General features: G+C 67.6%; 44 protein-coding genes and 1 CRISPR repeat array (1 of these 45 running past the window's edge). Of the genes, 24 read left to right on the top strand and 20 right to left on the bottom strand.

Annotation, left to right across the window (positions count from 1 at the left end; all coding sequences use genetic code 11):
* Positions 1 to 1114, bottom strand: partial view of a transketolase gene (tkt, locus tag E3O54_RS05180; RefSeq protein ID WP_134401086.1) — the 5' portion only. The gene continues 953 nt to the left of window position 1, outside the view; only the first 1114 of its 2067 coding nucleotides appear in the window; the start codon lies at positions 1112 to 1114; the stop codon falls past the left edge of the window.
* 94 nt (positions 1115 to 1208) lie between these two features.
* On the opposite strand from tkt, the gene E3O54_RS05175 reads away from it, so the two are divergent.
* The 8 genes from E3O54_RS05175 to E3O54_RS05140 all read left to right on the top strand — a co-directional run bounded on the left by E3O54_RS05175 (position 1209) and on the right by E3O54_RS05140 (position 10791).
* A complete protein-coding gene (locus E3O54_RS05175) occupies positions 1209 to 2393 on the top strand; it encodes an ROK family protein (protein ID WP_134342814.1) in 1185 nt (394 codons plus the stop codon).
* A 196-nt stretch (positions 2394 to 2589) separates the two neighbouring features.
* The gene (locus tag E3O54_RS05170; protein ID WP_134401085.1) at positions 2590 to 3048 is read left to right on the top strand and encodes a PTS sugar transporter subunit IIA; all 459 of its coding nucleotides are present in this window, start codon (positions 2590 to 2592) and stop codon (positions 3046 to 3048) included.
* A 64-nt stretch (positions 3049 to 3112) separates the two neighbouring features.
* A complete protein-coding gene (locus tag E3O54_RS05165; protein WP_134401084.1) occupies positions 3113 to 3385 on the top strand; it encodes a PTS sugar transporter subunit IIB in 273 nt (90 codons plus the stop codon).
* Between the two features lie 42 nt (positions 3386 to 3427).
* A complete protein-coding gene (locus E3O54_RS05160) occupies positions 3428 to 4954 on the top strand; it encodes a PTS ascorbate transporter subunit IIC (RefSeq protein ID WP_134342817.1) in 1527 nt (508 codons plus the stop codon).
* 535 nt (positions 4955 to 5489) lie between these two features.
* Complete coding sequence (locus E3O54_RS05155; protein ID WP_134401083.1) at positions 5490 to 6536, top strand: NADPH:quinone reductase; 1047 nt, start codon at positions 5490 to 5492, stop codon at positions 6534 to 6536.
* 388 nt (positions 6537 to 6924) lie between these two features.
* Positions 6925 to 7995, top strand: a complete 1071-nt coding sequence (locus tag E3O54_RS05150) for an extracellular solute-binding protein (RefSeq protein ID WP_134401082.1) — start codon at positions 6925 to 6927, stop codon at positions 7993 to 7995.
* Positions 7996 to 8019: 24 nt separating this feature from the next.
* Positions 8020 to 9033: an ABC transporter ATP-binding protein gene (locus tag E3O54_RS05145; RefSeq protein ID WP_134401081.1), complete on the top strand. Its 1014-nt coding sequence runs from the start codon at positions 8020 to 8022 to the stop codon at positions 9031 to 9033.
* Between the two features lie 36 nt (positions 9034 to 9069).
* Positions 9070 to 10791 carry an iron ABC transporter permease gene (locus E3O54_RS05140; protein WP_166805202.1) on the top strand — a complete coding sequence of 574 codons (1722 nt, stop codon included), beginning with the start codon at positions 9070 to 9072 and terminating at the stop codon, positions 10789 to 10791.
* 110 nt (positions 10792 to 10901) lie between these two features.
* Here the strand turns inward: E3O54_RS05140 and E3O54_RS05135 are convergent, their stop codons facing one another.
* Positions 10902 to 11621: a triacylglycerol lipase gene (locus E3O54_RS05135; protein ID WP_174720190.1), complete on the bottom strand. Its 720-nt coding sequence runs from the start codon at positions 11619 to 11621 to the stop codon at positions 10902 to 10904.
* Positions 11618 to 12445: an alpha/beta fold hydrolase gene (locus E3O54_RS16235; protein ID WP_166805201.1), complete on the bottom strand. Its 828-nt coding sequence runs from the start codon at positions 12443 to 12445 to the stop codon at positions 11618 to 11620. The genes E3O54_RS05135 and E3O54_RS16235 overlap by 4 nt, the downstream gene beginning before the upstream one ends.
* A gap of 303 nt (positions 12446 to 12748) precedes the next feature.
* Here E3O54_RS16235 and E3O54_RS05125 point away from each other — a divergent pair, with 303 nt between their 5' ends.
* Positions 12749 to 13162: a DUF2256 and DUF3253 domain-containing protein gene (locus tag E3O54_RS05125; protein WP_134401078.1), complete on the top strand. Its 414-nt coding sequence runs from the start codon at positions 12749 to 12751 to the stop codon at positions 13160 to 13162.
* A gap of 22 nt (positions 13163 to 13184) precedes the next feature.
* Entirely contained in the window at positions 13185 to 13337 is a 153-nt protein-coding gene (locus tag E3O54_RS16230; protein ID WP_166805200.1) for a hypothetical protein, read from the top strand.
* Positions 13338 to 13359: 22 nt separating this feature from the next.
* On the opposite strand, the gene E3O54_RS05120 is transcribed toward E3O54_RS16230, so the two are convergent.
* On the bottom strand, positions 13360 to 14745 hold the full coding sequence (locus tag E3O54_RS05120; RefSeq protein WP_134401077.1) for an LLM class flavin-dependent oxidoreductase: 1386 nt from the start codon (positions 14743 to 14745) through the stop codon (positions 13360 to 13362).
* Between the two features lie 291 nt (positions 14746 to 15036).
* On the opposite strand from E3O54_RS05120, the gene E3O54_RS05115 reads away from it, so the two are divergent.
* The 3 genes from E3O54_RS05115 (at position 15037) to E3O54_RS16545 (ending at position 18749) form a co-directional block, all read left to right on the top strand.
* A complete protein-coding gene (locus E3O54_RS05115) occupies positions 15037 to 15267 on the top strand; it encodes a hypothetical protein (RefSeq protein WP_104099291.1) in 231 nt (76 codons plus the stop codon).
* Positions 15268 to 15618: 351 nt separating this feature from the next.
* A complete protein-coding gene (locus E3O54_RS16500; RefSeq protein WP_174720189.1) occupies positions 15619 to 16548 on the top strand; it encodes a hypothetical protein in 930 nt (309 codons plus the stop codon).
* A gap of 215 nt (positions 16549 to 16763) precedes the next feature.
* Complete coding sequence (locus E3O54_RS16545) at positions 16764 to 18749, top strand: DUF2207 domain-containing protein (protein WP_194087071.1); 1986 nt, start codon at positions 16764 to 16766, stop codon at positions 18747 to 18749.
* Positions 18750 to 18906: 157 nt separating this feature from the next.
* Here the strand turns inward: E3O54_RS16545 and E3O54_RS05100 are convergent, their stop codons facing one another.
* Positions 18907 to 19917, bottom strand: a complete 1011-nt coding sequence (locus E3O54_RS05100) for a diacylglycerol kinase family protein (RefSeq protein WP_134401075.1) — start codon at positions 19915 to 19917, stop codon at positions 18907 to 18909.
* Positions 19918 to 20390: 473 nt separating this feature from the next.
* Here E3O54_RS05100 and E3O54_RS05095 point away from each other — a divergent pair, with 473 nt between their 5' ends.
* Complete coding sequence (locus tag E3O54_RS05095) at positions 20391 to 21224, top strand: alpha/beta fold hydrolase (RefSeq protein WP_166805199.1); 834 nt, start codon at positions 20391 to 20393, stop codon at positions 21222 to 21224.
* Positions 21225 to 21399: 175 nt separating this feature from the next.
* Here the strand turns inward: E3O54_RS05095 and heR are convergent, their stop codons facing one another.
* Together heR and E3O54_RS05085 are read right to left on the bottom strand one after the other, a co-directional pair.
* Positions 21400 to 22200, bottom strand: coding sequence for a heliorhodopsin HeR (heR, locus tag E3O54_RS05090; protein ID WP_134342833.1), 801 nt, complete (start codon positions 22198 to 22200; stop codon positions 21400 to 21402).
* Positions 22201 to 22266: 66 nt separating this feature from the next.
* Positions 22267 to 22857, bottom strand: coding sequence for an MOSC domain-containing protein (locus E3O54_RS05085; protein ID WP_241976752.1), 591 nt, complete (start codon positions 22855 to 22857; stop codon positions 22267 to 22269).
* Between the two features lie 118 nt (positions 22858 to 22975).
* Between E3O54_RS05085 and E3O54_RS05080 the strand changes: the two genes are divergently transcribed.
* Positions 22976 to 23722, top strand: a complete 747-nt coding sequence (locus E3O54_RS05080) for an endonuclease/exonuclease/phosphatase family protein (RefSeq protein WP_134342834.1) — start codon at positions 22976 to 22978, stop codon at positions 23720 to 23722.
* A 43-nt stretch (positions 23723 to 23765) separates the two neighbouring features.
* Here E3O54_RS05080 and E3O54_RS05075 read toward each other — a convergent pair whose 3' ends face one another.
* From E3O54_RS05075 to E3O54_RS05070, 3 genes are all read right to left on the bottom strand, one after another.
* Entirely contained in the window at positions 23766 to 23966 is a 201-nt protein-coding gene (locus E3O54_RS05075) for a hypothetical protein (RefSeq protein WP_134374037.1), read from the bottom strand.
* Positions 23967 to 24389: 423 nt separating this feature from the next.
* Complete coding sequence (locus tag E3O54_RS17125; RefSeq protein ID WP_255409004.1) at positions 24390 to 24518, bottom strand: hypothetical protein; 129 nt, start codon at positions 24516 to 24518, stop codon at positions 24390 to 24392.
* 61 nt (positions 24519 to 24579) lie between these two features.
* Positions 24580 to 25560: an NAD(P)H-quinone oxidoreductase gene (locus E3O54_RS05070; protein ID WP_134401073.1), complete on the bottom strand. Its 981-nt coding sequence runs from the start codon at positions 25558 to 25560 to the stop codon at positions 24580 to 24582.
* A 176-nt stretch (positions 25561 to 25736) separates the two neighbouring features.
* On the opposite strand from E3O54_RS05070, the gene E3O54_RS05065 reads away from it, so the two are divergent.
* A complete protein-coding gene (locus E3O54_RS05065; protein WP_134401072.1) occupies positions 25737 to 30602 on the top strand; it encodes an NAD-glutamate dehydrogenase in 4866 nt (1621 codons plus the stop codon).
* Between the two features lie 496 nt (positions 30603 to 31098).
* Here E3O54_RS05065 and E3O54_RS05060 read toward each other — a convergent pair whose 3' ends face one another.
* Both E3O54_RS05060 and E3O54_RS05055 read right to left on the bottom strand, forming a co-directional pair.
* Positions 31099 to 31728, bottom strand: coding sequence for an MBL fold metallo-hydrolase (locus E3O54_RS05060; protein ID WP_104099246.1), 630 nt, complete (start codon positions 31726 to 31728; stop codon positions 31099 to 31101).
* Complete coding sequence (locus E3O54_RS05055) at positions 31728 to 32822, bottom strand: S-(hydroxymethyl)mycothiol dehydrogenase (protein WP_134401071.1); 1095 nt, start codon at positions 32820 to 32822, stop codon at positions 31728 to 31730. The genes E3O54_RS05060 and E3O54_RS05055 overlap by 1 nt, the downstream gene beginning before the upstream one ends.
* A gap of 678 nt (positions 32823 to 33500) precedes the next feature.
* Between E3O54_RS05055 and E3O54_RS05050 the strand changes: the two genes are divergently transcribed.
* Entirely contained in the window at positions 33501 to 33926 is a 426-nt protein-coding gene (locus E3O54_RS05050; RefSeq protein WP_241976751.1) for a TIGR00366 family protein, read from the top strand.
* A gap of 138 nt (positions 33927 to 34064) precedes the next feature.
* Here E3O54_RS05050 and E3O54_RS05045 read toward each other — a convergent pair whose 3' ends face one another.
* The gene (locus tag E3O54_RS05045) at positions 34065 to 36347 is read right to left on the bottom strand and encodes an FdhF/YdeP family oxidoreductase (RefSeq protein WP_134401069.1); all 2283 of its coding nucleotides are present in this window, start codon (positions 36345 to 36347) and stop codon (positions 34065 to 34067) included.
* A 187-nt stretch (positions 36348 to 36534) separates the two neighbouring features.
* On the opposite strand from E3O54_RS05045, the gene E3O54_RS05040 reads away from it, so the two are divergent.
* Positions 36535 to 37482: a DarT ssDNA thymidine ADP-ribosyltransferase family protein gene (locus tag E3O54_RS05040; RefSeq protein ID WP_166785403.1), complete on the top strand. Its 948-nt coding sequence runs from the start codon at positions 36535 to 36537 to the stop codon at positions 37480 to 37482.
* Between the two features lie 228 nt (positions 37483 to 37710).
* Positions 37711 to 38376 carry a thermonuclease family protein gene (locus tag E3O54_RS05035; protein ID WP_134342838.1) on the top strand — a complete coding sequence of 222 codons (666 nt, stop codon included), beginning with the start codon at positions 37711 to 37713 and terminating at the stop codon, positions 38374 to 38376.
* A gap of 110 nt (positions 38377 to 38486) precedes the next feature.
* Here E3O54_RS05035 and E3O54_RS05030 read toward each other — a convergent pair whose 3' ends face one another.
* Both E3O54_RS05030 and E3O54_RS05025 read right to left on the bottom strand, forming a co-directional pair.
* Positions 38487 to 38987: a DUF6328 family protein gene (locus E3O54_RS05030; protein ID WP_134401067.1), complete on the bottom strand. Its 501-nt coding sequence runs from the start codon at positions 38985 to 38987 to the stop codon at positions 38487 to 38489.
* Positions 38988 to 39050: 63 nt separating this feature from the next.
* A complete protein-coding gene (locus tag E3O54_RS05025; protein WP_134401066.1) occupies positions 39051 to 41894 on the bottom strand; it encodes a cation-translocating P-type ATPase in 2844 nt (947 codons plus the stop codon).
* A 112-nt stretch (positions 41895 to 42006) separates the two neighbouring features.
* Between E3O54_RS05025 and E3O54_RS05020 the strand changes: the two genes are divergently transcribed.
* Complete coding sequence (locus E3O54_RS05020) at positions 42007 to 42321, top strand: hypothetical protein (RefSeq protein ID WP_134401065.1); 315 nt, start codon at positions 42007 to 42009, stop codon at positions 42319 to 42321.
* A gap of 120 nt (positions 42322 to 42441) precedes the next feature.
* Here the strand turns inward: E3O54_RS05020 and E3O54_RS05015 are convergent, their stop codons facing one another.
* Positions 42442 to 44781, bottom strand: a complete 2340-nt coding sequence (locus E3O54_RS05015; protein ID WP_158250189.1) for a bifunctional diguanylate cyclase/phosphodiesterase — start codon at positions 44779 to 44781, stop codon at positions 42442 to 42444.
* On the bottom strand, positions 44742 to 46964 hold the full coding sequence (locus tag E3O54_RS05010) for a bifunctional diguanylate cyclase/phosphodiesterase (RefSeq protein ID WP_104099236.1): 2223 nt from the start codon (positions 46962 to 46964) through the stop codon (positions 44742 to 44744). Before E3O54_RS05010 ends, E3O54_RS05015 begins: the two co-directional genes overlap by 40 nt.
* A gap of 230 nt (positions 46965 to 47194) precedes the next feature.
* Here E3O54_RS05010 and E3O54_RS05005 point away from each other — a divergent pair, with 230 nt between their 5' ends.
* Positions 47195 to 47719, top strand: coding sequence for a flavodoxin domain-containing protein (locus tag E3O54_RS05005; RefSeq protein ID WP_104193986.1), 525 nt, complete (start codon positions 47195 to 47197; stop codon positions 47717 to 47719).
* Here the strand turns inward: E3O54_RS05005 and E3O54_RS05000 are convergent.
* Entirely contained in the window at positions 47716 to 50886 is a 3171-nt protein-coding gene (locus E3O54_RS05000; protein ID WP_134401064.1) for a DEAD/DEAH box helicase, read from the bottom strand. The two genes, E3O54_RS05005 and E3O54_RS05000, sit on opposite strands and share 4 nt — an antisense overlap.
* A 205-nt stretch (positions 50887 to 51091) precedes the next feature.
* On the bottom strand, positions 51092 to 53254 hold the full coding sequence (locus tag E3O54_RS04995; RefSeq protein ID WP_134401063.1) for a S9 family peptidase: 2163 nt from the start codon (positions 53252 to 53254) through the stop codon (positions 51092 to 51094).
* A gap of 68 nt (positions 53255 to 53322) precedes the next feature.
* Here E3O54_RS04995 and E3O54_RS04990 point away from each other — a divergent pair, with 68 nt between their 5' ends.
* Positions 53323 to 54021: an HAD-IA family hydrolase gene (locus tag E3O54_RS04990; RefSeq protein WP_104099248.1), complete on the top strand. Its 699-nt coding sequence runs from the start codon at positions 53323 to 53325 to the stop codon at positions 54019 to 54021.
* Positions 54022 to 54046: 25 nt separating this feature from the next.
* On the opposite strand, the gene E3O54_RS04985 is transcribed toward E3O54_RS04990, so the two are convergent.
* Positions 54047 to 54433 (bottom strand): VOC family protein, encoded by a 387-nt coding sequence (locus E3O54_RS04985; protein ID WP_104099249.1) that lies wholly within the window; start codon positions 54431 to 54433, stop codon positions 54047 to 54049.
* A gap of 85 nt (positions 54434 to 54518) precedes the next feature.
* Between E3O54_RS04985 and E3O54_RS04980 the strand changes: the two genes are divergently transcribed.
* Together E3O54_RS04980 and E3O54_RS04975 are read left to right on the top strand one after the other, a co-directional pair.
* Complete coding sequence (locus E3O54_RS04980; protein ID WP_134401062.1) at positions 54519 to 55343, top strand: tryptophan-rich sensory protein; 825 nt, start codon at positions 54519 to 54521, stop codon at positions 55341 to 55343.
* Positions 55340 to 57019, top strand: a complete 1680-nt coding sequence (locus E3O54_RS04975; protein ID WP_241976750.1) for an MFS transporter — start codon at positions 55340 to 55342, stop codon at positions 57017 to 57019. The genes E3O54_RS04980 and E3O54_RS04975 overlap by 4 nt, the downstream gene beginning before the upstream one ends.
* Before the next feature lie 65 nt (positions 57020 to 57084).
* Positions 57085 to 57307: direct repeats of the CRISPR family, unit length 24 nt; unit sequence GCCCGGCCGAGCCTGCGCGTGTGG.
* Between the last annotated feature and the right edge of the window lie 364 nt (positions 57308 to 57671).

Below are 57671 nucleotides of genomic sequence, written 5' to 3'. Positions count from 1 at the left end.
TCTTGCGGGTGGCGATCGTGTCGCCGGCACGGCCGACGTTCACGGTGTCGAGGGCGGAGCTGTCAAACTCGCCGCCGCGGAACGCGGTCCAGCGCGCCGCCGCCTCGGGGTCGCCGGCGCTCCAGGTGGTGAGGTCGGCCTCCCAGCTTCGGTGCAGTTGCTCGCCGCGGGTGAGTGCACCTCGGGTGTGCTCGAGGGTGTCGGGGTCGACCAACTCGTGCAGGGGCGCGTCGGGGGCGAAGCCCAGTGTCGTCTTCACCGCGGCGAGCTCGTCGGCGCCGAACCCACCCGCGTGCGCGGCCGACCTGCCGCCGAACTTTGCGGAGGGGGCACCGATGACCGTGCGGAGAGCAACCAGGGTGGGGCGGCCGGTGCGTTCCGCCGCCGCGCGGAGGGTGGCCTCGAGGGCATCAAGGTTGTTGGGGGTGTCGATCTCGAGCACGCGCCATCCGTAGGCCCGGTACCGGGCGCGCACGTCTTCCGTGAAGGTGTCGGCGGTGCTGGAGTCGATGGTGATGCCGTTGTCGTCCCAAATGAGAACCAGGTTGTCGAGACCGAGCGTGCCGGCCAGGCTCGACGCCTCACCGGAGACGCCCTCCTGCAGGCATCCGTCGCCCGCCAGCACCCAGGTGGTGTGGTCGAGCAGGGTGGAGCCGGGGGTGAACACGGCGCTCTCGTGCCGGGCGGCCATGGCCATGCCCACGGCGGAGGCGACGCCCTGGCCGAGCGGTCCGGTGCTCATCTCCACGCCGACGGTGTGGTGCACCTCGGGGTGTCCGGGCGTCTTGGAGCCGAGGGAGCGGCTCTTGGCGAGGTCGTCGAGGGTGAGGCCGTAGCCGGTGAAGAACAGCTGGGTATAGAGCAGAAGGCTGGCGTGACCGGCGGAAAGAACGAAGCGGTCGCGGGCGGGCCAGTCGGGGTGGGCGGGGGAGTGACGCAGAACTCGGGAGAACAAGACGTGGGACAATGGCGCCAATGCCATGGCGGTGCCGCCGTGTCCATGTCCTTTGGCCTGCACGATGTGGGCGGCCAGGGCTTGGGCACTCGCGACAGCGCGGGTGTCGAGCTCGGGCTGCGTCGTCGTTGACGTGGGATTTGTTGATTCGGTAGCCATGGGAGACACTTTGGTATACAAATGTACTTAAGTCAATAACGGATCCGGCGAGTGTGCAGTGCACCCGCGGATGCGTCGGAGGGGTAAGGATTCGATGGCTCACACTTTATCTACGGGCTCGGGCGTGGTGCTCGGTCTGATCCGGTCCGGCCTCGCCACCACCCGCAGCGGCCTCATCGACCAGCTCGGCTGGTCGCGGATCACCCTGGCGCGGCGCCTGGACGAACTGCTGCTCGCGTCGATCGTGGTGAGTGTGGGGCAACTCGATTCCCGCGGCGGCCGCCCGCCCGAGGAGTTCGCGGTCAATCCGCACGCCGGCCTGCTGTTCGCCGTGGACATTGGTGGATCGCACACCCGGCTGGCCATCACCGACCTGGTCTCCACCATTCTCAGCGAGGATGAAGCCGACATCGGGCTGAGCGAGGGGCCGGCCAAGATCTTCGAATGGGCCGGCCAGGTCTTCGACCACATGCTCGATCGGCTCGGCAAGACCCGCGCCGACGTGGTGGGGATCGGCGTGGGCGTGCCCGGCCCGGTCGATTTTGTGACCGGGCGGCTCGCCACCGGGCAGGTGGACGCGCAGTGGGACGGCGTTTTGGTGAAGGACTACTTCGCCGGCCGCTTTGACAATGCCGTATTCGCCGTGGACCGGGACGTGAACATCATGGCGCTCGCCGAGGCGCGGCGAGGCTGGAGCGAATACCGAGACGTGGCGGTGCTCAAAGCCGGCATCGGGGTCGGTTTGGCGTTTGTGCTCGACGGCTCGATCTACCACGGCTCCCGAGGAGGCGCGGGCGATCTCAGCCCGGTGCGCTCCGGCGGAGCCCGCACCGAACGGCTCGAGACGAGCGCCAGCGGTGCGGTGATCCGCCGCGAGCTGCAGCGCCGGGGCTACCGGGTGCGCACCAGCAACGACATCGTCGGCCTCGCCAACCAGGGCGACCCCGAGGTGCGGCGGCTGCTCAGCGAGACCGGCACCGCCATCGGGCAGAGCCTGGCGCACGTGGTGGGTCTGCTCAACCCGCAGGCCGTGGTGGTCGGCGGCAACCTCGCCCAGGCCGGCGAGCCCTTCCTCGGCGCCATCCGCGACGCTATCTTCGCCGGCGCCCGGGACTTCGCCCTGCAGGGGCTGGTGGTGGAGAAATCCCGGCTCGGCCACATCGCCGGCATCACGGGAGCCTCGCTCATCGCCCAGGACGCACTCTTCGAGGCCGACCGCATCAGCCGGTTAACCCGTGGCGCCCTGCCCGGTCTCTCCCCGCTCGTTCCGTCGATCTAACTCGCGCTGGAGCCTCGGCAGTTCCCACACTGGCCGCGCCCGCCATTCGTTGCCCACGACGCCATTTGGCGACGCTAGAGAGTCAATTTCAAAAACTTTAGTACATTTATAGACAAAAGGTCGCTCAGGCTTGTACAATCATCCCAATCGCCCTCGCAATCAGGGGTGGATCGAATCCAAACAACGGAGTTTATTCGTGGCACTCAACCTCGCCGAAGCACTGTCGTCCATCGTGACCCAGGCGGATGCAGCCGACTGGCGTGCCGCGATCCGTCTCGCCGGCGACGGCCTCGTGTTGGGTGGAGCAACCACGGATGCTTACACCGACGAGATGATCGACGCTGTCGAAAAGCACGGCCCCTACATCGTCATCGCCCCGGGCATCGCCCTGGCGCACTCCCGGCCGTCTCCGGCGGTTCTCACCGGCGGACTCAGCTGGGTGAGCCTGGCCACCCCCGTCAAATTCGGCAACAAGGCCAACGACCCCGTCAACCTCGTGATCGGGCTCGCCGCCGTCGACCACGACGCTCACCTCGCCGTGATGCGCGCACTGGCCGGTGTTCTCTCCGACAGCTCGGCCATGGAGCGCCTCACCGCGGCCACCAGTCCGGCCGACGTTCGCGCCGTGCTCGGCGGGTTCGCCGCAGTCGCGTAACGCGCGGCACACGCATCCACCCCACTCTTCTACTCTCTGATCTCACCCAATCGAAAGGCACCCCATGAAGATCGTCGCCGTCTGTGGAATGGGCATCGGTACGTCCGTGCTCCTGAAAATGAACGCCGAGAAGGTTCTCGCGAAGCTTGGTATCGATGCGGATGTCGAGGCCGCCGATATGGGCGTGGCTCGCGGTGCCGCTCAGACGGCCGAGATCGTGCTCACCTCGGCGGAGCTGGCCGAAGAACTCGGCGATGTTCCCGCCGAGGTCATCGTCATCAACAACTTCTTCGATCTCGAGGAGATCACTGAGAAGCTCACCTCCGCCGTCGAGTAACCCCTTTCACCTTCCCTTCTCACAGAATATGGAGCTCCCACAATGGAGTGGCTCGTCGTCGTACTGAACTTCATCGGTCAACAGATCCTCAACGTTCCGGCTTACCTGATCGGCATAATCACCGCCATCGGACTTATGGCACTCAAGCGCAACGCCGGACAGGTGATCGGCGGCTCCCTCAAAGCGGCCCTCGGCTTCCTGATCCTCGGTGCCGGCGCCGGCGTCGTGGTGGGCTCCCTCGACCCGCTGGGCAAACTGATCCTCGCGGTCACCGGCGCCCAGGGTGTTATTCCCACCAACGAGGTCATCACCGCCATCGCGCAGGACGAGTTCGGCGCCCAGAGCGCCTACGTGCTCACCCTCGGGTTCCTGGTGATGCTGGCCCTGGCCCGCTTCACCCCGCTGAAGTACGTCTTCCTCACCGGGCACCACATGGTCTTCATGGCCACGATGCTCACCGTGGTGCTCTCCGTCGGATTCGGAGACGGCGCCGGCTGGCTCGTGGTCGTCATCGGCGCTCTGCTGCTCGGCGTGATCATGGTGGTCATGCCCGCGTTCGCGCACCCCTGGACCAAGAAGATCACCGGCAACGACACCATCGCGATCGGCCACTTCGGCACCCTCGGCTACATCGCTGCCGGTGCCGCCGGCCAGGCCGTCGGTCACCGCAGCAAGTCGACCGAAGAGATCAAGTTCCCGCAGGGCCTCAAATTCCTGCGCGACTCGATGGTCGCCACCTCACTGTCGATGGTTCTCATCTACCTGGTCTTCGCCATCTGGGGCCTCATCGCCCTGCCGCTGCAGGAGGCGCTCGACATCTTCGGCTCCGCCGACGCCGGCGCGTTCATCATGGCGGCCTTTGCCCAGGCCCTGCAGTTCGGTGTGGGTGTCGCAGTCATCCTCTACGGTGTGCGCACGGTGCTCGGCGAGCTGGTTCCCGCGTTCCAGGGGATCGCCGAGAAGGTTGTGCCCGGTGCGCGTCCCGCGCTAGACATCCCGATCGTGTTCCCGTTCGGCGCCAACGCAGTGCTCATCGGCTTCCTGAGCTCGTTCGCCGGTGGCCTCCTTGCGCTAGGTGTGCTGGCAATCTGGCTGAACCCGATGTTCGGGCTCGCACTGATCCTCCCCGGCATGGTGCCGCACTTCTTCACCGGTGGTGGAGCCGGTGTCTACGGCAACGCGACCGGCGGACGCCTCGGTGCCATGCTCGGTGGCTTCGTCAACGGCGTGATCATCACCATCCTGCCCGCCATCCTGCTGCTGGTCCTCGGCGACTTCGGCTTCGCCAACAGCACCTTCGGCGACGCCGACTTCGGTTGGTTCGGCACCCTCGTGGGTGTCAGCGTCGGCGTGGGCGGCGGACTCGGGGTCGTCCTTGCGATCCTCATCGCCGTGGTGCTCGTCAGCGTCGCGATCGTCTACCAGATCCACGTTGTGGACAAGGGCTGGGTGCCCGGGGCCAAGCGTGACGTCTGGATCGCCGAAGAGAAGGCGGCCGAGAAGGCCGTTCTCGACGCCGAGAAGGCTCGTCGCAAGGCGGAAAAGGAAGCGGCGGCCGAGGCCGTTTAGGTTCACCGGCTCGACGTTTCGCCAGAGGGCGGCCCCGCGGTGCGGGGTCGCCCTCTGTTCCTGTTCGGAGTGCTTCGGGGCTGGGTTCTGACACCTGTACCGGCTGGGAGCACGGTCAACGTATTCGACCTGGTCACGCCGATCGGCGTGAATCGTTCCAGGTGTGCTCGCTCAACCGCGCGTGCGAGTGCCGCGTTCAAGGCAGCGATGTCGAAACTCGACGGATCATTGATATCTATGCCATTTTCCGCTCAGAGCGGTGCCATCTCCTGAAGAAGGTCATTGGCCATGCTTGGCCGGTGGACCATGCCGGCTGCGCCGAATGCGCTTCGGAAATTGGGGTCGTCTAAGGGGGTGGACATGCTCCGAGCTTGGGCGCGGGGCGGCTGCGGAGTCGCGGTGAGGAAGGCGGTTTCGTGCGATTTTCGGTATGCCTGCGCGATCGGTGATGCCGCACTGGTGCGCGTCGTAGGGCCGAAGCCCGAGAAGAGAGCAAGGCGAGAACCTTTCCACTCCCACCCGCGTTACCCCTGACATGAAGTCAATTGTGTACAGCCAGACCGGTGACCCGTCCGTGCTTCAGCTCGTCGATCGGCCGGTGACCGAACCCGGAGCCGACGAGGTACGGGTCCGGATCGTGGTCAGCGGCGTGAATCCCACCGACTGGAAGTCGCGCCGCGGCTCGGCACCGGGCCAAGGGCTGGCGTTTGACGACGTCGTGCCCGGGCAGGACGGCGCCGGCATCGTTGAGGCGGTCGGCGCCGGCGTGCAGCACGTCGGCGTGGGCGACCGGGTGTGGCTGGTGCTCGCCGCGTACCAGCGCGCGAACAGCGGCACGGCCCAGGAGTACGCCGTGCTTCCGGCGGAGCGGGTCTTCCTGCTGCCGGAAAATGCCAGCTTCGACCAGGGCGCGAGCCTCGGAGTGCCGGCGATCACGGCGTACCGGGCGCTGACGGTGGCCGAAGACGGGCCGCACCGGCTGCACCCGGGTGCCCTCGCCGGGAAGGTCGTGCTCGTGGCCGGCGGAGCTGGTGCGGTCGGGCACGCGGCGATCCAGCTGGCCCGATGGGCGGGGGCATCCGTTGTCACGACCGTGAGCGGTCCGGCGAAAGCGGCGCTCGCCACGGCCGCCGGCGCGCAGCACGTGCTCACCTACACCGACCCGGATGTCGTCGCCCAGATCCGGGCGATCGCGCCGGAGGGGGTGGACCTGATCGTGGAGGTCGCACCGGCCCAGAATGCGCGGCTCGACCTGGCCGTCATCCGTAATCGTGGGTCGATCGCGGTCTATGCCAACAACGGCGGCGACCAGGTGACGCTCGACGTGCGCCAGCATTTCAGCCTCAACGTGCGTTACCAGTTCGTGCTGCTCTACACGGTGGGCGCCGACGTGATTCGGGCCGCGGCCGAGGACATCAACGCGGCCCTCGTCGATGGCGCACTGACTGTGGGGGAGGAGGCGGGGCTGCCCCTGCACCGCACCGACCTCGCGCACACGGCGGATGCCCATGCCCTGGTCGAGAGCGGCGTTGTCGGGAAGGTGCTGATCGAGGTCTCGGCGGGGTTCGCTCCGGCGGCGTGAGCAATGTGCACCGTGAACCGTGCGCCCTGAGCAGGGAGTGACGGCCCGCGCCCGCCGAACGCTCTATCGCGCCAACGCTCACCCCCAGTGTCGCCGGAGCTTCAGCCCATTGAATGGCCAACCGCCGACCTGCGCCCATCGTGTGCGCTCTTGGGGGAGCGAGCGCCGAGTAAAACCCGGGTATTTCTGCATCAGCTGCGTGCGCAAGACATCAACTGCGGCATCGCTTCCAACGGCGTCAGTACAGCCAGTTAACGCCAGACGAACTTTCGTTCAGATGGCCTGGAGCTGGATTTGCTGCGCCTTAGTGTGAACGAACCGTTGCTAAAACTTGATTCGGCCGGTGAGTGGCCATCTGCCCTCTCGCGGCCCAGAAAAGGACTGACTCTTGCACAAGCGCACCCTCACCGCGGCCACCCTTGCGACCGTGCTTCTCAGCACCGTTGCGTTGACGTCATGCAGCAGCACGGCAGGCGAGGCGTCGTCGTCGGGGGAATCCTCCGGAACCCTCATCGTCTACACGAACTCCAATTCGGATGGGCGTGGGGAATGGGTGACGGCGAAGGCGGCCGAGGCCGGGATGAAGATCGAGATCGTGGGGCTGGGCGGGGCCGACCTCGCCAACCGCATCGTCGCCGAGAAGAATAACCCGGTGGGCGATGTTGTCTTCGGCCTGAACAATATGTTCTTCGAAACGCTGAAGGCAGCGGATGCCGTTGCCGCCTACACGCCGGAGTGGTCCGGGGATGTCGACAAGAAAGCCGGCGACGCCAAGGACGGGGCGTTCTGGCCCCTGGTCGAACAGGCCATCGTCACCGTCTACGACACCAACACCGTGAAGAGCGCAGACGCCCCGGAACAGGTCAGCGACCTGTGGGACGACGCCGAATACGACGGCCGATACGAAGTGAACACCAGCCTCGGCCAGGCCACCCCGCAATTGGTGCTCGCCGGCATGCTCGCGCCCTATGCCGACGAGAAGGGCGACCTGGGCATCTCGGATGCCGGCTGGAAGCAGGTGCAGGACTACTACAAGCACGGTTCGCCAGCCGTCGAGGGCACCGACCTGTATGCGCGCCTGACCCGCGACGAGGTCGACTACGGCGTGCTTCCGAGCAGCGGAATCACCAGCCGCGACGCCGAATACGCCACCAAGACCGGCGTGATCAGCCCGGAAGACGGTGTCCCCTACGTCACCGAACAGATCGCGGTCATCAACGGCACGCCGCGCCAGGAGCAGGCCGAGAAGTTCATCGACTGGTTCGGCGGCGCCGAGGTGCAGGGCGAGTTCGCCGCCGAATTCGCGTCCTACCCGGTGAATGAGAAGGCTCGCGCAGAGGCGCTTCCCGCGGTCGTCGAATTGATCGAGTCCCTCCCCAAGCAGGACATCGACTGGTCGCTGACCCGCGAACGTATTTCCGAGTGGGTCGAGAAGACCGAGCTCGAGTACCTGCCCTAAGTCTCGGCCCGGGCACGAACAGTCATGATCAGATTCGAGAATGTCGAAGTGAGCTTCGGCGAGAAGATCGCCATCCCCGACCTGACCCTCGAGATCGAGCAGGGTGAGTTCTTCACCCTGCTCGGGCCCTCCGGGTGCGGCAAGACGACGGCCCTGCGCACGCTCGCGGGGTTCATCGAACCGTCCCGGGGTGAGATCTACATCGACGGGAAGGTGGCCACCCGGCTGCCGAGTGAAAAACGCAGCGTGGGCATGGTCTTCCAGAACTACGCGCTGTTCCCCAGCATGAGCGTGTGGGAGAACATCGCGTTCGGCCTGCGGGTGCGAAAGACCAGGAGGGCCGAAACGGCGCTGCTCGTCGACGAGATCGCCGCGCAGGTCGAGCTCACCGAGGAGCAGCTCGCGAAGAACGTGTCCGAACTCTCCGGTGGCCAGCAGCAGCGGGTCGCCATCGCCCGGGCTCTCGTGCTCAAGCCGCGCATCCTGCTGCTCGACGAGCCCCTCTCCAATCTCGACGCCAAGCTGCGCGTGCAGCTGCGCGAACAGCTGAAAAACCTGCAGCGGGAACTCGGCATCACCACGGTGTACGTCACGCACGACCAGGAAGAAGCCCTCACCATGAGCGACCGGATCGCCGTGTTCAACCACGGCGTGGTCGAGCAGGTAGGCACCCCGGAGGAGATCTACAACCGCTCCGGCACCGAGTTCGTGTGCACCTTCGTCGGTGCGATGAACAAGCTCTCGGGCGACGTCGTGCACCAGCTGCGCCAGCGCGGTGGCACCGGTCTCGCACCAGCGAAAACGTCGTACCTGCGCCTGGAGAAGGTGTCGTTGCAGGCGCCCCCGGGCAACACGGATGCGATCCGGCTCGATGGCGTTGTCGCCGGCCGTTCCTACCACGGCTCGCACAGCACCTACACAATCGACAGTCATGGCAGCAGCATTCGTGCTCTGGTGCCCGAGGGCGGCGGATCTGCGCTCGAACCGGGTTCTGCGGCGCGACTGTATATCGACCCGTCGTCGATCCTGCAGTACTAGAGGGGAACATCCGTGCGCACTTCGTCGTGGGCTTCAATGTTCCGATCCCCGTTCGTCGTCATCATCACCCTGGTGACGCTGTGGTTCGTGGCGACGTTTTTGGTCTTCCCGAACGCCAACCTGCTCATCAGAACCTTCTTCCCGGAGGGTCAGTTCAGCTTTCGGGCCGTCGAGAAACTGGTCAGCTCCGAACGTGCGATGAACAGCCTCTGGCACAGCTTCGCGTTGGCCGCCACGCTGGCCGTCACGGTGAATACCGTCGGCATCTTCATCGTTCTCGTCACCGACTATTTCAAGATCCGGGGCGCACGGATGCTGTGGCTCGGCTACGCCACCACCCTTATCTACGGGGGCATCGTGCTCGCCGCCGGCTACAACTTCATCTACGGCCGCTACGGATTCGTCACCAACGCCGTGCGCAACTGGTTTCCCGAGATCGACCCGAACTGGTTCTCCGGTTACTTCGCGGTCGTCGTCGTGATGACGCTGGCCACGACGACGAACCATATGCTTTTCCTGGGATCGTCGCTGGCGAAGATCGACTACCAGACCATCGAGGCGGCACGCAATATGGGCGCGTCGACCATGGGCATCCTCTGGCGAATCGTCTTGCCCGCCCTGCGCCCGATGATCTTCGCCGTGACAATTCTCACCTTCCTGACCGGTCTCGGCGCACTGACAGCGCCGCTCGTGTTGGGCGGCACCGATTTCCAAACGATCGCCCCGATGATCCTCACCTTCTCCAAGAGCACCGGGTCGCGTGACCTCGCCGCGCTGCTCGCCGTGATCCTCGGCCTGGCGACCATCGTGCTTCTGGCAATGATGAACCGGGTCGAAAAGTCGGGGGTGTACTTCTCGGTGGCGAAGGTGGCGACCCCGCTGCAAAAACAGAGAATCCCGAACCCAGTGGCGAACGCTGCCGTGCACGTGGCCGCCTACGCTCTCTTCGTCGTCTACGCGACGCCGGTGCTGCTGATCGTGCTGTTTTCCTTCGTGCACTCGAGTGCCATTGTCACGGGGAGCATCAGCTGGAATTCGTTCACGCTCGACAACTACGCCACGGTCTTCGGCACGCCCGCGGTGCTCCGGCCGTTCGTGGTCAGCGTCGTCTACAGCGCGCTGGCGTCGGTGATCGTGGTCGGCGGGATGCTGTTCGTCTCACGGTTGCTGCAGAAACACCGCAACCTGTTGACCGCCACGCTGGAGTACCTGCTGCACATCCCCTGGATCCTGCCGACGATTCTCATCGCCCTCGCCCTCGTCATGACGTTCGACCGCCCAAACCCGATGGTCGGCGGCCAGGTGCTCACAGGAACGACGAGTCTCCTGTTGATCGCCTACGTGATCGTGAAGATCCCGTTCACCCTGCGATTGCTCAAGGCGGCTTTCGCATCGGTGCCGGAGTCGCTCGAGGATGCCGCCCGCATCCTCGGTGCCGGGTCGATGTTCACCCTTCGCACGGTTCTGGTTCCGCTGGTTCTTCCTACCGCGGCTGCGATCACGGCACTCAACTTCAACAGCCTGCTCGACGACTATGACGCCGCGGTGTTCCTGTATCACCCGCTCTACCAACCCCTCGGTGTTGCGATCAAGGCCAGCACGGAGGGGGAGAACAACCTTGACTCCATGTCGATCACGTTCGTCTACACCGTGTTGCTCATGATCATCATGGGGTTCACCATGTACCTGGTCTACGGGCGAGGAGGCTCGTCGACGAAGCGCCATACGCGCCGCGCCCGCACTGTCGCGGCGAAGTAGTCGGGGCGGAGTCCTCCCTGCGCCTGAACATCAGCCCGAGCGGTCAGGCTCCGCGTGCAGCAGGGCAAGCACCTTCCCCGCGTGACCGAAGGTCGATCTGCGACCCGGAGTCAGACTGCCGACTCCGCGGCATCCGTCACCGCGTCGAGCACGGCACGCACGGCCGCCGGGTCACCGAGGATGCGGAAGTGCCCGCCGACCCTGAGCTGGATGTTGCGGGCGCCGACGAGTTCACTGCCCTCGGGGACATGCGGGTCGAACACCCCGTAGATAGACGTGATGCGGTCGTTGACCCGGTGGTCCAGGCCGAGGTCGTGCAGGGCCACGTTGGCGGGAGCGAAGGCACGGATGCTCGGCACGACCCAGTAGCGCGCATAGCGGGAACCGCCAAAGGGAGCACTGATCGCGGTCATTCCGCTCACCCGGCGGCCCGGGTCATCCGTCGTCATGAGCAGTTTGCCGATCAGGCCGCCCTTGCTGTGCGCCACGATGACGACGCCGTTCAGGTTCTCCCGCTCGAGGTAGGCGGCCACGGTCGCGGCGGCATCCGCCAGAGAACGCCGGTTGCGGCCGAGCTTCGCCACCACGTGCACCGGATGCCCGTGGCCGTGCAGTATCTCAATCAACGGTCGCATGAACTGCCAGGATTCATACACCCCGGGGATGATCACGATCGGGGCTTTGGTACCGGAGCGGAAGTCCGTGGGCCGGGCGTGGGAGAGGAACGCACGGGTCTGGCCGGCCGCCGCATAGACATAGTCGAGCAGCCACCACCAGGCCTCGCGCAGATGGCGACTCAGCAGACGGGGGTTCAGGAGACCGCGAATCATTGTGCCGGGTGCGCGACCGCCGGAAGCCGCAGGGCGTGCCCCTCGATGATGGCGGCGGTTTGCACGGCGGCACTGTGGTGCACCAGGTGGCGGTGCCCCGCGACCTCGAACACATGCCCGTCCGGCGCGGCGGCGGCCAGCGATGCACACCAGGTGCTGCCCGAGACGGGGTCGTTGGTGCCTCGGATCACGAGGATGGGGGAGTGCACCTCGCCAAGGGCCAGGTCGGTGCGGTAGCCGAGCATGGGGACGAGCTCGGTGGAGAACCAGCGCGGGCCGCACTCGAGGTAGTCACGGAACACGATCAGATTGCCCGACGGCGACTCCTTGGCCACATCCCGGGTCAGGCCCAGCGCCTGTTGCACGGCTGTCGACCGGCGGGGATCGGTGACAGGGCCGATCAGAACCAGGTGGGAGACGGCATCGGGGCGTTGCCGGGCCACCTCGGTGACGAATTGGGCGCCCATCGAATGGCCGACCAGGACCGCCCGCGGCACCTCGAGTCGATCAAGTAGCCGGCCGAGCAGGGCGCCGTATTCTTCGACAGCGAGCGGCCGAACGGGCCGGCGGGTGCCGCCGAATCCGGGCAGATCGAGCGAATGGGTATGCCCGATGGCGGCCAGGCTCCTCTGCACCCGGCGGTAGTAGCGGTGCGACGCCCCGATGCCGTGGACCAGCAGGTAGGTCGGCGCGTCCGGCGAAGGCGAGGTGCTCTTCAGGGAGTGCACGGTGAATTGATGCCCATCAACCTCGATGCTGCGGCTACGGGCAGGAACAGCGGCTGCGCGCCATCGTTCGACACGCGCTCGGTCGGTGCTCGTCACGGGATTTCCTTCGGGTTCAGGTGCAAAAATCCTAGCCTCCGGCAGTGTCGGGTGGCCTGGGCGCTCACGGGGGCTGAGACATCCGTCACTGATAAGACGGATGCGGGCCGAATTCGTCACGCCCGCGGCGCCGATGGGTCGGGCGCGCCCTGCCTGGCGGCCTGCCCGGCGCCCTGCCCGGCGCCCTGCAGCCCCGAGAGTCGCCGATTCTGCCGAGAATCGCCGCTGGAACGGCGACGCTCGGCGCAAACGGCGACTCTCGGCGGCTCTCGGCGACCCGCGCCATCCCGCAGGATAGAAGGCATGGCCCACCGTCAACGAAAACCCGCCGATTCTGACCCCGCCCGTGACCGGGCGGACAAGACGTGTGCCTCGTGTGGGCGGCGCATCGAGTGGCGCATGAAGTGGGCCGACAACTGGGAGTCGGTGAAGTACTGCTCGACCGCGTGCCGCGCACATGGGGTCACGGCGACCGACCTCAAGCTGGAAGAGGCTATCGCGACACTGCTCAGTGCGCGGGCGACGGATGCCACGATCTGCCCGTCCGAGGCGGCGAAAGTGGTCGGCGGTGACGGCTGGAACGACCTGATGGAGCCGGCCCGACGCGCCGCACGCCGCATGGTCGCCCGCGGTGACCTGCAGATCATGCAGGGCGGGGCCGTGGTCGATCCGTCGACGGCGAAGGGTCCGATCCGGTTGCGGCGGGTGCGGACATAGGCGCAGTACCCGCGCTCACCGAGTGCCGTGGCCCGAGACCCTTGCCCGCATTCTGGCCGCCGCCACCGCGCGGCCGTCGGTCGTGCTGCGGCGCGAGCGTGAGCAGGTGCTCAAACTGGCCGGTCGCCGCCGCACGGATTTCCCCCGGCTGCTGGTGCAGTCGGGGATTGCATAGGGCGAGCGGCGGTCGCCGCTCGTCACCTAACGGATTGATTCACCCCGAGCCGATAATCGGCTCCGTGGTGCTCCTCGGGCAGACGGTTGCCGCGCCCGTGCAACTTGTTGCGTAGAGTGCCCTCGACGTACTCCTCCGGGTAGGCCCCGCGACGACGCAGCTCGGGAATCACGAACTCGACCACGTCTTCGAACGTTCCGGGTGTGATCGCGTAGGCGAGGTTGAACCCGTCAACATCGGTATCGGCGACCCACTCCTGCAGGTGATCGGCAACCTCTTCCGGTGAGCCGACGATGAACGGCCCCAGGCCGCCGATTGCGCCGAGCTTCGCGATGTCACGCACTGTCCACTCGGAGCCGTCATCGTTCGCGGCCTGAAAATTTGCCACCGCCGACTGGATCGCGTTGCTCTTCACGTTGCCGATCGGCTCGTCGAGGTCATATCGGGAGAGATCGATGCCCATCCAGCCCGACATGAACACCAGGGCGCCTTCTTCGCTCGCGTAGGAGAGGTAGTCCTGATGTTTTGCGTGCGCCTTCTCGCTGGTCTCGTCGGTGATGATTGTCAGCAGCGTGTAGATCTTCGCGGAGTACCGGTCTCGACCGGCCTGCTCGAGCGCATCCCGGATCTTGCTCACAGTCGCGGTGAGGCCGGACTTGGTCGAAGCGGCCACGAAGATCGCCTCGGCGTTGCCGGCGGCGAAGGCGATACCGCGCGGCGATGCCCCGGCCTGATAGATCACCGGCGTGCGCTGCAACGACGGCTCGGACAGGTGGATCCCCGGCACGGTGAAGTTCTTGCCGTAATGCCCGATCTCATGCACCTTGCTCGGATCGGTGAACACCCCGGTCTCCCGGTCGCGGATGACGGCATCGTCTTCCCACGAGCCCTCCCACAACTTGTACAGCACCTCGAGATATTCGTCGGCGACGTCGTAGCGGTCGTCATGCTCCAACTGGTCTTCATGCCCCATGTTGCGGGCGGCGCTCGGCAGATAACCGGTGACGACGTTCCAGCCGACGCGACCCTTCGTCAAATGGTCGAGCGTCGACATCCGTCGTGCGAACGGGTACGGATGCTCGTACGCTGTACCCGCGGTCACGCCGAACCCGAGGTTCTCGGTCACCGCCGCCATGGCGGAGACGAGCAGAATCGGGTCGTTCACGGGAACCTGGGCCCCGTGCCGGATCGCTGCTTCGTTCGAACCGCCATAGACGTCGTACGTTCCGAGCACATCGGCGATGAAAATGCCATCGAAAGTGCCTCGCTCGAGCAGCCTGGCCAGGTCGGTCCAATAGGAGAGGTCCTTGTATCGCCAGGACTGGTCAAGCGGATGCCGCCACATTCCTGAGGACTGGTGCGCGACGCAGTTCATGTCAAAAGCGTTGAAGCGAATTTGTCTGGGCATGCCACCCATCCTGCGGCGCGGTCGTTGACGGCGCCACAGCACTCGCCATTTGGCGTAACACACGGGGAGCGACGGGCTGAATCTCGCAGATCCGCCCGGAGCGGCGCGGTTTGAATCCCTCGCCGCGAACGAGACCGCCACGCTGCCGCCGACGCTGCTGGCCGCCTGGGTCGTACGGGCCACCGGCACGACGACCATATTCGCGCTGCTGTTGACCATCGTCTTCTCGGTCGCCCTTGTATCGGCTCCAGCAGTTCGGGCGCCATTCTCAGCGTGCTCGGCTGGCGCTAATTGTTCGACCTCGTGCTCCTGATCACCCTCAGTGTGCTCGTCGTGGGCGGCTTGGGGCTGAAGAACGTCACCACTCCGCGCAAGACGCCGATCGACGTGGTCTTGGTCATCCTCTCGGCGCCCGGCTTCGGCAAGCTCGTCTACGGCCTCAGCAACCTGAATGCGGAATCCGGTGGCATCGGCTCGGTTGCGGGCTGGCTGCCGACCGCTCCGGGCCCATTCGTCTGCTGATCGCGGACTCCAGCCGCGTTCCTGTGCGGCGCCGTGATCTCGCTGTTCGCGATCCCCGCGGCGTTCTTCATTCGCCGCGCGGCAGCTGCGCCGTTCCGCGCGTGGCACGCCATCGGCGCAGCGGCGCAGCACGCGCGCAGCGAGACCAGGGCCGCCGCGCGGGGCCCGCCGAATCCGGTGTCCCGGCCCGGCTACCCATGACTTTCACAGAATACTGAGCGTTTGTTCAGAAACATGAGACAGAGTATAAGTTTCGTCTGCGCCGTCCCCCGAAAGCGCAGGCCCGAGGCTCAGTGAGTTGGCGCGCGCACGCGTGCGAGCTTGCGTAACACGGAAGTCAAGCGCACATACATGCCCGAAACACCCGAAGAAATCCGCATCCGATTCGCTGCCCAAAATAAGCGAAGCAACAGCATTCCCAGCAGCAACAGCACCACCGGCCCCACCAAGATCAACCGCCCGCACCGCATCGTGCTCATCGCCACCAGTGTGCTCGCCGTCACCGGCCTCGCAGTCGGCGCCGGCTTCGCCGGTCAGTCCGCCTCCGCCACCCAGGACCGTGTCTCGGCCACAACCGAACTCGCCGACAGCACCGGCCTGCACCGTGAACAGCTCGGCGCCTACAGCGCGGTCGCCAAGGCGCACGTCGACAACTCGGCATCCATCACCCTGAACGAGGCCAATCAGGTCATCGCCGCCACCCAGGACAAGGTGGATGCCTCCAGCCTCGCCGCGGTCGCCAGCTCGCTCGCCAGCTACGAGATCCTCCCTCTCGACGAGATCACCTCGCTGACCGCCCAGACCAAGGCCGAGACTGCCGCCGTCACCGCGGCGTCGATCGAAGCCGATCGGGTCGCCGCCGAGGCCGCCGCCGCTGAGGCCGCCGCTGAGGCCGCCGCCGCCGCTGAGGCCGCTTCTCAGGCCGCCGCCGCTGAAGCCACCCGTGCCCAGTCGCTGGCCTCCGGCAACACTCCTGCCGGCGCGCGCGCCACGGCTCAGGCCATGGCCGCGTCCCAGTACGGCTGGGGCGCCGACCAGTTCTCCTGCCTGAACCAGCTGTGGCAGAAGGAATCGGAGTGGAAGTACGACGCCGTGAACTCCAACGGCGGTGCCACCGGCATCCCGCAGGCGTTGCCCGGCAACAAGATGGCGACGGCCGGCAGCGACTGGGCCACCAACGCGACCACGCAGATCGCATGGGGCCTCGGCTACATCAAGGCCTCCTCCTACGGCACCCCGTGCGCCGCCTGGTCTCACTCGCAGGCCAACAACTGGTACTGATGCCCTGACTACCCGTAGCACCAAAGCCGGTCGTCCCCTCGTGGAGGGGCCGACCGGTTTTCTCGTTGCCGGGCTCTCAGCTGTCGGTTCGCATGCACCGAAGGGACCCGTGCTGCACTAGCCTTCGAAGGGCGGATGTTGTGGGGACAGCACGGCTCGGCGCGGTCGACGCCGCATCGAGGCTCCCGGCTCCGGCAGAAACAGGGAGCGGCAACATGCACGGGATCGCACCGGCCAGACATCCGTTACGTCGATTCGTGCAGGTCATCGCCGCGCTCGCGGTTTCGGCGGCGCTCGCGCTCGGGATGCCGGCGGTCGGGATGCCCCTGGCCGCGTCGGCAGACACCGGTGACTTCACATTCACCTCCTTCGAGGCCGACTACTACCTCTCCCGTGACAACGCCGGGCACTCCACCCTGCGCACGGTCGAGACGTTCGTGGCGCAGTTCCCGAACTTCGACCAGAACCGAGGCATGGTGCGCCTCCTCCCCAACGACTACAACGGGGTGCCGCTGAACACCACCGTCGAATCGGTCACCGACGCCACCGGAGCCCCCGTCTACTTCGAGACCTATGACCAGGGCTCCGTCACCGAGGTGCCGCTCGGCACCGATGAGTTCGTGCGCGGCCAGCAGACCTACACGATCACCTACACGCAGCAGAACGTGGTGCGCGCGTTCGCCGACACCGACGACGACGAGCTCTACTGGGACACCAACGGCACCGGGTTCGACCAGTCGTTCGGCTCCGTCACCGCGCGCGTGCACGTCGACCCGAGCGTCGCCGAGTTCCTCACCGGCGACACCGCCTGCTATTCCGGGGCCCAGGACGACGGCGCCCGGTGCGAGATCAGCCAGACCACGGATGCCGCAGTGCCCGGATCCACGGGCCAGCTGTTCACCTCGTCCGTGCAGGGTCTCGGTCCGCGGCAGAACCTGACCGTGGCCATCGGCTTTGCACCCGGCACCTTCGTGTCGGTGCCGGCCTCGGCCAGCTACAGTGAGAGCGATTCGGACAACGGCGGGGGAGAACCGGCGACCGGGCTGCTGTTCCTGGTGGCGGCTGTCGGCTTTCTCGGGGTCGTGCTCGCCTTCATCCGTCGCCGACTCGGCCAGCGCGACGCCCGCGGCCGAGGCACCATCATCGCCCAGTACAGCGTGCCGAAGGGTTACAACCTGCTGGAGGCGGGGGACCTTGCGAATCGGTCGAAGACGGCTATCGCCGCGCAGATTGTGAGCCTGGCGGTGCGCGGCACGGTGCGCATCCTCGACTATCCGGTCAGCGCCGGCGGCGGCGACTACACGCTGCAGCTGCTGACCGTGGCAGGCGTGGACGCTCAGGAGCGAAAGCTGCTGGAGACGCTGTTCCCCCGCCTGACGATCGGAGCGACGCGGGAACTGGGGGTCGCCGACAGCACACTCGCCGCCAAACTGAGCGCGTTCCTCCCCGCCGCGACAGCGTCGGTCATCGAGCGCGGCTGGCGGGCCAAGGTGACCGGCCGCGGCGGCAGGTGGATCGCCATCGGAATGGCCGTCGTGCTGCTGCCGGCCCTGGCCGTCCTCGGTGCGGTGGCGCTGATCGACGGCTCCCCGAAGTTCGGCGAGGTGATGACGGTCGCCGTCATCGCAGCGCTGTTCCTCTACCTGGCCCTCTACCTCGCCCAGGGCACGGTGCAGCTCACCGATTCCGGGGCCGATCAGCGCGACTACCTCAAGGGACTGAAGGTCTATCTAGAGCTCGCAGAGGAGGAGCGTTTCCGCATGCTGCAGAGCCCGGACGGCGCGCTGCGGGTCACGATGCCTGCCATGCCGGGTGTCGCTTCGGGGGCGCTGCCGAGCCCGGTGACGGATGCCGTCGGCGCACCCGACACCGTCGAACTGGTCAAGCTCTATGAGGAGCTGCTCCCCTTCGCGGTGCTCTGGGGTGTCGAACGGGACTGGGCGAAGGAGCTCGTCGTGCTCTACGAGCACGGGGCGCCGGCGCCGGGCTGGATCGTGTCGCAGGGAGGCTTCACCGCGAGCGGCTTCGGCGTCGCCATGAACGGTTTGGTCGCCTCGGTCCTCACCTCTGCCACGGTTCCCGTCAGCTCCAGCAGCGGCGGCGGATACTCCGGCGGCGGAGGAAGTTTCTCCGGCGGCTCCGGCGGCGGCGGCGGGTTCTCCGGCGGAGGCGGTGGCGGAGGCGGTGGCGGCGGCCGTTGACGGCTACCGGGTGTGCAGCCGTCAACGCATCCGTGGCCCGTCGTGCCGGCGCGGGTGCCGCGCCGCTTCGCTGGTGGCATGCCATCCGCAGAGCGGCGCACCTCCCGCCCGTCGAGCAGAGTGGAACGGGAGAGGGGCGACGGATGCCCCGCGCCGCCTACGCAGCGTCGCTCGGCACGCGCAGGGTGAGGCTACCGGCATCCACCCAGGTCTTGAAGGCCACGGCGGTGCCGAACCCGTCGCCGTCGAGTTCGATCTCTTCCGGACGGTTGAGCCGCAGCACGAGCTTCGTGCCGGTGGCGTAGTTGAGCGCGTCGACATCATTGGAGCGCAGTTTGCGGCCCAATACCGTTCGGCTGAGCACGCCGTTCTCCCACAGCACCTTAGACAGAATTTGCAGCCAGCCGCCGAAGCCCTCCGGCTTCAGTACGACCACGTCGAAGAGTCCGTCGTCGAGGGCGGCGTCGGGAATCAACTCGATGCTGGCCGGAAGCGACCCGCAGTTGCCGACCATGATGGTGTGCGCGCGCATCGCCTGCTCGGGCTTCGCGTTGAGCCGGTACCGGAACCGGAGATCGCTGTCGTCCTTGCCGACGGCGATCATGGCTTTCACGTAGGCCAGCCAGCCGGCCTTCGCCTTGAGGTCGTCGTCGGTGTTCGCGAGCATCTTGGCATCGAGGCCGAGCCCGGCCATCACCAGGTAGGCGTGCCGGTCGACCGACCGGTCGGCCCGCTCGATGTCGATCAGGCACACGTCGATCACCTTGTCCTGGCCGGCGAACGCGGCTTGCAGGGCCAGCCCGGTGTCGGCGAGGGGCAGCTGCAGGTTGCGGGCGAGCAGGTTGCCGGTGCCCGACGGCAGCAGCGCCAGTGCGCACTCCGTGCCGTGGACGGCTTCCGCGACGGCGCGCACGGTGCCGTCGCCGCCGGCCACGATGATCATGGTGGCCCCGGCTTCGATCGCCTTCCGGGCCGGTCCCTGCCCCGGGTCCTCAGCTGACGTCTCGAACCACAGCGTCTCCGGCCAGCCGGCGGCCGATTGCTGGGCCTCGACGGCGTCCCGGAGCTCGTCGACGTCAACCTTTATGGGGTTGTAGACGACCGCGGCGAGCCGGGGTGCGCTCACGTCATCGGTTAGGTCGTCGTGGTGCAGATCGGTGCTCGTCATGTGGGGTCCGTTCGATGGTGGAAGCTGGTGCCTTCCGTCAATGGGTTCTCACTCATCTAGACGGATGCCGCTGCCCATTTGTCACGCGACCCCGCAGTCGGGCGCCCCTTCCCAGGTGCAGACCCACTCCTTATGCTGGCACCACTTCGCTCGAAAATCACGTTCCTCTCGTTCGCTTCAGGGTGGGAAGACTCTCCTGAACCCCGGCCGATTCTGCCGGGACGCTTTCGGGGGTCCCGGGGCGCGGGTACTGTCACCAACGGTTCTGCGCAGCCGGCCACGCCAGAGCCGGTTGCTGCCGGGCCGATCGCTGCCGCACCGCTCTCTGCCGCACCGCTCTCCGCGGAGCCGGCTGACGGCATCCGGAACCGTCAATGAACGAAAGGGTCAATTCAATGCCCCCCGCGACACAAACACAGAATGTCACCGATGCGCGCACCATGGCTCGGCGAACGGGCACCCTCCTCGGAGGGATGCCCTATTTGAGGTTCGGCACGGGCTCGCCGCTGGTGGTCATCCCGGGCCTCACCCAGAACTTTGAACCGACGATCGGCGTCGAGCGCATGCTTGTGACCCGGATGCTGGCTCCGGTGGCGGCCCGGCACCGCGTGCTCAGGCTGACCCCGCGCCCGGGCCTCGACCCGAACGCCAGCATGGCCGACATCGCCCGGGACTACGCCGACGCTCTGCGCCTGGAGTTTCCGGGGCCCATCGACGTGATCGGCACGTCGACCGGCGGGAGCATCGCCCTGCAACTCGCCGCCGACCATCCCGATGTGGTGCAGCGTCTCGTCGTGGTCTGCGCGGCCTACACCCTGGGGCCAAACGGCAAGAAGGTGCAGCGTCGGGTCGCTGAAGAGGTTCTTGCCGGGCGCCCGCGGCAGGCCGGCCGGAAGATGTTCAGTGTCCTCGGCGACAAGCCCCCGAGTCGGCTGGCAGCCGGCATGGGCTGGATGCTCGGACCCCGCACGTTCGGCAAGGCCAGCCCCGACCTGATCACCACCATTCGCGCCGAAGACGCCTTCAACCTGCGCGACCGGCTCGGCGAGATCGAAGCGCCCACCCTGCTGATCGGTGGTGACCGGGACGGTTTCTACACGCCCGAGCTGTTCCGCGAGACGGTGGCGCGCATCCCCAACGCCCGCCTCATCCTCTTCCCCGGCAAGGGGCACATGGCCGCGATCTCAGACCCACGCCTCCTGCCGGACGTCCTCGAGTTCCTCGACGGCTCCGACGCGGGCGGCCGCGCTACGGGTGCCCACTCCCCGAGTGCGCGCTCTGCGGGCACTCGTCCGTCGACGCTGTAGCCGTCGCCTGGCGGGGTCGTTGTTGACCCGGAACGTCGGTGAGACGACAGCTGTCCCTGGCTTCGCCCGGGACGATTACGAGGTGGCGCTGCGGACCAGCTTCGAAGCACGGGGGTGGTGCTTCTGCCGTGCCCGGCACCAGCTTGGGCCCGAGCTGGTCGGCTAAACGATTGCCCTAGGTGAGTGCCGGGATGATCGCGCCGGAGAACACCTGCCAGGCCAGCGCGGTCTTGGCGACCAGGCTCAGCGTGATGTAGGCGCGCTCGCCGCGGAGGTAGTCGCGCCAGCCGCCGACCTGACGGTACTGCAGCACCTGGTTGACGGCGAACGTGTTGAAGAACAGGAAGAGGGAAATAATGATGCCGTAGACGAAAGCCGGCGGTGCGGCCTCGGTGTTCGAGCCGGGGGCGATGAAGTAGGTCAGGATGACGACCCACGGCACCACGCCCACCATCGACCCGAAGATGAAGGGCAGGAACTTGCCGTTGCCGGGTGTCTCGTACTTCTCCTGCAGTGCCCCGAACATGATCATGGCGGCGTTGGCGGCGAAGATCGCGAACAGGGCCGCGATGTCGGTGATGCCGGTGATCTGGGCGATCAGCCAGATCATGATCGAGGAGCTCAGGGAATATTCGACCCAGCGGAAGTAGTTTCGGTTGGCTTTGAGCCCCGCCGCGTAGCGGGGGAAGAATTTCGGCGACGAGATCAGGAAATGGAAGAAGGCCGAGAGCGCCAGGAACGAGACGACGCCGATGCCCACGTTGACGTCGAACAGGGTCACCCGCTCGGGCGGCAGCGGCACGCCGGGAGGAGCAGACAGATAGTCGGCGGTGACGGCAAAGGTGACCTGGGTGCTGAGCAGGGTGAGCACGTATGCGAAGCCCAGGGCCTGCACGAGGTGCAGTGAGCCGGCCACGATGTTGTAGACGCGGAGGCGGGAAATTTTCTGATCGGGGGTGTAGTTCTTGCGTGCCATCGGGGCTCCTCCACAGGTCAGGTGAGGCCGAGACTAGCAGGGTCGCCGACTGCCGTTACCCAAGCGTCAGACCACGCCGAGCGGCAGGTGTTCCCCGGCCGGCAGCCGCACCCGAATCGGGTCCCCGGGAGCGACGCTTCCCCCGGTGACGACGATTCCCATGATCCCCGCCTTGCGGATCACCTGACCGGCATCATCCGTGTCGATCAGCGTCTTCATCAGCCCCTTCTGGTACCCGTTGATCAGTGAGCACGGGTTGCGCAGCCCGGTGATCTCCACGACCGCGTCGGTGCCGAGCCGCAGCCGGGCACCCCGCGGAAGGCCGGACAGATCCAGCCCGCGGGTCGTGATATTCTCGCCCAGCTCGCCGGGGGAGACCTCGAAGCCGGCCCCCCGCAGCTCGTCGAAGAGCTCGGCGGGCATGAAGTGCACCTGGGTGAGGTTCGCCCTGGTCGGATCCTTCACGATCAGGTAGCGGTGCTGCGTCGTGGCTCCGGCGTGAGCGTCGCCCTCCACCCCGAATCCCGCGATCAAACGGATGTCCGGGACCGTCGGCTTGCTGAACGCGTGCCGTTCGTCTCGGCTGACCGACTCCACCGTGGCCGTCACCGTTGCCGTCACTGTGGCCGTCACTGTGGCCGTCGCATCCTGCATCATGCCCCGAGTCTCGCATGAGGGCCGCCGAGAATTCACCCAGCCGATATAGCATTTCTGCGTCGCAAACGTAGGCTAGGTGGGTGTTCAGCGAGCCGAGTCGAGTCGAAAAAGGTCAGTCGTGAAAGTCATCAGCTATAACCTCCGCAAGAATCGCGCCAGTGGTGAGCTCATCGCCCTGGCCGAGAACTACGATCCCGACGTCCTGTGTCTGCAGGAATGCGACACCCTCGAGCTCCCCGAGGAGATCGGTCTCCTGCACCTGGCCGACTCCACTGTGCGCAACCGACTCGGCCTGGCGATCTACTATCGCATGGACCGGTTCACCAACGAGCGCACCCAGACCTTCGCGCTCAAGAAGTCACTGCACGACCGCGTGCTGACCCCCGCGCATGAGCGCCTGATCGGCACCCGACTGACCGACCTCGCCGCCCACCGCGAAATCGTCGTCGCTTCGTTCCACGCCGCGCCGCTCACCGCGCTCAACTCCCTGCGGCGCAACCAGATCCGCACCGCGCACGAAGAACTGCACGTGCTCGGGCCGGGCCTGCCGACCCTGATGGTGGGCGACTACAACTACCCGATCTTCAAGGGGCGCCTCGGTGACCACATCACCCAGTCCGGCTACGATCTCACCCTGAGCGACACCCGAACGTACACGCGCTACAAGTTCTTCCGCGGGCATTTCGACCTGGCAACCTCCATCGGGCTGACCATCGACAGTGTCGAGACGCTGCCCCTCGGCACCTCCGACCACCTGCCCATCCTGGTCACTTCCACCTACAGCGACGAGTCGGTGAACGCCACGAATGTGCCGGCCAGCCTCGCCGAGACCGAGCGCGCTCCGGGCGGCGAATTCGCGATCTAAGGGGCGGGGCCTCGACTACTGAGCGTCGAGGGCGGGGCCCCGTCTACTGGGTGTCGCCGCGCGTCCAGAGCAGGTGGGCACGCACCGACAGGGATCCGCCGATCAGGAGGGCCACGCCCGCCATCCAGAGCAGGACGGTGAGGAACGCGTTGGCCGTCACGGCGTTGAAAATGATCAGGGCCACCCCGAAGGCACTGAAACTGAACCCGGCGACGGCGCAGGTGGTGAAGGACCAGTTCTTCATGAGGGTGGTTCCAATCGGGTGGGGATTCGACAGCGTTTACGGTAGCAGGCCCGCGGGGCGCTCACCGTGCCCCGCCTGCCCAGAACTAGTGAGTCCGAATCGGTTGGTTGCATCGCTCCCGGATTGGCAGAGCTGACTGCACCGCGCGGACGCCGTTCAGCACGGGCGAGCGCCGGGTTCGGCGTCGAACCAATTCGACGGAGATTTTGGGTGAAATCGCCTTCCAGAGTGGGTTTAGGGCAGATTTCGGCAGAATCTCCGTCGAATTCGTTCGGGACGGATGGCTGGCCGACCTCGTGTCGCCGGAGGTCGCCGACAGAGTGGAAGCCGACCAACGTGGAGCAGCTCTGGATCCACGGCGGCATCCTCACTCGGTGTCGGAACTAGCCGTGGCCACCCACTGGCTCTCGGTGTGCCAGTTTCTCAGGTGATGCCGGCCCGCCGGCGCGACTCCGTGTGCTCGCGCATGCGCGCGTTCGACTCCCTGGTGAACTGCTTCCAGGCGTCGAGCTTGCCGGGCAGGATCGGCACGAACAGACTGATGCTGTTCAAAACTTGTCCTCCCATCAGACCGTTTTTCCAGCGCATGTTTCAGTCCCGAGTCCCGAAGGGCTCAATCACCGACCAGCAGAATCTTGCCCACGTGAACGGATGCCTCCAGCCGCCGGTGCGCCTCGGCGGCCTTCTCGAACGGGAAAATGCTGTCGATCACCGGGCGGAAGCGGCCGGATTCGAGCCAGGGCCAGACATCCGTCCTGAGGGCCCGCATGATGGCTGCCTTCTCCTCGAACGGGCGGGAGCGGAGGGTGGTACCCCAGTACCGGCCGCGCTTCTGCATCAGATGGAACGGATTGAAGTCGGCGTTCTCGCCGCTCTGGTTGGCGATCACCATGATGCGGCCGTCGACCGCCAGTGCCGCCACGTTGCGGGCCGCGTAGGAGCCACCGATGATGTCGAGGATCACGTCGGCGCCGCGCCCCTCTGTGGCGGCCTGCATTTCGGTGGGGAAATCCTGCTCGCGATAGTTGATCAGGATCTCCGCGCCCAGGCTGCGGCACACCGCCAGCTTCTCGGCTGAGCCGGCCGTCGCGGCCACCCGCGCGCCGGCGAGCACGCCCAGCTGGATCGCGGTGGTACCGATGCCGCTGGCGCCGCCGTGCACGAGCAGCGTCTCCCCGGCGGCCAGCCCCGCACTCAGGAACACGTTCGACCACACGGTGGCCAGCGCCTCCGGCAGGCCCGCCGCCTCGACGAGGTCCACGGATTCGGGCACGGACAGGGCCAGGTCTTCGTGCACCACGGCCTCGGTGGCGTAGCCGCCGCCGGCCAGCAGGGCACACACCCGGTCGCCGACCGCGAACCGTTTTGCCTCGGCGCCGACTTCACTGACGACTCCGGACACCTCCAGCCCGGGCCACTGCGGCGCCCCGGCCGGCGACGGGTAGCTGCCCAGCCGCTGCGCGACATCCGCCCGGTTCACGCCGGCCGCGGCGACCCGAATCCGGATGTCGCTGGCCCCGACGGGCAGGTCGCTCACCGTTGTGAGGGTGAGGGCATCGGGGCCGCCGGGGGTGTCTACGATGATCGCGCGCATCGGGTCAGCCTACGCGCGTGCACTTTGCGACGGATCCACGACTGCGCGGTGGTTCGGTCTGTGGAACCCGGCCACGGAATCTACGATGGTAGACAGGGGCGTGGCTGTTGCATGCCTTGGGTCGTACGCACGTGATCCGCAATGACGCGGAGATTTTCTGATGGAGGCTTATTTCAATGACGTCTGAGTCCACCCGCACCGGGAAATCACCGGCAGGCAGCACACTCGACGCTTTCCTGGGCGACTACTACGAGCACCTGGCTGGGGAAGACCGGCAGAACTCCGATGGGGGAACCCTCCGCGAGCGGGCCGTCCACCATTGGCAGGTCGCCCAGAGCCGCACCCCCAGCACCCCGAACATCGAGATCCGGAACGAAGCCGGCCGCAGCATCGTCTACATCGTCACCGACGACATGCCTTTCCTGGTTGACTCGGTGACCGCCGAGCTGGTGCGCCAGCACTCGGCCATCCACCTCGAAGTGCACCCGCTCCTCGTCGTGACCCGCGACCGGAACACCAACGAGCTCCTCGGCGTCACCCGCGTGCACGGCGGCGACGGCGCCCGGCCCGGTGACGTCGACGAGACCGTCACCCAGGTCGAGTCGTGGATCGCGATCGAGATCGAAACCGCCAACGACGAGGCGCGGGCTGCTCTGGTCGCCGGGCTGGCCACGGTTCTCGGCGACGTTCGCGCCGCCAACGAGGACTGGCAGGCCATGCGAACGAAGGCCGTGGAGATCGCCGACGCGCTCGGCGACGTCGCCCACGCCGAGGGCATCCAGGAGATCAAGCAGGCGCAGGACTTGCTGCGCTGGCTCGACCGCGACAACTTCACCTTCCTCGGCTACCGGGAGTACGACCTGGAGACCGTCGACGGAGAGGACGTGCTGAGCATCCGTGACCGCAGCGGCCTGGGGCTGCTGCGCTCCACCGAAGACGGGCACCAGATTCAGCACCTGACGGATGCCGGCCGGCTCAAGGCGCGCGAGCGCAGCGCCCTGGTGATCACCAAGGCGAACTCGCGTTCCAGCGTGCATCGCCCGGCGTACTTCGATTACATCGGGATCAAGAGTTTCGATGCGGACGGCAACGTGCGGGGGGAGCAGCGCTTCATCGGCCTGTTCGCCGCCACGGCGTATACGAGCTCGGTGCGGGACGTGCCGATCCTGCGCGAAAAGGTCGACGCCGTGATGGACCAGGCCGGGTTCCCGCCAGGGTCGCACAGCGGCAAGGAGCTGCTCGGTATCCTGGAAACCTACCCCCGCGACGAGCTGTTCCAGATCGACGTGCCCACCCTGTTCACCACCACGCTGGCCATCCAGCGTCTGCAGGAGCGGCGGCGCACCCGGCTTTTCCTCCGCCCGGATGTCTACGGCCGGTTCATGACCGCGCTGGTCTACTTCCCCCGCGACCGGTACACCACGGCCGTGCGGCTGCGGATCGAGAAGGAGCTGCGGGACACCTTCCACGCCGAGTCCGTCGACTTCGAGGCCCGGATGACCGAGTCCGCGCTGGCCCGGCTGTTCTTCCGCATCCGGTTGCAGAAGAACGACACGGTCGGCGCCGTCGACGCCGTCGCGCTGGAGCACCGGCTGGTGATGGCGGTGCGGTCCTGGCCCGAGGGGATCGGCGAGAAACTGCGCGAGAGCCACCCGCTGGACGAGGCGGAGCGCCTCTCCGAACTCTGGTCGGAGGCGTTCCCCGCCAGCTACCGGGTGGATTACGAGCTCGAGGAGGCCGTGCAGGACATCGGGCGATTCGAGGCCGGCGCCGCGGCCGCCGCCGCGGCGGCGGCCGCCGGGACCGGGCCGATCCGGCCGGCGCTGAACGTGTATCTCCCGACCGGCACGGGCGCCGGTGACACGGTCATCGACGCCGACGACGGAAGCACCGCGGGACGCGGCGTCACGGCGGAGGATGCCCGGATCAAGCTCTACATGATGGAGCCCAAGAGCCTGAGCCAGATTCTGCCGTTCCTGCAGAACCTCGGCATCGAGGTGCTCGACGAGGTGCCCTTCGAGATCGAGACCGCCGACGGCCGCGCGTTCTACCTCTACGACCTGGGCTTGAGCTACCCCGAGGGCGTGGACCCGGTCGCGACCGGCGCACTCCTGGCCGACTCCTTCGGCGCCGCCGTCAGCGGGGCCATCGAATCGGACGGCCTCGACCGACTGGTGCTGCGGGAGGGCATGCCCTGGCACCGGGTCGTCATCCTGCGCAGCTACGCCAAGTACCTGCGCCAGGCCGGAAACACCAACTCCTACGGCTTCATCGCCGATACCCTGCTGGCAAATCCGGCCGTCACCCGAGGGCTGGTGGCGCTCTTCGAGGCCCGGTTCGATCCGGAATTGGCCGAGCCGGAGCGCATCCGTCGCAGCCTGCAGGTCAAGGATGAGCTGACGGCGGCCATGGAAGCGGTCACCACGCTCGACGCCGACCGGGTGCTGCGCACCCTGATCAACCTGATCGAGTCGTCGCTGCGCACGAACTTCTTCCAGGACAAGCCCTACCTGAGCATCAAGCTCGACCCGACCACGATCGATCTGTTGCCGTTCCCGCGGCCGAAGTACGAGATCTGGGTGTACTCCCCGCGGGTGGAGGGCGTACACCTCCGCTTCGGCAAGGTGGCCCGCGGCGGGCTGCGCTGGTCGGACCGGCGGGAGGACTTCCGCACGGAGGTGCTCGGCCTGGTCAAGGCGCAGACGGTCAAGAACGCGGTGATCGTGCCGACCGGCGCCAAGGGCGGGTTCTTCGCCAAGCAGCTGCCCGATCCGGCGCTGGACCGCGCGGCCTGGATGGCCGAGGGCATCGGGAGCTACAAGACCTTCATCCGGGGGCTGCTCGACCTCACCGACAACCTGGTGACCACGGCGGAGGGGGAGCGGCTCGTGCCGCCCGCCCGGGTGGTGCGCCACGACGACGACGATTCCTACCTGGTCGTCGCGGCCGACAAGGGCACGGCCACCTTCTCCGACATCGCCAACGGCGTCGCCGCCGAATACGGTTTCTGGATGGGCGACGCTTTCGCCTCCGGCGGCTCGATCGGCTACGACCACAAGGCAATGGGCATCACCGCCCGCGGCGCATGGGAGTCGGTCAAGCGCCACTTCAGCGAACTGGGCGTCGATACGCAGGCCGAGGACTTCACGGTCGTCGGCGTGGGCGACATGTCCGGCGACGTCTTCGGCAACGGCATGCTGCTCTCGGAGCACATCCGTCTGCTGGCGGCCTTCGACCACCGGCACATTTTCCTGGACCCGAATCCGGATGCCGCGCGCTCCTTCCAGGAACGAGCGCGCCTCTTCGCCCTGCCACGGTCGTCGTGGGCGGACTACGACACCAGCCTGATCAGTGCCGGCGGCGGGGTCTTCCCGCGCCAGGCCAAGGTGGTGCCGATCTCCGCCGAGGTGCGCACCGCACTCGGGCTGCCGGACGGGACGGTGCGGCTGAGCCCGCCGGAACTGCTCCGCGCCATCCTGGCCGCCCCGGCCGACCTGCTCTATAACGGCGGCATCGGCACCTATGTGAAGGCCAGCAGCGAGACGGCCGCGCAGGTCGGCGACAAAGCGAACGACGCCATCCGGGTCGACGGCCGGGATCTGCGGGTCAAGGTCGTCGGTGAGGGCGGCAACCTCGGGATGACCCAGCTCGGGCGCATCGAGGCGGCCCTCACCGGCGTGATCCTGAACACCGACGCGATCGACAATTCCGCCGGGGTGGACTGCTCCGACCACGAGGTCAACATCAAGATCTTCGTCGACCGGATGGTGGCCGCCGGCAAGCTGGCCGAGTCGGAGCGGTCGGAGTTCCTCGCTTCCATGTCCGACGAGGTGGCGCGGCTGGTGCTGGAAGACAATGTCGACCAGAACATCCTGCTGCTCAACGACCGGGCGAAGGTGACCACCTGGAGCCCCAGCTACGAACGGCTGATGGACTGGCAGGAGGCCTCGGGCGACCTCAAGCGCGAGTTGGAGGCGCTGCCCACCACGACGACGCTGCGGGAGCGCCTTGAAACGGGCCAGGGCCTGACCTCACCCGAGCTGTCCGTGCTGGCGGCCTACGCCAAGATCGATCTGGCGACCACGCTGCGGGACAGTGACCTGCCCGACGACCCCTGGTTCGGCCGAACCCTGCGCCGGTACTTTCCGGTGCAGCTGTCCGAGCGCTTCGATGCCGAGCTCGACACGCATCCGCTGCGCCGCGAGATCATCGCCACCGTCGTCGCGAACGACATGATCAACCTCGGCGGCGTGACCTTCGCGTTCCGGGCTATGGAGGAGACCTCGGCGAACCAGGCCACGGTAGCGAAAGCCTTCGTCGCGCTGCGGGAGATCTTCGAAATCGACGTGCTCGTGGCCGAGGTCAACGCCCTGCCGTCGTCGTTCCCGACCAAGCACTGGACGTCGATCCACCTGGACATCCGTCGCCTGCTCGACCGGGCCGTGCGCTGGCAGGTCAACCAGGGGGCGTCGCGACTGGTGGGCGAGGTGGTGGCCCAGTACAAACCGCAGATGGACCTGATGCGCGCCCACCTGGAGGATTACCTCAAGGGCGGCGACCTCAAACGCGTGCAGTCCCTGCTGGAGACCGCCCAGGAGTGGGGCGTTCCGGAGAACCTCGGTCGCCGGTGGGCCGAACTCTTCGAGGCCTTCGCCCTGCTGGATGTGGCGCAGATCTCCGCGCAGGTCGATGAGCCTCTGGCCGACGTCGCCGGCGTCTACTACACGGTCTACGACCGGTTCGGGGTGGACAACCTGCTGGAGCGCATCACCGTGCTGCCGCGCAAGGACCGCTGGCAGGCCCTGGCCCGCGCCGCCCTCCGCGACGACCTGTACTCGACGGTCGCCGATATGACGCGGGCGGTGCTGAAGGAAACACATGCCGGTCACGCCGACGCCCGACTGCTCGCCTGGGAGGCGCTCAACGCGGAACAGTTAGGACGGGCTCGCAGCGTGTTCGAGGAGGTCAACGCCCTCGGTCAGGACGACATGGCGTCCCTGTCCGTGGTAGTGCGGCTGCTGCGCTCGATCGTGCGCCGCTGACCTGCCGGCTGCGGACATCCGTCGCTGAGCGCTGCTGCCGCGCTGCTGCCGCGCTGCTGCCGCGCTGCTGCCGCGCTGCTGACCACTATTACTGCCTGCTGCCACCGGCCGTTTGGGGCTAACTCAGGAGAATGGCGAGCCTGATGAGTGTGGGCCGGCATCGGCCGCGGAATCACGAGGCGGGTGCCGGCCGGGCACGGGGATCTCCTGAATTAGCCACAGGGGATGGCCCGAACCGACGGGTGCCTGAGCCCGGTCAGGGTCGCCCGCGGGCAGCCGGTGTCCCGAACCAGCCTCCGCCGCAGTGTGGCTGACTCAGGAGATCTGACAACGCAATGCCTCTTGGCCGCACACGTGCCGCGGAATCACGCGGTGGGCGTCCCCGGCGTGCGGGGATCTCCTGAGTTAGCCACAGTCCGTGCTGCCAAAAACGGATTCTGACCACATCGGCGGCGCCGCTCGACGGATTTCCGGGGCAGTCTTCCGGGGTCACGCTCTAGTGGCCGCGGGCGATCCATTCATCCAGGTGCCCGGCCTCGGCGCCGATTGTCGTCGACTCGCCATGGCCGGTGAGCACGACGGTGCTCGCCGGGAGCATCAGCAGCTTGCCTTTGATCGAGGCGAGGATCGTGGGGAAGTCGCTGAACGACCGGCCGGTCGCGCCGGGTCCGCCATGGAACAAGGTGTCGCCGCTAAAGACCGTGCCGAGCGCGGGCGCATAGAAGCAGACGGCGCCGGGAGAATGCCCCGGCGTGTGCAGCACCTCGAGTTCAATACCGGCCACCCGGATGCGCTGGCCGTTCTCGAGCGGACGGCTCGGCGGGGCATCCGGGTAGACCCGGTCCCACAGCATCATGTCGTCGGGGTGGAGGTAGGTCGGCGCGGTGTGCGCGGCCTGCACCCCGGCGACGGCACCGATGTGGTCGTCGTGCGCGTGCGTGCAGAGGATGCCCACCAGCTTGCGGTCGCCGACCGCGGCGAGGATGGCGTCGACGTCGTGGGCCGCGTCGACCACAACGCACTCGTCGTCGTCGCCGACGATCCAGACGTTGTTGTCCACGTCCCAGGTGCCGCCGTCGAGGCTGAAGCTGCCCGAGGTGACGAGGTGTTCGATCCGCGCCGTCATCAGAGCACGACCACGGAGCGCAGCACGTCGCCGCGGGCCATCTTCGCGAATGCCTCCTCGATATGCCCGATTCCGATTCGTTCACTGACGAACTCGTCCAGCGGCAGGCGGCCCTGCAGGTAGAGGTCGGTCAGCATCGGGAAGTCGCGCTCCGGCAGGCAGTCGCCGTACCAGGACGACTTCAGAGAACCGCCCCGGCCGAACACGTCGAGCAGCGGGATCTCCAGCATCATCTCGGGGGTCGGCACGCCCACCAGCACGACGGTGCCAGCCAGGTCGCGGGCGTAGAACGCCTGCCGCCAGGTCTCGGGACGCCCGACGGCGTCGATCACGACATCCGCGCCGAACCCGCCGGTCAGTGCCTGCACGGCCGCGACCACGCCGTCCTCGTCAAGGCCGGCTGAGTCGATGGTGTGGGTGGCGCCCAGCGTCTGGGCGGTCGCGAGCTTCTTCGCGTCGCGGTCGATCGCGATGATGACGGATGCCCCGGCGAGCCGGGCCCCGACGACCGCCGCGTTACCCACGCCGCCACATCCGATCACGGCGACCGAGTCGCCCCTGGTCACGTTGCCCGTGTTCATGGCGGCCCCGATGCCGGCCATGATGCCGCAGCCGAGCAGTCCGACGACCGCGGGGTCGGCGGCAGGGTCGACCTTGGTGCACTGTTTCTCGTGCACAAGAGTCTTTTCGGCGAAGGCGCCGATGCCGAGGGCGGGGCTGAGCTCGGTGCCGTCCGTGAGGGTCATTTTCTGGGTGGCGTTGAAAGTATTGAAACAGTACCAGGGCTCGGCGCGCTTGCAGGCGCGGCAGTCGCCGCAGACGGCGCGCCAGTTCAGCACGACGAAGTCGCCCACGGCGACGTGGGTGACGCCCTCGCCGACGACGCTGACCCGGCCGGCGGCCTCGTGGCCGAGCAGGAATGGGAACTCGTCGTTGATGCCGCCCTCACGGTAGTGCACGTCGGTGTGGCAGACGCCGCAGGTCTCGATGTCGACGACGACCTCACCGGGTGCAGGGTCGGGGATGACGATGTCGACAAGCTCCACCGGCGCGCCCTTCGATCGAGCGATGACGCCTTTGACGGTGATCGACATGGGACTCCTCTGGGTTGGTGCCCGGACAGGCGGTGGTGGAACCCAACCACACTACCCAACCTCCCTGCCCTGCCCTATCCAACCAATTCGACGGAGATTTTGCCAGAGAGAACCCGTTTCGGCCCGAAACAGGCTCGTAGAGGCAAAATCTCCGTCGAATTCGTTAGGGGTTCAGGGTGCGGATGCCGCGCGCGGAGCCACGCGACCGGCCGAGAACGCGACCGGCCGGAAGCACGCGACCGGTTACGCGAACTCCTGGCAGTGATCGCACCACCAGCCGCCGCCGACCGACGCCATCGGGTCGTAGCAGGAAGCGCAGGCCGGCGTGGGAAGCAAGTTGTCGTCGTTCATTCGGAGCTCAGTTTCGATTCTGAAAACGAGTTCCCCAGCCCAGAGAAAGGCATTCGCGAGTTTTGAGTGTAGGCAGACCTCGACTCGGATGTCTAGGAAAATTGACTATTCTGCGTACTTTCTAGCGCGGCAACGAATGCGCTCAGCGCGGCAGCACGCGCTCCGACACCTCCCACAGAAAAATCCCCGCAATGGACGGCCCGATGCCGGTGAACGCCACCTCTGATCGGTGTTTTGCACCCCTGCGCGGGGCGCAGGTCGTCGGCCGGGTTGCGGACCCGGTCTGCGTGCAGGCAAGCACACACCATCATCGGCTGGCTGGCGACAGTGCCGAAGAGCGCCGCGACCGCCGTGAGCTTCGTGGTCCTGCTGTCGATGTCGGTGTCGTTTCTCAACTGGGGGCTCAGCCTGGTCTTCGCCGGGCTCCTGGCCCGGGCGATCGCCCGCCGGGGCGACCTGCGCGTGGACTACCGGGTCCTCGGGGCCGCGGCCTTCAGGGGGCTCGGCGCGGTGTGGGCGCTCGGGCTGTCGTCGTCCGCGGCTCTGCTGCAGGCCACGGCCGCCTCCCTGCCGTTGGAGCTGCTCAAGGTCAGCGGCGTGCTCGACTTCGGTGCCACGATCTTCACCTGGCAGCCGCTCGTGCTGCGCGCGGTGATGATGGCGCGCACCGTGAGCGTCACGCACCTGTCGGCGCCCCGCGGCGGCGCCATCCGCCTCGCGTCGCCATCCGCCTCGCGGCGGGACTCGAGGTGAGCCTCGACGACCAGCCCGAAAATCCTGCTCTATCGTGTACATCCCACGGCAATCTTCGATTTCGACGTGCGGCCCTCCGCCGCCGGGCCGCAGCGGATCGGGCGCCCTGCTTTCGTTCTGGTCGGGGTGTGTATCTGGTCAGCGCGAGGGTTCCAGCCGCACCAGCACCGCCTTGGAGACGGGGGTGTTGCTGCCCTCCGCGGTGGAATCCAGGGGCACCAGTACGTTGGCCTCGGGGAAGTAGGCGGCGGCGCAGCCGCGGGCGCTCGGGTAGGCGACGAGCCGGAACCGCCGCAGCACCCGGTCGACGTTGTCGCTGAACTCGCTGTGCACATCGACGAGCATGCCGCTGATCAAACCCAGCTCCGCGACATCCTCCGGGTTGACGAAGATGACCTGGCGGCCGTTCTTGATGCCCCGGTAGCGGTCGTTGGGGCTGTAGATCGTGGTGTTGAACTGGTCGTGCGAGCGCAGCGTCTGCAGGAGCAGGCGCCCCGGCGGCCGTTCGAGGGGCTCGAGTTCGTTGACCGTAAGCAGGGCCTTGCCGCTGGGGGTCGGGAAGGTGCGCAGGTCGCGCGGCGCATGGGGCAGGGAGAAACCTTCCTGCTGGTGGATGCGTTGGTTGAAGTCGGCGAAGCCCGGAATGACGTGCGAGATGTGGTCACGGATGATGTCGTAGTCGCTCTCGAAACCGGCCCAGTCGATCGAGGCGGTGCCGTCGAGGGCGGCCCGGGCGAGGCGCGACACGATGGCCACCTCGGAGAGCAGCTGATCCGACACCGGTGGGAGTAGGCCGGTGGACGAGTGCACCGCGGAGACCGTGTCCTCAACCGACACGAACTGCGGGCCGGTGGCCTGCAGGTCGATCTCGGTGCGGCCCAGGGTCGGCAGGATGAGCGCCTGGTCGCCGACCACAGCGTGGGACCGGTTCAGTTTGGTGGAGATCTGCACGCTCAGCACCGTCTTCTGGATTGCGGCCTCGGCGACGACGGTGTCGGAGATCGCGCCGACCAGGTTGCCGCCCAGGGCGATCCAGACCGTGACCAGGCCGTCGCGCATGGCGCGAATGGAGTCGACGCTGTCCAGGCCGTCCACGCGGGGCGGGTCGAACCCGAATTCTCGTTCCAGGGCGTCCAGGAACGCCGGTGGCATCTTCTCCCAGATGCCCATGGTGCGGTCGCCCTGCACATTGCTGTGCCCGCGGATCGGGGACGCCCCCGCGCCGGGCTTGCCGATGTTGCCGCGCAGTAGGAGCAGATTGATGATCTCTCGGATTGTCGGAACGGCCTTCTTGTGCTGGGTGATGCCCATCGCCCAGGTGATGATGACCCGGTCCGCCCGAAGATACCGGTCGGCCAGCTCGTCGATCTCGGCCGCGCGCAACCCCGTGGCCGCCAGGACCGCACCGTCATCCTGGTGGGCGAGGTGCTCGCGCAACTCCTCCAGCCCGACACAATTCTCGCGCAGGAACGCATGGTCGAGCACGGTTCCGGGCCGGGTGGCCTCGGCGTCGAGCACCCGTCGGGAGAGGGCCTGCATGAGGGCCATGTCGCCGCCGAGCCGGATCTGCAGGTACTGGTCGGCCATCACGGTTCCGGCCCCGACGACGCCCCGCACCTTCTGCGGGTTCTTGTAGCGCATCAGCCCGGCCTCCAAGAGCGGGTTGACGGCGACGATGGCGGCGCCCGCCTCCTTCGCCTCTTCCAGCGCCGTGAGCATCCGCGGATGGTTGCTGCCCGGGTTCTGCCCCATGATGATGATCAGGTCCGCACGGGCGAAGTCGGCGTAGGTGACGGTGCTTTTGCCGATCCCGACGGTCTCCGCCATCGCGTGGCTGGTCGACTCGTGGCACATGTTCGAGCAGTCCGGCAGGTTGTTCGTGCCGAGCGCGCGCACGAACAGCTGGTAGAGGAAGGCCGCCTCGTTGGAGGTGCGACCGCTCGTATAGAACGTCGCCTGGTCGGGCGAGTCCAGTCCGCGGAGGGTGTCCCCGATCAGCTTGAACGCGTCGTCCCAGGTGATCGGCCGGTAGTGCTCGGACCCGGCCGGCTTGTGCACCGGCTGCACGAGGCGGCCTTGCATGCCGAGCCAGTACTCCGACTTCGTGAGCAGCTCGCTGATCGGGTTCTCGGCCCAGAATTCGGCCGGGATCCTGATCGGCGTTGCCTCCCAGGTCACCGCCTTGGCGCCGTTCTCGCAGAACTCGAACGTCTTGCGCCGATCGGGATCCGGCCAGGCGCAGCTCATGCAGTCGAAACCGTCCCGCTGGTTCATCGCAGTCAGTGCCTTCAGGCTGCGCGGCACACCCATCTGCCGGAAGGCCGGCCCCAGTGCATGGGTGACGCCTGGCACCCCCGCCGCCCATTCCCTGGGCTTGCCGACCTCGATCTTGTCCTCGTCGATATCGTCAACGCTGCTCATACGTCGGTAGTAGCACCCTTCGCCGGGGCCGACAAGGCATGTGCGACTCACCCTCAGGCCGAAATGCGCCGAACGGATCCCGCCATCGGTCACCACGAGGTCAGAAATGACCGTACCGTTGATATGTGGTCTTCAAGCATCGGACTTGAAGAGTGTGGGGGCCACGCACACGAAAGGTTTTTCTAGCTTGAGCGACGAATGCATCCATGGACTCGAGGGCGGCCTCTGCGCCAGCTGCTTCCCGAAGGCCGCTCCCGAAATCGTGCCCGGCGTGGCCACCCGCGCCAGCCGGAGCAAGTCGACGGGCCGCGCACCGTCGCTTCGCAGTTCGCCGTCACCGCGCACCGTCACCCTGGGCGGACCCAATCCCACCCTGAGCGCGAAGACCGCTACCGCGAAGCCGGCCACCGCCAAGGCCGCCAGCACCGTGAAGCCGGTCAGGAGCACGAAATCCTCCCACGACAACGTCGGTGAGCAGCGGATCTACCACGTCACCCACATCCGCAACCTCGCCGGCATCCTGAACAGCGGGCGCCTGCTTGCCGACGCGAGCGACGCCTGGACCGCCCGGCCGGTCGTCGACCTGTCGTCGGCACCGCAGCGCGCGGCCCGGCGTGCCGCGCTCGTCGCCGGAGACGACAGCGCGAGCGTCGCCTGCTACGTGCCGTTCTTCCTCTCGCCCAATGCGCGCCTGTGGGACAGCCTCCTCACCGAATCCAACGACCCGCGCCTGTCGCCGGAGGCGCACCGCTCTCCGACGTACGACTTCGTCATTCTGGTCAGCACGGTCAAGAAGCTCCTCGACGCCCAGGCCGGCGCTGAGGAAACCGTCGCAGCGAGCGTCGCGGTGGCCAACGGGGATGCCGCGGGGGCCCTGACCAGGTTCGGCTCTGCTCCCGAGACTGCCGACCGCATGCTGCGTTCGCTGCGCGCCGATCAGGAATCGCAGAAGATCCGGGAGGCGGAACTGCTCGTCACCGAGTCGTTCCCGTTCGAGTTGGTCACGCTCGTCGGCGTCGCCAACGACAAGGTGCGCGACGCGGTGCGCAGCATTTTCGCCGCCGAGGCGCACAAGCCCAAGGTCGTCGTGTACCCGCCGTGGTTCCACGCCGTGGAGGAAACCGCAGCGCCCTAGCCGGTCAGACGTCCGGAGCGCCCTCTCGCCACGTGCCCGGCCTGCCCTGTCCGGCGTCGAACCAATTCGACGGAGATTCTCGTGAAAAGCAGCTTTTTCGGAGTTTTCGGGGCCGGTTCCGGCAAAATCTCCGTCGAATTCGTTCGGGACGGAGGTGCTCCCGGGCCTCGGACTCGTCAGACACGGCGGGTGGCGTGTGCCTGCCTGGCTCTGCCCTAGTCTCGGGGAATGGGTAGACGACAGGGCCGCTCGCGCGTGCCGATCGGTGTTCTCGTTCTCGGAGTACTCGGCTTCGCCTGGGTCCAGCAGTCGGGATTTCTGGTGACCGAGTTCGAGAGCATGCTGAGCTCGGCCAGCCAAGGCTCCGGCCAGAGTTCCGGCAAGAGCTCCGGCGAGAGCACCGGCCCGGTGGCGACCGCCGCGGACGGCACCGTCGAGACAGCGGTCGGCGGCATCCCCGCACGACCGAGCGGAGCCGTCCCGATGACCGTGGAGCATGTGCATGATGGCGACACGCTCTTTCTGCGAACGGACCAGCCGAACGCCCTGGTGGCGACGACGGATGCCGTCAAGGTACGACTGCTCGGAATCGATACGCCGGAGGTGGGGGACAGCGCCGAATGCTTCGGCGATCAGGCCGCGGAGCAGTTGCGGGCGCTCCTCCCCGATGGCAGCCGCACCTGGGTCACCGCCGACCAGGACCCGACTGACCGATACGGCCGTAGCCTGTTCTATCTCTGGACCGGGGACGGGCGATTCGTCAACTACGAGCTCGTCGCCGGCGGCGCCGCCGAGTCGCTGATGATCCCGCCGAACGACGCGCACTACCCGCTGCTGCGTACGGCCGAGGACGCCGCAACGACGGCAGGCGCGGGCCAGTGGGGCGCCTGCTGATGCGGCGAAGCCGTCCCACCGATATCCCCGCGCGTCGTCCGCCGCCAGGCGTCCGCCGCCAGGCGTCCGCCGCCAGGCGTCCGCCGCCAGTCGACCCCCGCGCGTCGTCCTCAGCGCTTCGCCCGGTGCGGCAGGACCAGCCAGACCGCCACGATGACCAGCAGCACCGCGGCCCCGGCCACCTGACCGGCCGTTCGGCCCAGCACCACGTCGAAGACCAGCAGGGTGGTGCCGGCGAGGATCACGGCGACACCGACCAGTGTGGCCCGCACGAGCACGTCGGCGACCCGCACGATCTGCTTCATCGCATGCTTCCCGAAGAGCAGCCGGTGGAGGCTGACCGGCCCGAGCGCCAGAACGGTGGTGGTGGTGGCCGTGGCGACAAGAATCAGATACACGGTCAGTTGGTACAGGTCGAGTTCGGTGAACCGCGGTTGGAAGGCGAGGGCGAGCAGAAAACCACCCACGATCTGGGTGCCCGTCTGGGTGACTCTGAGCTCCTGCAACAGCGAGAGCCAATTGCGGTCGAGGCGCTGGACATCCGTTTCGTTGCGGCGGGGCGCGGATACCGGCTCCGTCGCCGTGGGTTCCGGTGGTCCTGACAGGCTCATGCCCCGATCGTAATGCGCTTTGCGGAAACGAGATCGCACGCGTCGAGCACGGAACGGGAGAGGTCAGGCGCGCACCCTCAGGATCCACTTGCGCAGTTCCTCGACCCACAGCACGACGGATGCCATGCCCACGCAGACGGCCCAGTGCAGAGGGTCCATCGAGGTGGTGCCGAACGCGGTCTGCAGGAGCGGGAGTTCGACCACGGCCACCTGCAACAGGATCGCGAGCAGGATCGCCCCCCACAGCCACGGGTTCACGAACAGCCGGTGGAACGCGGTGGTCAGCTCGGAGCGCGCGTTGAGTGTGTTGAACAGCTGGGCGAAGACCAGGGTGGTGAACCCCGCGGTGCGCGCCACGGTGAGGCCGTCCGTGCCGGGTTCCAGCGCCGGCAGCAGCCCGCCGGGCAGGAACAGGTCGATCGTGGCGAGGGTGACCACCGCCATCACCAGGCCGGTCGACATGATGCCCACCCACATGCGCAGGTCGATCATACGGTCGTTGATCCCGCGCGGGGGGCGGGCCATCACGTCGTCGATCTCCGGGTCGACGCCCATCGCCAGGGCCGGGCCGGAGTCGGTGATCAGGTTGATCCAGAGGATCTGGGTGACCAGCAGGGGCAGCACCACGGTCTCGCTGCTGGCGCCGGTCAGGCCCAGCGCCCCGGCGAGGAGCACGCCGAGGAACACGGTGAGCACCTCGCCCATGTTCGAGGACAGCAGGTACCGCAGGAACTTCTTGATGTTGTCGAGGATGACCCGGCCGGCCCGCACCGCGGCGACGATGGTGGCGAAGTTGTCGTCGACCAGGATCATCTTCGCGGCCTCCTTGGTCACCTCGGTGCCCGTGATGCCCATGGCCACGCCGATGTCGGCGGACTTCAGGGCCGGGGCGTCGTTGACGCCGTCGCCGGTCATCGCCACGATGTCGCCGTTGGCCTGCAGGGCGTCGACGATCCGCAGCTTGTGCCGCGGGGAGACGCGGGCGAACACGGATGTGTCGCGCACCGCCTCCCGCAGCCCCGGCTCGTCGAGGTGGTCGAGGTCTGCTCCCGCCAGCGCCGTCGCCCCCGGTTCGACGATCCCCAGGTCGCTCGCGATCCGCGCGGCCGTGGCGGGGTGATCGCCCGTGATCATGATCACACGCACGCCCGCCCGGTGGGCTTCCTGGACGGCTGACGTCACCTCGGCGCGGGGCGGGTCGATGATGCCGACCACCCCGGCGTAGATCAGGCCCTGCTCGTCGGCCTCGTCGAGCGGCGCCGTGTTCTCGTCGGCGACTCGGTAGGCGACACCCAGGGTGCGGAAGGCCTGAGCCGAGAGCGCCTGGATGTCGGCAAGCATCCGTGGCCGCTGCTCGGCGGTCAGAGGTACGACCGTCTCGCCGACTTGCACGTAGGCGCAGCGCTCGAGAAGCACGTCGGGCGCGCCCTTGCTGAAGATGCGCAGGCTGTCGTCGCCGGTCTCCTGGTGCAGGGTGGACATCATCTTGCGTTCCGAGGTGAAGGGCATCTCACCCCGACGTTCGAACCGGGCCATGTGCCCGGTGGTGCCCTCGAGTTTGGCCGCGGCCACCAGGAACGCGGCCTCCGTGGGGTCACCCTGGATCTCCCACTCGCCGTCCTGCTCGGTCAGCTGGGCGTTGCCGGCGAGGGAACCGACGCCCAGCACCAGCTGGGCCTCAAAGCGGAGTGCCGGGTCTGTGAGCGGTTCGGCGCCCTGGCGCAGTTCGCCCTCGGGGCGGTAGCCCACCCCGGTCACATCTACCCGGCCGGAGGCGGTCAGCAACTGCTGGATCGTCATCTCGTTGCGGGTCAGTGTGCCGGTCTTATCGCAGCAGATCACGGATGCGGAGCCCAGGGTCTCCACGGATTTCAGGTTCTTGACAACGGCGTTCTGCCGCGCCATCCGTTGTACCCCGATGGAGAGGATCACCGACAGGATTGCCGGCAGCCCCTCGGGAACGGCTGCGACTGCGAGGGATACCCCGAGCAGGAACACGGTCACGAAGTCGGAGGGTGTGGACACGCCCTGCACGAGCACGATGGTGAGCATCACGACCGTGGCGATCGCGATCACGACGACGCTGAGCAGCTTGCCGATGTGGCCGATCTCGGTTTGCAGCGGGGTGGGGTGCGCCTCGGTGCGGTCAAGCATCGTGGCGATGGCGCCGACCTCGGTGTTCATGCCGGTTCCGGTGACGATGCAGCGGCCGACGCCCTGGCTGACGGCGGTGCCCTTGAAGACCATGTTCAGGCGATCGCCGAGGGCGGCCGCGGCGGGAAGGGTGCGCGGGTTCTTGGTGACGGCCTCGCTTTCGCCGGTGAGGGAGGCCTCCGCGATCCGCAGCGAACTCGCCTCGGTGAGGCGGGCATCCGCCCCCACGCTGTCGCCCTCACCCAGAACCAGCAGGTCGCCGCGCACCAGCTCGGTGCTGGGCACGGTGGTGAGCAGGCCGTCGCGCATGACGGTCGAGGATGCCGCTGTCATGGTGGACAGGGCGGCCACGGCGTTGTCGGCGCGCGCCTCCTGCACCAGGCCGAGCACGGCGTTGAGCACTACGATCACGGCGATCACGATGGCGTCCACGGGCAGGCCGGGTGCCCCTTCGATCAGCCAGGCGCCGAGCGACACCGCGGTGGCGACCAGCAGCAGGTAGATCAGAGGGTCGTTGAACTGGGCCAGGATCCGGCGCCAGAACGGAACCGGGCGCACGCTGCGCAGCTCGTTCGGGCCCTCGGCCGCGAGGCGACGCGCGGCTTCGGAGCCGGTGAGGCCCCGGGCGGCGTCGGTCTCGAGCCGGCCGGCGATCTCGGCGGCATCGGTAACGGCGGGATCGACTGCGAGACGGTCGATCGGGTCCGATATTTCCGATTGAGCTGATTTCTCCGATTGAGCAGACGCGTCCATCGGGTGGGTTCCTCGTTTCCGGGAGTGCCGGGTCGGTCTGGCCCGCGGCTCCACCCAGTGTAGAACCGGGCCGCGGCCGGCGCTGCGTCGGCGCTGCGTCGGTGCTGCGTCGGTGCCTTTCGGCATCCCGTCCGTCCCGGCGTACCTTCCCCAATGGGGGTTCGCGACGGCGGATGCCGCTGGGTCGACTGCGACAGATCCCGCCTGGAGCGAAGCCCACCACATCAACGACTGGCTGAACGACAACGGCTACACTGACCTCGCCGACGGAGTGCTGCTCTGCCACCCACACCACCTGCTCCTGCTCCTGCACAACCAGCAATGGAGCATCATCCGAACCGAAACGGACTACTGGCTTCGACCACCAGTCGAAGTCAATCCGGACCAGACCCTGATCGCACTCCCCAGCAAGCGGGCGAACCCGTAATCAGGAGAAGAGGGACCACCAGCATCCGTCGCAGTGGTGAACGTCGCCGCGTCATGATGATCCCCAATCCGCGTCCAGGTGGTCTCCCCACGGGAACAGGGCGCGCTTTGCAGGGGAGGTCTACACCTCGGCCGGCTCCGCGACAAGGTCACCGGGCGGCACGGCGGGTGCGACCTCACACGCGTGCGCCGACGCGGTATCTGCGACTCGTCGGTCGGCGAGCCAGGTGTCCAGCTCGGCGGCGGAAAGCGGCTGCGACAGGTGGAAGCCCTGCGCGAAGTCGCAGCCGAAGCCCACCAGCTGGTCGTAGGCGGCGCCGCTGTCCACACCCTCGGCCACCATGCGCAGCCCCAGACTGTGGGCCAGCGCAATCGTCGAGGACACCAGGGTCGCGGCTCGGGCATCGCCGGCCATCGGGAAGACGAAGGATCGGTCGAGCTTGAGCTCGTCGATGGGCAGATCGCGCAGGTAGGCGAGCGAACTGTAGCCGGTGCCGAAGTCGTCGACGGAGATGCGGATGTCTTGCTCGCGTAGCCGGGTGAGGATGCCTCGGGCCCGGCCCCGGTCATTGAGCAGGAATTCCTCGGTGATCTCCAGGGCCAGGATCGACGAGGGCAGACCGCGGGCGGCGATCATGGCACCGATCCGGTCCGGCAGTTCCGTGTCGACCAGTGAGCTGGCCGACAGGTTCACGGCGATGGTCAGCGGATGCCCCTGCGCCTGCCAGAGCACGGCCTGGTCCAGCGCCTGCCGCAGCACGACCTGCGTCAGGGTGTGCATCAGCCCGGCCTCCTCGATGATCGGCACGAACTGATCGGGCAGCAGCAGGCCGCGCTCGGGGTGGTTCCAGCGCACAAGGGCCTCGACGTCCCGCACCGCCCCGCTGCCGAGGTCGACCTTGGGCTGATAGTGCAGCACCAGCTGCTCATCGGTGAGAGCGAGGCGCAGTTCGGCCAGGGTGCGCAGCCGGGTCTCGCCGTGGCTGTCGTCGTCGCTGTCGTATACGTGGTGGCCACCGCGGCTCGTTTTCGCCTTGTACATGGCCATGTCGGCCTTGCGGAGCAGCGCCGTCAGGTCTTTGCCCTGGTCGGGATAGAGGGAGATTCCGACACTGGCGCTGGTCTGCAGCGTGATGCCCTCCAGAATGAACGGCTCGGCCAGCGCGGCGCGCAGTTTGACGGCCACCGTCAGGGCATCCTCCCGCGCGGAGTCCGTGAGCAGGATCGCGAACTCGTCGCCGCCGAGGCGGGCCAGGAGGTCTCCGGCACGCAGCTGCCGGTTCAAACGGATGCCGACCTGGATCAGCAGCCGGTCACCCACGTCATGGCCGAGGCTGTCGTTGACCTCCTTGAACCGGTCAAGGTCCAGCAGCAGCAGGGCACTCGTCCGGCCCTCGACTGCTGCCAGGCGGGTGGGCACGTCCGCATTGAATGCGCGGCGGTTGCGCAGACCGGTGAGGTCGTCCGTTCGCGCCAGCAGGTTCAGAACCCGTTGCCGGCCGACCAGCGGCACCACCGCCAGCGCCATGGTTGCCCCGGCCAAGGCCACGGCGAGGTTTGACACCGTGACCTGGCTGGCGAGGATCAGAACCCCGAGTCCGGCGATCGTCGACACCATCGGCACGGCCAGAGCGGACACGGTTGTGGCCGTGGCCCTGCGATCCCGCACCGGGCGCGGGAGGGAGGTGCCGTCCACCCAGAGCGCAATCAGTACGACCCCGATGTTCCAGGTCGCGTCGAGCAGGGTGCCCACCGTGTACAGGTCACCCTGCAGCGCGAAGACGGTGTCGGCGCCGGCGAAGACCACCAGACCGGCGACGAGGAGCATCCAGCGCTTCCCGGCATCCGGGCCGTGCGACGCCACGATCCCGGCGATCGCCGCCACCACCAGCAGGTCGAGCACCGGATAGGCGGCCGCGATGACGGCACCGAGGCTGAGCGGGTCCGCGGCGGCGGAATCGAAGACGGGGCTGAGGATGACGGCCAGCACTGCGGCGGCACCCAGGGAACCCACGGCGGTGTCCAGGAAGACGGACCAGGCCGATCCGCGCAGTTGCCGGTTCACGAGCACCGCCAGCGCCCAGAGCAGGAGCAGGTAGAACAGCAGATAGCCGATGTCGGCCGGCGAGGGAAACGGTGACGCACCGTCGGCATCCGCGCTGACGAGGTAGTAGGTGTCCGCCAGGGCGTTCATGGTCAGAGCGGCGGTGGCGAGGCCCACCTCGATCTGCCCGCGCCCGACCCGGTAGACGGCGGCGCAGCCCACGAGCACGGGTGCCCACACCGAGAGCATGGCGAGCCAGCCGTCGACCAGAGGGCTGAAGTCATCGCCCTTCAGGGCCAGGCCGAGGGTGTAGGCGATGACCAGTACCAGCATGAGCGTCAGCGCGCCGAAGCGGAACCGCTCACGGGTGCCGCCGGTCATGGCAGGGCCGCCGCGCTCTGCCTCGCGGTCAGCCACTCGTCGAGTGCCGCGGCGGAGAGGGGGCGTGACATGAAGTATCCCTGGGCGAAGTCGCATCCGTAGCGCACCAGCTCGTCGTAGGCGACGCTGTTCTCCACGCCCTCGGCGACCATTTTCAGGCCGAGGCCGTGCGCGAGGTCGATCGTGGAGGCCACCAGTGCGGCGGCCCGGGCGTCGTCGGCCATCGGGAAGATGAAGGACTGGTCCAGCTTGAGCTCGTCGATGGGCAGGTCACGAAGATAGGCGAGCGAACTGTAACCGGTGCCGAAGTCGTCGACGGAGATCCGGATACCACTGGCGCGCAACCGGGTCAGGATGTCCCGGGCTCGGTCGCGGTCGGCCATCAGGAAGTCCTCGGTGATCTCGAGCATCAGCGCGGTGGGCAGAAGACCGCGGGCCGACAGCATGGTGCCCACCCGTTCGGGCAGATCGGCGTCGATCAGTGAACTGGCGGACAGGTTCACCGCAACCGTCAGGGTACGGGCCTGGGCCGCCCAGAGCACGGACTGGTCCAACGCCTTCCGCAGAACCTCCTGGGTCAGCGCGTGCATGAGACCGGCCTCTTCGACCAGAGTCAGGAACTGGTCGGGAAACAGCAGACCGCGCTCGGGGTGGTTCCAGCGCACGAGGGCCTCGACGCCTGAGACGAACCCGGTCTTCAGGCAGATCTTCGGCTGGTAGTGCAGAACCAGCTGGTCCTCGGTCAGGGCGAGGCGCAACTCCTGCAGGGTGCGCAGACGGGCGTCACCGTGGCGGTTGTCCGCGCTGCGGTAGACGTGGTGGCCGCTGTGGGTCGCCTTCGCCTTGTACATCGCCATGTCGGCCTTGCGCAGCAGCGCGGTCAGGTCATCGCCCTGGTCGGGGTAGAGCGCGATTCCGATGCTCGCGCTGGTCTGCAGGGAGATGCCTTCCAGGGTGAACGGCTGGGCCAGGGTGGCCCGGAGTTTGTTGGCCACCGCCTCGGCCTCCACCTGGTCGGTGCGCTCGAGTAGGACGGCGAACTCGTCGCCGCCCAACCGCGCGAGCAGGTCACCGGACTGCAGTCCTTCCAGCAGACGACGGCCGACCTGCACGAGCAACCGGTCGCCGGCGTCATGCCCGAGGCTGTCGTTGACCTCTTTGAAGCGGTCCAGGTCCAGCAGTAGCAGCGCCCGGTTCCGGCTCCTGTCGTCGGCCAGTCTCGACGAGACCTCGGCGTACAGCGCACGCCGGTTCGGCAGACCGGTCAGCTCGTCGGTCTTGGACTGGCGACGCAGGGCCACCTGCCGGGAGACCAGGGGAACGGCTGCGAGGGCCAGGGTCGCCGCCGCCAGCCCGATCGCGATGTGGGGAACCGGCGTCTGGCTGGCGAGGAGCAGCACACCCAGGCCGGCCGCGGTCGACACCGCCGGCAGCGCCAGGGCCGCCACGCCGTTGGAGGAGTTGTTCCGAACCAGATCGGGTCGCGACGAGGCATCCGCCCACACCGCGATCAGGGCCAGACCCACGGCCCAGCCGGCGTCCAGAGGAGTGCCGAGAACGTACCTGGTTTCGAGTAACGCGAAGACGAGACCGGTGGACGTGAACATCAGCAGGCCGAAGACGAGGAGGATCCAGCGGCGGCCGGCAACCGGGCCCTGCGAGGTGGTGAGTGCGACGACGACGGCAACCAGCAGCAGGTCGAACAGTGGGTAGGCGACGGCGGCGGCGATGGCCTTGTTCGCCCCGGCCGCGTCGACTGAGTTCGCCATCGGGCCGAGCAGCACGGCCAGCACCGAGGCCGCGCCGAGTGCACCGATGGCGCTGTCCAGCACCACCGACCAGACCATGCCGCGCAGCTGGCGGCGCACCATGATGACCAGCACGAATAGCATGAGGGCGAAGAACAGGAGGTAGCCGACCTCGCTCACGCGGGGGAATATCTCGGCACCCCAGATCAGCATCCACAGGGAATAGGAATCGACGATCGCGATGATGGTGACCGCCGCGGCCGTGAGCAGGAGTTCGGGATGCCGGAATCGCTCCAGACCGCTGGCCGCGATCCGCACTCGGCTCCGCGAGCGCTTGCGCATCACGGCGGCCCAGCACACGACGACCATGGACAACTTCAGGAGGGACGCCAGCCAGCCGTCGACGAATAGGTGGAATCCGTCGTCGGGCATCAGCAGGCCGATGACGTAGCTGCCCAGGAAAACGGCCATCAGCCAGGCGGACCAGGAGGCGCTCCTGGCAAAGAAACCTCGAACTAGGCGGCCGTAGGGCGCCCCTGAATTCAACTGCACGGAACCCCCACGTTATCTAATCTCAGATTAGCAGCGGCGGAAGACGGAGAACCAACCGACCCGCTCGATTGGGGGTGGGGAATCGTGGACGGGGCGCGGCGGCGCACCGCCCTACGATTGAGTGAACGACCGACGAGCTGGAGGCAATCATGACGACACTGGTGGGGTTTTCGAGCAAGTACGGAGCCACCGAGGGAATCGCCGAGCGCATCGCCCGCAAACTGCGGGAGGCCGGGCAGGATGCCGTGGCCCGGCCGGTCGCATCCGTTGACCAGGTGGACGAGTACGACGCCTTTGTGATCGGCAGTTCCGCCTACATGGGGTCGTGGCGCAAGGACGCGACGGAGTTCGTGCGGCGCCACCAGGAACTGATCACGGCGCATCCGGTGTGGCTGTTCAGCAGCGGGCCGCTCGGCACCGCGGGGAAGGACGCCCAGGGGCGAGATCTGCTCAAGGAGAGTGAGCCGAAGCAGTTCGAGGAGTTCGGCCAGTCGCTCCAGCCGCGCGGAATGCGGGTGTTCTTCGGTGCGCTCGACCCGACCGTGCTCGGCCGCCGGGACAAACTTGTGCGGCGCATCCCGAGTGGGCGCGAGCTGCTGCCCGAGGGCGACTTCCGCAACTGGGTCGCGATCGACGAATGGGCGGCGGAGATCGCCCGTGAGCTGTCCGTCTAACTCTCCAGCAGGCTGCGGATGTCGTCGGCCGTGAGGTTCCCACTGAACCCCGGCGCATCCGCTGGGGCGTCGCCCAGCACCTGGTCGAAGAGCTCGGCCTTCTGTTTCTGCAGGGCCATGACCTTCTCCTCGATGGTGCCGGTGGCGACCATTCGGTAGACCATCACGTTCTTCGTCTGGCCGATGCGGTGGGTGCGGTCGATGGCCTGCGTCTCGGTGGCCGGGTTCCACCACGGGTCGAGCAGGAAGACGTAGTCCGCCTCGGTCAGGGTGAGGCCGAACCCGCCGGCCTTCAGACTGATCAGGAACACCGGCTCACTGCCGGTCTTGAACCGGTCGATCACCTCGGAGCGGCGCAGGGTGGACCCGTCGAGGTAGCAGTAGGGGATGCCCCGGGCCTCGAGCCGCGCGGCCGCCTTCTTCAGGAACGACGTGAACTGGCTGAAGACGAGCGCGCGGTGACCTTCGGCGACGACGTCGTCCAGCTGTTCGAAGAGGGCGTCGAGTTTGCTGGACGACACTCCGGCGTACTTCTCGTCGACCAGGGACGGGTCCAGGCTGAGCAGCCGCAGCAGGGTCAGCGAGCGGAACACGATGAACCGGTTTTTGTCGAGGTCGTCGATCAGGCCGAACAGCTTCTGCCGTTCCCGCTGCAGGAACGTGTCGTAGAGCGCGCGGTGCCGGGGGTTCAGCTCGATCTCAAGCACCTGCTCCTGTTTGGGCGGCAGCTCGGGCGCGACGACCGCCTTGGTGCGACGCAGCAACAGTGGGCGGATGCGCCGGCGCAGCCGCGTGAGCACCTCGGGGGTGTCGCCGCGGTCGATCGGGCGCACATACTCCTCCGTGAACCGCCGAAGGGAGGGGAACAGGCCCGGTGCCACGATCGCGAACAGGGCATGCAGCTCGAGCAGGCTGTTCTCCATCGGCGTGCCCGTGAGCGCGAGCTTGAACGGCGTCGTCAGGTCGCGGGCGCACAGGTGCACCCGGGTGGCACGATTCTTCAGGAATTGAGCCTCGTCCAGGATCAGCCCGGCCCAGCCATGCGCCTGGTAGGCCTCGAAGTCGAGACGGAACAGCGTGTAGGAGGTGACGACGACGTCGGCGCCGGCCGCGGCATCCGTCAGCGGGATGCCGTCGGCCGCCTCGGTGGCTGTGATCACCCGAACGTCGAGGCCGGGCGTGAAGCGGGCGGCCTCGGAGCGCCAGGTGGCGACGACGGATGTCGGGGCGACGACCAGGAACGGCCGCCGCTGGGCCGGATCGGCCGGGTGGGCGTGCCCGGCTGGGTGGGCCTGCTCGGCCGGCTGCGCGGTCGCGTGCGCCAGGAGTGCGAGCGTCTGCAGCGTCTTGCCGAGGCCCATGTCGTCGGCGAGGATTCCGCCCAGCTGGTGCTGCCAGAGGAAGGTCAGCCAGGTGAAGCCCTGCGCCTGGTACGGGCGCAGGGTAGCGTGCACGGCGGCCGGCAGCGGGGCGTGCGGGGCGTGCTCGGCGTGCGGGGCGTGCTCGGCGTGCGGGGCGTGCTCGGCGTCGTCGGCGCCCTTGGACAAGCCGATCAGCCCGGACACGGCCGCCCGCCACGCCACGGCCTGCTCGGTGTCGTCGGCGAGGTCCTCGAAGTCGCTCCAGAGGGCAGCCTGGTAGCGGCTGATGCGCAGGCCGGTGTCCCATTCCTGCAGGGCGCGGGCCTCGGTGATCAGTTCGTGCAGGCGCTCGAAAGCCGGCTGCCGCAGCGACAGGTAGCTGTTGTCGACCAGCAGGAGCTTCGCCTGCCCCTTCGCCAAAGCTTTAAACAGCGGGCCGAACGGCACGCTCCGACCATTGATCGTGACGATCACGCCCAGGTCGAACCAGTCCCGCTGGTCCGTCTCGACCGTGCTGATTGTGAGCTCAGGAGTCTCGGTCAGTTCGCGGTAGTCGGGCCGGGTGCCGCGGATGTCCACGCGCATGCCGGGCAGCGCTTCCAGCCGCGGGAGCGCACGTTCGGCCACCTCGGCCGCATCGATGCCGCGCAGGGTGAGGGATGTCGCGGCCGGGCCTGCGTCGGGGCGGCCGGCCTCCTCGAGGAGACGCCTGGCCCGCTCGTGGATGACCCGTTCGGTGGGCTCGTCGCGGCTTCCGCTCGAGGGAGACGTGGGCGTGGGCGTGGACGTGGATGTGGATGTGGACGTGGACGACAGCACGGGCAGCTTCTTCAGCAGGGAACCCTCGCGGTACTCCCAATGCCAGGCCAGCTCCAGCGCCTGCCTCGGCCGGAACCAGGCGGTGAGCACGAGCAGAGGTGGGTCGGCCTGGGGGAAGCGCACGGAGCCATCCGTGCTGATCACCGGCAGGGTGCGCCGCAGCGCCGGATAGAAGTCGCTCAGGAACTCGGCCGTCTCGTCGGCAGGCACGAGAACCGTGCCGGGCGCACCGAGCAGCCGGCGCTGCTCGGCGGTGAGCGGACCGTCGACGGTCGGGGCCAGGGTGAACACCGGGCGCGGCCCGAGGGCATAGCCGTAGATCCCGTGGCCGCCGATCGCCCCGGAATGCTCGGGGGGGTGCGGGGTGCCGTCAAATAGGAGCCGGGTGGTCAGGAGCAGACCCTGGGTACCGGCGGCGCCTGTGTTGCTGAACGCGCCGGCGGCGTTCCGGCTTGCGTCGAGGCTCACGTGGGCCGCGCGGCCCACGCTGACCGTGGCATCCTTCGTGCTGCCCACGAGACGCAGCCCCAGGGTCTCGGCCTCATCGAAGAGGGTCCAGAGCAGCGGGCTGACGAAGTCGTCGAGGTAGATCCAGTCCGTCTCCTGGCTGGTGTATACGCCGCGCACGGCTCGGTGCAGGGCCAGGATCTGGCTCAGCCAGCGGTGGTGCTCGCGGTTGAGGTTGAGGCGGTTGCGGTGGAAGCCCAGTTGGTTCCACGCCACGTCCGTGCGCACCCAGTTGCCACGGGCGCTTCGGATGACCGGGCGCACCCCGAGCCGGATCTCGCCCTGCCCGGGGCGCACGTTCGTGACCGGCCGGGCCGTCGCACCACGCCAGCGGTCGTTCGTGCGGGGCGTCTGCTCTCGCAGCTCGAATAGGAGGCCCATCGGAACGGGCAGATCGGTGGTCCCACCCGGTTCGCCGGGCACGGGTCCCGCGATCCGCTTCCAGTCCGCCCGCGCCGGGGGAGACCCGGCATCAGACATGGCTCCATGCTCTCATGTGGGCAGCGCGGTCGGAGCGCAGTGTCCGCGGTTGAACCAATTCGACGGAGATTTTGCCGGAAAACTGCTTATGCGGGCTGTTTGGGGGTGTTTTGGGCAGAATCTCCGTCGAATTCGTTCGGGTCGGAGATGTCGCCAGGCCTCGGGCTCGGGCACGGGGCTCGGGCCCTGGCTGAGACTCACTCAGCTACACCGCGGTGACCGCCGCTTCCCTCGACGGATGCGCCCTGGCGGCATCGATGATCCAGGCGAAGTCGAACGCCGTTTCACGCCAGTGGCTGTACCGGCCGGACACCCCACCATGGCCGGCCGACATCTCGGTCTTCAGCAGAACATCCGCTCCCACCTCGCGCAGCCGGGCCACCCACTTGGCCGGCTCGACGTAGAGCACTCGGGTGTCGTTGAGACTGGTCACAGCGAGTATCCGCGGGTAGTGCGTGTCGCGCACGTTCTCCACGGGGGAGTAGCCGCGCATATAGGCGTACACCTCAGGGTCGTGCAGCGGGTCGCCCCACTCGTCCCACTCGATCACGGTCAGCGGAAGCGACGGGTCCAGGATCGACGTCAGCGCGTCCACGAACGGCACCCCGGCGAGGATGCCCGCGAACAGTTCCGGGGCCAGGTTCGCCACGGCGCCCATCAGCAGGCCGCCGGCGCTGCGGCCCTCGGCGACGAGCCGGTCGGGACTGGTGTAGCCCTGGTCGATCAGGTGCCGGGCGCTGTCGATGAAGTCCGTGAAGCTGTTGCGCTTGTGCAGCTTCTTGCCGTTCTCGTACCAGAGTCGACCCAGCTCGCCGCCGCCGCGCACGTGGGCGATCGCGAAGATCATGCCGCGGTCGAGCAGGCTGAGCCGGGCGATGCTGAACGACGGGTCGATGCTGATCTCGTAGGAGCCGTAGCCGTAGAGCAGGGTCGGGGCGGGAGTTCCCGGAGCGACGAGGTCACGCCGGTAGACGAGGGAGATCGGGATGCGCGTGCCGTCGGCGGCGATAGCCCACTCGCGGCGCTGCTCGAACAGGGTCGGGTCGTAGCGGCCGAGCACGGGCTGCTGCTTCCGCAGCCGGCGCTCGCCGGTGGCGACCACGTGGTCGTAGACCGTCGACGGCGTGACGAAGCTGGTGTAATCGAGACGGATGGTCGGCGTGTCCCACTCGGGATTGGCCGACGTGCCCACGGAGTACAGCGGTTCCTCGAAGCCGAGCTCGACGAAATCGAGTTCCTCGTCGGCTGCCTCGGCGCTCACGGCAACGCGGGTGAGTCCGTCCCGCCGGTATTCGGCCACCACGAAGTCGCGGAATGCGTCGACGCTCTCGAGGCGCACGGCCGTATCGTGGGGCAGCAGAATCCGTTTCTCACCCCGCGGGTCGGCGACGGAGACGCTGACCAGCTCGAAGTTGACCGCGTGGTGGTTGTGCACGATCAGCAGGCGGTCCTCGCCGCCCAGCACGGCGTGCTCCACGTCGTACTCGACGCCGTCCAGCCGCGGCCAGACCAGGGCGAACTCGCCGGTCGGGTCGGCGGCGTCGAGCAGCCGGGTCTCGGTGGTCACGCTCGAGCCGGCCTCGATCAGCAGGAACCTGCGGCTGCGGGTGAGGCCGATGCCCACCCAGAAGCGCTCGTCGGGTTCGTGGAAGACCGACACGTCGGCGGCGGCCGCGGTTCCCACCTCGTGTCGCCACACGGTGTCGGGCCGCCAGGCGTCGTCCACGGTCGTATAGAAGATGTAGCGGCCGCTCGGGTCGAACAGTGCACCCTCGCCGGTGTTCGGGATCTCGTCCGCGAGATTCTCGCCGGTCGCGATGTCGCGCACGCGCAGGGTGTACCGCTCGTCGCCCTCGGTGTCGACGGCATAGAGCAGCCGGTTCTCGTCGCCGCTCACGTCGGTGCTGCCGAGCGAGTAGAACTCGTGGCCGGCTGCCTCGGCGTTGTCGTCGAGCACGATCTGCTCGCCCGGGAGACCGGCGGACCCGCTCGCCTGCCCGCTGGTCTGTTCGGGGATCTGCTCGGGAAGCACCGGCGGGGTCCAGTCGTCCGGCGCGGAGATCGGCGCACGGCAGTGGATGCCGTATTCCTTCCCCTCCACCGTGCGGGTGTAGTACCACCAGTGGCCCTGTCGCACCGGAACGCTGAGGTCGGTCTCCTGGGTGCGGCCCCTGATCTCCTCGAAGACCTGCTCCTGCAGCAGGGCCAGGTGGGCGGTGCGGGCATCCGTGAAGGTGTTCTCGGCTTCGAGGTGCGCGATCACCTCGGGGCTGTCCTTGTCGCGCAGCCACTCGTAGTTGTCGGTGAACACGTCGTCATGGAAACTGCGCTGCTGTGGCTTCTGCACCGCGCGGGGAGGAGTGGTCATGAGTCATAGCGTAGTTCCGTGAGGGCGCAGACTTGAGGGGTACCAGCCCAGAGACGAATGGAACCACAATGACGCAGCCCGGAATCGCCCCGCTCGAAACCTCCCGGGAGGAGGCCCTGCAGGGGCAGGTCTTCCAGGCCGTGCTCTTCGACATGGACGGCACCCTGGTCGACTCCACTCAGGCGGTCACCCGGTCCTGGCTGCGCTGGGGTGCCGAGGTCGGCCTCGGCCCGTCGTTCACCGGCCCCGAGCACGGGGTGCCGGCGCGTCAGATGATCGCGACCCTGGTGGCGGAGGAGCTGGTCGAGACATCCGTCACCCGGCTGACCGAGTTCGAACTGGCCGACACGGATGGCGTCAGGATTTTGGCCGGCGCGGCGGAACTCATGGCGAGCATCCCCGAGGCCCGCCGGGCGATCGTCACGTCCTGTGCCCGGCAGCTGTGCCTGGTGCGCCTGGACGCCGCCGGCTTCCCCGCACCGCTCACGGTGGTGACCATCGACGACACCAGCCGCGGCAAGCCGTTCCCCGAGCCGTTCCTGCTGGCTGCCGAACGCCTCGGCGTCGACCCGGCCCGCTGCGTCGTGGTCGAAGATGCCCCAGCCGGCCTTGCCGCCGCCCGCGCCGCCGGCTGCGCCACGATCGGCGTCGTCGGCACCCATCGGGCCGCCGACCTGGAGGCCGACCTGGTGGTCTCCGGTCTCGACCGCCTGCGCGTGTCCGTGCAGGATGACGGAGTGGTCTTCCACCTGGTGACCGAGCAGTAGCAGCCCGGAGCAATAGCGTCCGGACTCAGCGCTCGTAGATTTCCAGCGGCAGCCCGTCGGGGTCGCGGAAGAAGAACATCGCTTTGCCGGTGTTCGGGTCCACCCTCAGTTCCTCAACCTCGACGTGCTTGCCGATCAGCTCGTCGCGCGCGGCCGGTACGTCGTCGACCTCGAACGCGAGGTGACGCAGTCCGAGCGCTTCCGGGCCGCTCTTCCGGGGCGGGGTGTCGGAAAAAGAGAACAGTTCGATCAGGTAGTGGCCGTTCAGGGCAAGCTTGCCCATCCACGACCGGCGCGCGGCCCGGAAGTATTCCGCTTCGAGCGTGCAGCCGAGAACGTCGAGGTAGAAGGCCTTGGACACGTCGTAGTCGCTGGCGATAATGGCGATGTGGTGCACTCCGTTGATGCGCATGCGGCAGTTTCGCATACTCCAGGGGGCGGAAGAGGTCAGGATGAAACCGTCGACTATTAAGGTGGCAGATTGTTGGGAGACCGAGATGAATAAGAGCAGCGATCCACTGCGTCAAACGGTGGTGCTGGCGAGCGTGATCCTGGCCGTCGTCGGATCGTTCATCGGGTCCGGCGCCGCCGGCGGAACCCCGATCCAGAACGCGTCAGGCGGAGCGCTCGCCGCCGACGCCACCCCGATCGCCCCCGAAGGGCCGGCCTTCGGCATCTGGACCGCGATCTACCTCGGCCTCATCGCCTACGCCCTGTGGCAGCTCCTGCCGGCGCAGAGAACGGATGACCGCCAACGCGCCCTGGGCTACCCGATCGCCGCGTCGCTCGTGCTGAACGCCGCCTGGATCCTGAGCATCCAGTTCGACCTGCTCTGGCTCAGTGTGCCCGTGATCGTGCTTCTGCTGGTCGTGCTGATCCGGGCGTTCCAGCTCACGCTCCGCACCCGGCCCAAAAACCTGATTGAGACGATCGTCGCCGACGGCACCGTGGGCCTGTACCTCGGCTGGGTGGCCATCGCCACCGCCGCCAACGTCACCGCGGTGCTCGTCGCCTCCGGCTTCGAAGGCTTCGGCCTCAGCGCGGACCTGTGGGCGGTGCTGGTCATCGCCGTCGCCGGGCTGGTCGGCGTAGTCCTCGCGATCTACGGCCACGGCCGCCTCGCCCCGGCCGCGTCGCTGTGCTGGGGCCTGGCCTGGGTGGCCGTGGCCCGGCTGGCCGGCACCCTGCTCTCCACTCCCACGGCGATCGCGGCGATCGTCGCCGTGGCCGCCATCCTGATCGTCACCATCACCGTGCGCGTGCGCACCTCCAGGTCCGTCACGTCCGCCACATCCGCCACGTCCCGATCGGTCACCGCGTGAGCGATCCGGCCACCCTGCCTGTCACCCCGGCGGGCGTCACCTCGGCGCGCCGGCGCTGGGCCGGTCTCGTCTTCATCAGCGTCGCCGTCGCCCTGATCATCGTCGATTCCACGATCATCAACGTGGCCATCCCCTCGATCGTCGACGACCTGGCGATCACCTCGACCCAGGTGCAGTGGGTGCAGGAGAGCTACACCCTGGTTTTCGCGGCCCTGCTGCTGGTTTTCGGAACGCTTGCCGACCGGTTTGGTCGACGGCGCATCCTGATTCTCGGCGTAATCGTCTTCGCCACATCATCCGTCTTCGCGGCGCTCGCGCAGACGGGCGAACTCCTGATCCTGGGTCGGCTGATCCAGGGCGTCGGCGGTGCGATGGTGCTGCCCACCACGCTCTCGATCATCAACGCCACGTTCCGCGGCCGTGACCGGGGCATCGCGTTCGCGATCTGGGGCTCGACCATCGGCGGCATGGTGGCCGTCGGCCCCCTGCTCGGCGGCTGGCTCACCACCTCCTTCTCCTGGCGCTGGGCATTCGGCATCAACGTGCCACTGGGCATCGTCATCGTCGTCGGCGTACTGGTCTTCGTGCTCGAATCGAAGGATGCCGGCGAGCCGCGCCGCATCGACGTCGTCGGCGCCGTGCTCTCGGTGATCACCAGCGCGTCGCTCGTCTTCGGGCTGATCGAGGGACGCACCTACGGCTGGTGGCTCACCGACAAAGCGCCGGTTGCGGGAGACTGGACCTGGCCGTACTCGCTGTCGATTATTCCATTTGTGTTCCTGATCACCGTCGTGTCCGGCGTGGCCTTCATCTACTGGGGGCTCTACCGCCAGCGGGCCGGCAAGACCACCCTGCTCGCCTTCTCCCTGTTCTCGATCCCGTCGTTCCGAAACGGCAACATCGCGGCCATGATCGTCTCCCTCGGTGAGTTCGGCATCATCCTGTCACTGCCGCTCTGGCTGCAGAATGTGCTCGGCTACGACGCCCTGCAGACCGGATTCGTGCTGCTCGCCCTCGCGCTGGGCTCGTTCGTGGCCAGCGGGGTGTCCGGGGCGTTCGGCAACAAGATCTCACCCGAGACGATCGTGCGGTTCGGGATCGTCGCCGAGATCATCGGCGTCGCCGGCCTCGGCCTGGTCATCACGGCCGAGTCCACCTGGCTCGTCGTGGTGCCATTCCTGTTCGTCTACGGCATCGGCGTGGGGCTGGCCACCGCCCAGCTCACCGGCGTCGTGCTCAAGGATGTGCCGGTGGCGCAGAGCGGCCAGGGCTCCGGCACGTCCAGCACCGCCCGGCAGATCGGCTCGGCGCTCGGCATCGCGGTGCTGGGCACCGTGCTGTTCACTACGGTCGGTACGTCGCTCGATGCGAAGCTGGCCGAGGTGCCCGGGCTGACTGCCGAGACCCGGAGTCAGATCGTCGACGCGGTCGTCGACAGTGCGGGCTCGGTGATCCCGTCGTTCGAAGAGCAGAGCCCCGAGCTGGCGGATGCCGTCCGCGAGGCGTTCAGCGACGGCACCCGCTACTCGGCGTACGCCGCAGCCGGGTTCCTCGTGCTCGGCTTCCTGGCGACGCTACGGCTGTCCGGCACCGCGCCACACGCGGAGTCGCGCCGCGAGGATGCCGTCCCCGGCCAGAGCATCCCGGCGGCCGAGACCGCGGGGGAGCCCGTCTAGCTGCGTGTACCTGACGGCCAGGGGGTTTCGCGGGTGTGGGAATCCCGGGCTCCGCCGCGGGTCAGGCCCGGCCGAGCCTGCGCGTGTGGCCAACGCAGGAGACCTGCAGCGGGTCAGGCCCGGCCGAGCCTGCGCGTGTGGCCAACTCAGNGCGGGTCAGGCCCGGCCGAGCCTGCGCGTGTGGCCAACGCAGGAGACCTGCCGCGGGTCAGGCCCGGCCGAGCCTGCGCGTGTGGCCAACGCAGGAGACCTGCCGCGGGTCAGGCCCGGCCGAGCCTGCGCGTGTGGCCAACTCAGGACATCCGTCGCCCGCATTGCCCGGCTCCCACGGACCAGTGCGGAACGGGTGCGGATGTCCGTCCCGGCCGGACGGATCTCCTGAGTTGGCCACAACACCCGCCGGATTTGCAGCCGCACGGGTGCGCTCTGCATCCACGCGCGACCCCGTGCGTCACCCCACCCGCCACCCCGTGCTCCACCGCGAATCCCGAACGAATTCGACGGAGATTTTGCCCACAAGCATTCCAAACAGCCCGTTGACCCGCTTTTTCCTCAGAATCTCGGCTCTCCTGCTTCATCCGTGGGTTAAACCCGGCCGGGGAGCACTGGTTTGTGGCCGCCGAGGCTGAGCATGGCGAGGGCGATGAGGGCG

The organism is Cryobacterium sp. TMT2-4 (genome assembly GCF_004402575.1).
In the GTDB taxonomy this organism is placed as follows: Bacteria; Actinomycetota; Actinomycetes; order Actinomycetales; family Microbacteriaceae; genus Cryobacterium; species Cryobacterium sandaracinum.
The sequence above is the reverse complement of the archived record's forward strand: the minus strand, read 5'-3'. Positions and strand labels throughout refer to the sequence as shown.

Coding starts and splice junctions, on each gene's coding strand:
- E3O54_RS05175 (WP_134342814.1), top strand. CDS start 1,209: ATGGCTCACACTTTATCTACGGGCTCGGGCGTGGTGCTCGGTCTGATC.
- E3O54_RS05165 (WP_134401084.1), top strand. CDS start 3,113: ATGAAGATCGTCGCCGTCTGTGGAATGGGCATCGGTACGTCCGTGCTC.
- E3O54_RS05160 (WP_134342817.1), top strand. CDS start 3,428: ATGGAGTGGCTCGTCGTCGTACTGAACTTCATCGGTCAACAGATCCTC.
- E3O54_RS05155 (WP_134401083.1), top strand. CDS start 5,490: ATGAAGTCAATTGTGTACAGCCAGACCGGTGACCCGTCCGTGCTTCAG.
- E3O54_RS05145 (WP_134401081.1), top strand. CDS start 8,020: ATGATCAGATTCGAGAATGTCGAAGTGAGCTTCGGCGAGAAGATCGCC.
- E3O54_RS05140 (WP_166805202.1), top strand. CDS start 9,070: ATGTTCCGATCCCCGTTCGTCGTCATCATCACCCTGGTGACGCTGTGG.
- E3O54_RS05135 (WP_174720190.1), bottom strand. CDS start 11,621: ATGATTCGCGGTCTCCTGAACCCCCGTCTGCTGAGTCGCCATCTGCGC.
- E3O54_RS05125 (WP_134401078.1), top strand. CDS start 12,749: ATGGCCCACCGTCAACGAAAACCCGCCGATTCTGACCCCGCCCGTGAC.
- E3O54_RS05120 (WP_134401077.1), bottom strand. CDS start 14,745: ATGCCCAGACAAATTCGCTTCAACGCTTTTGACATGAACTGCGTCGCG.
- E3O54_RS16500 (WP_174720189.1), top strand. CDS start 15,619: ATGCCCGAAACACCCGAAGAAATCCGCATCCGATTCGCTGCCCAAAAT.
- E3O54_RS16545 (WP_194087071.1), top strand. CDS start 16,764: ATGCACGGGATCGCACCGGCCAGACATCCGTTACGTCGATTCGTGCAG.
- E3O54_RS05100 (WP_134401075.1), bottom strand. CDS start 19,917: ATGACGAGCACCGATCTGCACCACGACGACCTAACCGATGACGTGAGC.
- E3O54_RS05095 (WP_166805199.1), top strand. CDS start 20,391: ATGCCCTATTTGAGGTTCGGCACGGGCTCGCCGCTGGTGGTCATCCCG.
- heR (WP_134342833.1), bottom strand. CDS start 22,200: ATGGCACGCAAGAACTACACCCCCGATCAGAAAATTTCCCGCCTCCGC.
- E3O54_RS05085 (WP_241976752.1), bottom strand. CDS start 22,857: ATGATGCAGGATGCGACGGCCACAGTGACGGCCACAGTGACGGCAACG.
- E3O54_RS05075 (WP_134374037.1), bottom strand. CDS start 23,966: ATGAAGAACTGGTCCTTCACCACCTGCGCCGTCGCCGGGTTCAGTTTC.
- E3O54_RS05070 (WP_134401073.1), bottom strand. CDS start 25,560: ATGCGCGCGATCATCGTAGACACCCCCGGCGGCCCCGATGCCCTCACC.
- E3O54_RS05065 (WP_134401072.1), top strand. CDS start 25,737: ATGACGTCTGAGTCCACCCGCACCGGGAAATCACCGGCAGGCAGCACA.
- E3O54_RS05060 (WP_104099246.1), bottom strand. CDS start 31,728: ATGACGGCGCGGATCGAACACCTCGTCACCTCGGGCAGCTTCAGCCTC.
- E3O54_RS05055 (WP_134401071.1), bottom strand. CDS start 32,822: ATGTCGATCACCGTCAAAGGCGTCATCGCTCGATCGAAGGGCGCGCCG.
- E3O54_RS05045 (WP_134401069.1), bottom strand. CDS start 36,347: ATGAGCAGCGTTGACGATATCGACGAGGACAAGATCGAGGTCGGCAAG.
- E3O54_RS05035 (WP_134342838.1), top strand. CDS start 37,711: ATGGGTAGACGACAGGGCCGCTCGCGCGTGCCGATCGGTGTTCTCGTT.
- E3O54_RS05030 (WP_134401067.1), bottom strand. CDS start 38,987: ATGAGCCTGTCAGGACCACCGGAACCCACGGCGACGGAGCCGGTATCC.
- E3O54_RS05025 (WP_134401066.1), bottom strand. CDS start 41,894: ATGGACGCGTCTGCTCAATCGGAGAAATCAGCTCAATCGGAAATATCG.
- E3O54_RS05010 (WP_104099236.1), bottom strand. CDS start 46,964: ATGGCCGTTTTCCTGGGCAGCTACGTCATCGGCCTGCTGATGCCCGAC.
- E3O54_RS05005 (WP_104193986.1), top strand. CDS start 47,195: ATGACGACACTGGTGGGGTTTTCGAGCAAGTACGGAGCCACCGAGGGA.
- E3O54_RS05000 (WP_134401064.1), bottom strand. CDS start 50,886: ATGTCTGATGCCGGGTCTCCCCCGGCGCGGGCGGACTGGAAGCGGATC.
- E3O54_RS04995 (WP_134401063.1), bottom strand. CDS start 53,254: ATGACCACTCCTCCCCGCGCGGTGCAGAAGCCACAGCAGCGCAGTTTC.
- E3O54_RS04990 (WP_104099248.1), top strand. CDS start 53,323: ATGACGCAGCCCGGAATCGCCCCGCTCGAAACCTCCCGGGAGGAGGCC.
- E3O54_RS04985 (WP_104099249.1), bottom strand. CDS start 54,433: ATGCGCATCAACGGAGTGCACCACATCGCCATTATCGCCAGCGACTAC.
- E3O54_RS04980 (WP_134401062.1), top strand. CDS start 54,519: ATGAATAAGAGCAGCGATCCACTGCGTCAAACGGTGGTGCTGGCGAGC.